51 protein-coding genes and 2 tRNA genes (2 of these 53 running past the window's edge) are annotated in these 56,837 nt (G+C 61.0%); 33 read left to right on the plus strand and 20 right to left on the minus strand.

Annotation, left to right across the window (positions count from 1 at the left end; genetic code table 11):
• Positions 1-822, minus strand: partial view of a DNA repair protein RecN gene (gene recN / locus O5O48_RS07895; protein ID WP_269688574.1) — the 5' end (the start) only. 852 nt of this gene lie to the left of the window's left edge; only the first 822 of its 1,674 coding nucleotides appear in the window; it begins with the start codon at positions 820-822; its stop codon lies off the left edge, out of view.
• Positions 823-1,048: 226 nt separating this feature from the next.
• On the opposite strand from recN, the gene grpE reads away from it, so the two are divergent.
• From grpE to dapB, 4 genes are all read left to right on the plus strand, one after another.
• On the plus strand, positions 1,049-1,624 hold the full coding sequence (gene grpE, locus O5O48_RS07900) for a nucleotide exchange factor GrpE (RefSeq protein ID WP_228246838.1): 576 nt from the start codon (positions 1,049-1,051) through the stop codon (positions 1,622-1,624).
• A gap of 89 nt (positions 1,625-1,713) precedes the next feature.
• The gene (dnaK, locus tag O5O48_RS07905; RefSeq protein WP_228246839.1) at positions 1,714-3,636 is read left to right on the plus strand and encodes a molecular chaperone DnaK; all 1,923 of its coding nucleotides are present in this window, start codon (positions 1,714-1,716) and stop codon (positions 3,634-3,636) included.
• Between the two features lie 134 nt (positions 3,637-3,770).
• Positions 3,771-4,910, plus strand: coding sequence for a molecular chaperone DnaJ (gene dnaJ / locus O5O48_RS07910; protein ID WP_088276369.1), 1,140 nt, complete (start codon positions 3,771-3,773; stop codon positions 4,908-4,910).
• A gap of 14 nt (positions 4,911-4,924) precedes the next feature.
• Positions 4,925-5,731 carry a 4-hydroxy-tetrahydrodipicolinate reductase gene (gene dapB, locus O5O48_RS07915; protein ID WP_233048382.1) on the plus strand — a complete coding sequence of 269 codons (807 nt, stop codon included), beginning with the start codon at positions 4,925-4,927 and terminating at the stop codon, positions 5,729-5,731.
• Positions 5,732-5,793: 62 nt separating this feature from the next.
• On the opposite strand, the gene O5O48_RS07920 is transcribed toward dapB, so the two are convergent.
• A complete protein-coding gene (locus O5O48_RS07920; protein ID WP_233048381.1) occupies positions 5,794-6,570 on the minus strand; it encodes a hypothetical protein in 777 nt (258 codons plus the stop codon).
• Positions 6,571-6,930: 360 nt separating this feature from the next.
• Between O5O48_RS07920 and carA the strand changes: the two genes are divergently transcribed.
• From carA to O5O48_RS07940, 4 genes are read left to right on the plus strand one after another with little or no spacing between them, the layout of a single operon-like run.
• On the plus strand, positions 6,931-8,067 hold the full coding sequence (gene carA, locus O5O48_RS07925) for a glutamine-hydrolyzing carbamoyl-phosphate synthase small subunit (protein ID WP_233048380.1): 1,137 nt from the start codon (positions 6,931-6,933) through the stop codon (positions 8,065-8,067).
• Between the two features lie 31 nt (positions 8,068-8,098).
• Complete coding sequence (gene carB / locus O5O48_RS07930; RefSeq protein WP_269688575.1) at positions 8,099-11,314, plus strand: carbamoyl-phosphate synthase large subunit; 3,216 nt, start codon at positions 8,099-8,101, stop codon at positions 11,312-11,314.
• 3 nt (positions 11,315-11,317) lie between these two features.
• Positions 11,318-11,791: a transcription elongation factor GreA gene (gene greA / locus O5O48_RS07935; RefSeq protein ID WP_088276375.1), complete on the plus strand. Its 474-nt coding sequence runs from the start codon at positions 11,318-11,320 to the stop codon at positions 11,789-11,791.
• A 41-nt stretch (positions 11,792-11,832) separates the two neighbouring features.
• Positions 11,833-12,216, plus strand: coding sequence for a hypothetical protein (locus O5O48_RS07940; protein ID WP_269688576.1), 384 nt, complete (start codon positions 11,833-11,835; stop codon positions 12,214-12,216).
• A gap of 32 nt (positions 12,217-12,248) precedes the next feature.
• On the opposite strand, the gene yhbY is transcribed toward O5O48_RS07940, so the two are convergent.
• Entirely contained in the window at positions 12,249-12,563 is a 315-nt protein-coding gene (gene yhbY / locus O5O48_RS07945) for a ribosome assembly RNA-binding protein YhbY (RefSeq protein ID WP_228246846.1), read from the minus strand.
• Positions 12,564-12,641: 78 nt separating this feature from the next.
• Between yhbY and rlmE the strand changes: the two genes are divergently transcribed.
• The 16 genes from rlmE to O5O48_RS08025 all read left to right on the plus strand — a co-directional run bounded on the left by rlmE (position 12,642) and on the right by O5O48_RS08025 (position 29,777).
• Positions 12,642-13,271 (plus strand): 23S rRNA (uridine(2552)-2'-O)-methyltransferase RlmE, encoded by a 630-nt coding sequence (rlmE, locus tag O5O48_RS07950; protein WP_269688577.1) that lies wholly within the window; start codon positions 12,642-12,644, stop codon positions 13,269-13,271.
• Positions 13,272-13,457: 186 nt separating this feature from the next.
• Positions 13,458-15,395 carry an ATP-dependent zinc metalloprotease FtsH gene (gene ftsH, locus O5O48_RS07955; RefSeq protein WP_373315000.1) on the plus strand — a complete coding sequence of 646 codons (1,938 nt, stop codon included), beginning with the start codon at positions 13,458-13,460 and terminating at the stop codon, positions 15,393-15,395.
• 7 nt (positions 15,396-15,402) lie between these two features.
• Positions 15,403-16,260 carry a dihydropteroate synthase gene (folP, locus tag O5O48_RS07960; protein WP_228246848.1) on the plus strand — a complete coding sequence of 286 codons (858 nt, stop codon included), beginning with the start codon at positions 15,403-15,405 and terminating at the stop codon, positions 16,258-16,260.
• Between the two features lie 25 nt (positions 16,261-16,285).
• The gene (gene glmM / locus O5O48_RS07965) at positions 16,286-17,629 is read left to right on the plus strand and encodes a phosphoglucosamine mutase (protein ID WP_228246849.1); all 1,344 of its coding nucleotides are present in this window, start codon (positions 16,286-16,288) and stop codon (positions 17,627-17,629) included.
• 67 nt (positions 17,630-17,696) lie between these two features.
• On the plus strand, positions 17,697-18,455 hold the full coding sequence (gene tpiA, locus O5O48_RS07970; RefSeq protein ID WP_233048377.1) for a triose-phosphate isomerase: 759 nt from the start codon (positions 17,697-17,699) through the stop codon (positions 18,453-18,455).
• Entirely contained in the window at positions 18,455-18,850 is a 396-nt protein-coding gene (secG, locus tag O5O48_RS07975; RefSeq protein WP_269688578.1) for a preprotein translocase subunit SecG, read from the plus strand. The genes tpiA and secG overlap by 1 nt, the downstream gene beginning before the upstream one ends.
• A gap of 26 nt (positions 18,851-18,876) precedes the next feature.
• Positions 18,877-18,961 (plus strand) — tRNA-Leu (locus tag O5O48_RS07980).
• Positions 18,962-19,068: 107 nt separating this feature from the next.
• Positions 19,069-19,145: transfer RNA gene (locus tag O5O48_RS07985), tRNA-Met, on the plus strand.
• Positions 19,146-19,312: 167 nt separating this feature from the next.
• Positions 19,313-19,768, plus strand: coding sequence for a ribosome maturation factor RimP (gene rimP, locus O5O48_RS07990; RefSeq protein WP_088276385.1), 456 nt, complete (start codon positions 19,313-19,315; stop codon positions 19,766-19,768).
• Between the two features lie 51 nt (positions 19,769-19,819).
• Positions 19,820-21,301 (plus strand): transcription termination factor NusA, encoded by a 1,482-nt coding sequence (gene nusA, locus O5O48_RS07995; RefSeq protein ID WP_228246852.1) that lies wholly within the window; start codon positions 19,820-19,822, stop codon positions 21,299-21,301.
• A gap of 62 nt (positions 21,302-21,363) precedes the next feature.
• Positions 21,364-23,874: a translation initiation factor IF-2 gene (gene infB, locus O5O48_RS08000; protein WP_228246853.1), complete on the plus strand. Its 2,511-nt coding sequence runs from the start codon at positions 21,364-21,366 to the stop codon at positions 23,872-23,874.
• A gap of 94 nt (positions 23,875-23,968) precedes the next feature.
• A complete protein-coding gene (rbfA, locus tag O5O48_RS08005) occupies positions 23,969-24,355 on the plus strand; it encodes a 30S ribosome-binding factor RbfA (RefSeq protein WP_088276389.1) in 387 nt (128 codons plus the stop codon).
• A 3-nt stretch (positions 24,356-24,358) separates the two neighbouring features.
• Positions 24,359-25,279, plus strand: a complete 921-nt coding sequence (truB, locus tag O5O48_RS08010) for a tRNA pseudouridine(55) synthase TruB (protein WP_269688579.1) — start codon at positions 24,359-24,361, stop codon at positions 25,277-25,279.
• Positions 25,280-25,469: 190 nt separating this feature from the next.
• Positions 25,470-25,739, plus strand: coding sequence for a 30S ribosomal protein S15 (gene rpsO, locus O5O48_RS08015; protein ID WP_088276391.1), 270 nt, complete (start codon positions 25,470-25,472; stop codon positions 25,737-25,739).
• 87 nt (positions 25,740-25,826) lie between these two features.
• A complete protein-coding gene (gene pnp / locus O5O48_RS08020; protein WP_228246855.1) occupies positions 25,827-27,935 on the plus strand; it encodes a polyribonucleotide nucleotidyltransferase in 2,109 nt (702 codons plus the stop codon).
• 150 nt (positions 27,936-28,085) lie between these two features.
• On the plus strand, positions 28,086-29,777 hold the full coding sequence (locus O5O48_RS08025; RefSeq protein ID WP_269688580.1) for a hypothetical protein: 1,692 nt from the start codon (positions 28,086-28,088) through the stop codon (positions 29,775-29,777).
• A 53-nt stretch (positions 29,778-29,830) separates the two neighbouring features.
• Here O5O48_RS08025 and O5O48_RS08030 read toward each other — a convergent pair whose 3' ends face one another.
• Positions 29,831-30,025 (minus strand): hypothetical protein, encoded by a 195-nt coding sequence (locus tag O5O48_RS08030; RefSeq protein WP_233048375.1) that lies wholly within the window; start codon positions 30,023-30,025, stop codon positions 29,831-29,833.
• A gap of 281 nt (positions 30,026-30,306) precedes the next feature.
• Here O5O48_RS08030 and O5O48_RS08035 point away from each other — a divergent pair, with 281 nt between their 5' ends.
• Positions 30,307-31,215: a LysR family transcriptional regulator gene (locus tag O5O48_RS08035; RefSeq protein ID WP_228246858.1), complete on the plus strand. Its 909-nt coding sequence runs from the start codon at positions 30,307-30,309 to the stop codon at positions 31,213-31,215.
• A gap of 63 nt (positions 31,216-31,278) precedes the next feature.
• Here the strand turns inward: O5O48_RS08035 and O5O48_RS08040 are convergent, their stop codons facing one another.
• Together O5O48_RS08040 and O5O48_RS08045 are read right to left on the minus strand one after the other, a co-directional pair.
• Positions 31,279-32,034, minus strand: a complete 756-nt coding sequence (locus tag O5O48_RS08040; protein WP_269688581.1) for a siderophore-interacting protein — start codon at positions 32,032-32,034, stop codon at positions 31,279-31,281.
• A gap of 14 nt (positions 32,035-32,048) precedes the next feature.
• On the minus strand, positions 32,049-32,432 hold the full coding sequence (locus O5O48_RS08045) for a MarR family winged helix-turn-helix transcriptional regulator (RefSeq protein ID WP_228246860.1): 384 nt from the start codon (positions 32,430-32,432) through the stop codon (positions 32,049-32,051).
• A 183-nt stretch (positions 32,433-32,615) separates the two neighbouring features.
• Between O5O48_RS08045 and thpR the strand changes: the two genes are divergently transcribed.
• Positions 32,616-33,149 (plus strand): RNA 2',3'-cyclic phosphodiesterase, encoded by a 534-nt coding sequence (thpR, locus tag O5O48_RS08050; RefSeq protein ID WP_228246861.1) that lies wholly within the window; start codon positions 32,616-32,618, stop codon positions 33,147-33,149.
• Positions 33,149-33,526, plus strand: a complete 378-nt coding sequence (locus O5O48_RS08055; RefSeq protein ID WP_228246862.1) for a cupin domain-containing protein — start codon at positions 33,149-33,151, stop codon at positions 33,524-33,526. Before thpR ends, O5O48_RS08055 begins: the two co-directional genes overlap by 1 nt.
• Here the strand turns inward: O5O48_RS08055 and O5O48_RS08060 are convergent.
• On the minus strand, positions 33,496-34,215 hold the full coding sequence (locus O5O48_RS08060; RefSeq protein WP_269688582.1) for a pseudouridine synthase: 720 nt from the start codon (positions 34,213-34,215) through the stop codon (positions 33,496-33,498). The two genes, O5O48_RS08055 and O5O48_RS08060, sit on opposite strands and share 31 nt — an antisense overlap.
• A gap of 25 nt (positions 34,216-34,240) precedes the next feature.
• Positions 34,241-35,173, minus strand: coding sequence for a sterol desaturase family protein (locus tag O5O48_RS08065; protein ID WP_269688583.1), 933 nt, complete (start codon positions 35,171-35,173; stop codon positions 34,241-34,243).
• 103 nt (positions 35,174-35,276) lie between these two features.
• Here O5O48_RS08065 and O5O48_RS08070 point away from each other — a divergent pair, with 103 nt between their 5' ends.
• The 6 genes from O5O48_RS08070 (at position 35,277) to O5O48_RS08095 (ending at position 40,264) form a co-directional block, all read left to right on the plus strand.
• Complete coding sequence (locus O5O48_RS08070; RefSeq protein WP_269688584.1) at positions 35,277-36,272, plus strand: AraC family transcriptional regulator; 996 nt, start codon at positions 35,277-35,279, stop codon at positions 36,270-36,272.
• 139 nt (positions 36,273-36,411) lie between these two features.
• Positions 36,412-37,995, plus strand: coding sequence for a sensor histidine kinase (locus O5O48_RS08075; protein WP_269688585.1), 1,584 nt, complete (start codon positions 36,412-36,414; stop codon positions 37,993-37,995).
• Between the two features lie 16 nt (positions 37,996-38,011).
• A complete protein-coding gene (locus tag O5O48_RS08080) occupies positions 38,012-38,401 on the plus strand; it encodes an MmcQ/YjbR family DNA-binding protein (RefSeq protein WP_228246867.1) in 390 nt (129 codons plus the stop codon).
• 53 nt (positions 38,402-38,454) lie between these two features.
• On the plus strand, positions 38,455-39,018 hold the full coding sequence (locus tag O5O48_RS08085; protein WP_269688586.1) for a CPCC family cysteine-rich protein: 564 nt from the start codon (positions 38,455-38,457) through the stop codon (positions 39,016-39,018).
• Positions 39,019-39,105: 87 nt separating this feature from the next.
• Positions 39,106-39,528, plus strand: a complete 423-nt coding sequence (locus O5O48_RS08090; RefSeq protein ID WP_228246869.1) for a hypothetical protein — start codon at positions 39,106-39,108, stop codon at positions 39,526-39,528.
• Positions 39,529-39,586: 58 nt separating this feature from the next.
• Positions 39,587-40,264, plus strand: coding sequence for an MOSC domain-containing protein (locus O5O48_RS08095; RefSeq protein WP_269688587.1), 678 nt, complete (start codon positions 39,587-39,589; stop codon positions 40,262-40,264).
• On the opposite strand, the gene O5O48_RS08100 is transcribed toward O5O48_RS08095, so the two are convergent.
• From O5O48_RS08100 to gluQRS, 12 genes are all read right to left on the minus strand, one after another.
• The gene (locus tag O5O48_RS08100) at positions 40,250-42,355 is read right to left on the minus strand and encodes an enoyl-CoA hydratase-related protein (protein WP_269688588.1); all 2,106 of its coding nucleotides are present in this window, start codon (positions 42,353-42,355) and stop codon (positions 40,250-40,252) included. The two genes, O5O48_RS08095 and O5O48_RS08100, sit on opposite strands and share 15 nt — an antisense overlap.
• Positions 42,352-43,413, minus strand: a complete 1,062-nt coding sequence (locus O5O48_RS08105; RefSeq protein WP_233048363.1) for a hypothetical protein — start codon at positions 43,411-43,413, stop codon at positions 42,352-42,354. Before O5O48_RS08105 ends, O5O48_RS08100 begins: the two co-directional genes overlap by 4 nt.
• Before the next feature lie 172 nt (positions 43,414-43,585).
• A complete protein-coding gene (locus O5O48_RS08110; protein WP_228246873.1) occupies positions 43,586-44,767 on the minus strand; it encodes an acetyl-CoA C-acetyltransferase in 1,182 nt (393 codons plus the stop codon).
• 122 nt (positions 44,768-44,889) lie between these two features.
• Entirely contained in the window at positions 44,890-46,830 is a 1,941-nt protein-coding gene (acs, locus tag O5O48_RS08115) for an acetate--CoA ligase (protein ID WP_228246874.1), read from the minus strand.
• A gap of 233 nt (positions 46,831-47,063) precedes the next feature.
• Complete coding sequence (gene panC, locus O5O48_RS08120) at positions 47,064-47,915, minus strand: pantoate--beta-alanine ligase (protein WP_228246875.1); 852 nt, start codon at positions 47,913-47,915, stop codon at positions 47,064-47,066.
• 4 nt (positions 47,916-47,919) lie between these two features.
• Complete coding sequence (gene panB, locus O5O48_RS08125; RefSeq protein WP_088276417.1) at positions 47,920-48,714, minus strand: 3-methyl-2-oxobutanoate hydroxymethyltransferase; 795 nt, start codon at positions 48,712-48,714, stop codon at positions 47,920-47,922.
• Between the two features lie 144 nt (positions 48,715-48,858).
• Positions 48,859-49,389 carry a 2-amino-4-hydroxy-6-hydroxymethyldihydropteridine diphosphokinase gene (gene folK / locus O5O48_RS08130; protein WP_233048362.1) on the minus strand — a complete coding sequence of 177 codons (531 nt, stop codon included), beginning with the start codon at positions 49,387-49,389 and terminating at the stop codon, positions 48,859-48,861.
• A complete protein-coding gene (locus O5O48_RS08135; RefSeq protein ID WP_233048361.1) occupies positions 49,389-50,759 on the minus strand; it encodes a polynucleotide adenylyltransferase PcnB in 1,371 nt (456 codons plus the stop codon). Before O5O48_RS08135 ends, folK begins: the two co-directional genes overlap by 1 nt.
• 836 nt (positions 50,760-51,595) lie before the next feature.
• A complete protein-coding gene (locus O5O48_RS08140) occupies positions 51,596-53,023 on the minus strand; it encodes a sigma-54-dependent transcriptional regulator (protein WP_269688589.1) in 1,428 nt (475 codons plus the stop codon).
• Between the two features lie 34 nt (positions 53,024-53,057).
• Positions 53,058-56,009, minus strand: coding sequence for a sensor histidine kinase (locus tag O5O48_RS08145; protein WP_233048360.1), 2,952 nt, complete (start codon positions 56,007-56,009; stop codon positions 53,058-53,060).
• Complete coding sequence (locus O5O48_RS08150; RefSeq protein ID WP_088276423.1) at positions 55,993-56,169, minus strand: hypothetical protein; 177 nt, start codon at positions 56,167-56,169, stop codon at positions 55,993-55,995. Before O5O48_RS08150 ends, O5O48_RS08145 begins: the two co-directional genes overlap by 17 nt.
• 90 nt (positions 56,170-56,259) lie before the next feature.
• Positions 56,260-56,837: the 3' portion of a tRNA glutamyl-Q(34) synthetase GluQRS gene (gene gluQRS / locus O5O48_RS08155; protein WP_269688590.1), read on the minus strand. Its footprint extends 313 nt past the window's final position; the window shows 578 of its 891 coding nt (coding positions 314-891); its start codon lies off the right edge, out of view; the stop codon is at positions 56,260-56,262.

The raw sequence follows: 56,837 nt of genomic DNA on the forward strand, positions 1-56,837 counted from the left end.
TGCGCTGGCGAGCATGTCGCTGGCTTCACCCAGTTGCGGGCTGTGGCTTTTAAAGGCGTCCAGCCGACTCAGGCTGGCGGTCAGGGCTTCTAGTACGCTGCCTGCGTCATTTTCGCTGCAGATGTTGATGACTTGCTGGCAGGAATGCAGGATCTGGTCTGCGCTGGCGAGCTGACGCTGCTCGTTCTCCAGTTCGTCCAGTTCGCCGTCCTGCAGGCTCAGATTGTCCAGTTCGTCCAGTTGGTAGGTCAGCAGCTGCTGGCGAGCGGCCTGTTCTTCGCTTTGCTGGCTGGCCTGGCGTAGCGCCTTTTCGGTCTGGCGGCAGCGCTGAGCCGCCAGTTGAACCTGTCTCGCGAGTTCGCCGGCGCCGGCGTACTCGTCCAGCAGGCGTCGATGGGTATCGGTTTTCAGCAGCGACTGGTGCTCATGCTGGCTGTGAATGTCGATCAGCATTTCGCCGAGGGCACGCAGGTCCTGCTGGGGGCAGGGTGCGCCATTGATGTAGCCTCGTGAGCGGCCTTCGGCGGTGATCACGCGCCGGAGGATAACCTGGTCGTCGTCCTGCGTCAGGTCACGCTCATCGAGCCACTGGCGGGCTTCGGGAATGTCGCGAATGTCGAAGGTGGCGAGGATGTCGGCCTTGTCGGCGCCGGGGCGAACCGCGCCGCTGTCGGCGCGATCGCCAAGGGTGAGGGCCAGTGCATCGAGCATGATGGATTTGCCTGCACCGGTTTCGCCGGTAATCACGCTCATGCCGCCGCCCAGCTCGAGTTCCAGGGTGTCGACGATGGCGTAGTTGTTGACCGCGAGGTGGATCAGCATGGCGCGCTCCCGAGAAAATTGTTCTGGTTGTTTATACAGTAGTTTGCTTTGTGGCGACAAGTCCCCGCAATAGTACGAGCACACTGATTGATATTGACCCTTGAAGCTGTGTGGACTGTCCCCATATAGGTTGCCAGACGCGATCGGCGAGGCCGGTCGTTCATCATTGACTGCGTGTGCGGCGATTGCGCGCAAAGACACGCCCACCCTATGACAGGAGAAAGACATGGCAGAGGAACAGAGACCGGATCTGCAGGATCAGGACGACGTGGTCGATCAGACCGTTGCGACGCCCGAAGGCGATCTTGCCGCGCGCGTAGCGAGTCTGGAAGAACAGCTGGCTACCGCTCAGGATCAGGCTCTGCGGGCGGCGGCTGATGTGCAGAATGCGCGTCGCCGTGCCGAGCAGGATGTCGAGAAGGCGCACAAGTTCGCGCTGGAGCGTTTTGCCAATGATCTGCTGCCGATCATCGATAGTCTTGAGCGCGGCCTGGAGTTGTCCAATGCTGATGATCCGGCGATCAAGCCGATGCGCGAGGGTATTGAGCTGACCCTGAAGATGTTTGCCGACACCCTGGCGCGGTTCCAGGTAGTCCCGGTTCAGCCTGAGGGCGAGCCCTTCAATCCTGAACTGCATCAGGCCATGGCGATGGAAGAAAGCACCGCGGTTGAGCCGAACACCGTACTCAAGGTGTTCCAGAAGGGTTACACCCTCAGTGGTCGCCTGCTGCGCCCGGCCATGGTCGTCGTCAGCAAGGCTCCGGCTGCGGGAGCCCCGCCCTCGATTGACGAGCAGGCTTGAAATTGATTTGGCAGCCCCCATCAAGGGCTCAAGCATAGTTGAACAGCGCCGCTGACCAAAACGCGGCAGTCAGATTCGGAGAGAAACTTATGGGCAAGATTATCGGTATCGACCTGGGGACCACCAACTCCTGTGTCTCTATTATGGAAAACGGTTCCGCCAAGGTGATCGAGAACGCTGAGGGTGGTCGTACCACTCCGTCGATCGTCGCCTACACCAACGACGGTGAAACCCTGGTTGGCCAGTCGGCCAAGCGTCAGGCGGTTACCAACCCGCAGAATACCCTGTACGCGGTCAAGCGTCTGATCGGTCGTCGCTTTGAAGAAGACGTCGTTCAGAAAGACATCAAGCTGGTGCCGTACAAGATCGTCAAGGCCGACAATGGCGACGCCTGGGTTCAGGTAAATGACGAGAAAATGGCTCCGCCGCAGGTGTCTGCTGAAGTACTGAAGAAAATGAAGAAGACCGCCGAGGATTACCTTGGTGAGCCGGTTACCGAAGCGGTTATCACCGTTCCGGCCTACTTCAACGACAGCCAGCGTCAGGCTACCAAGGACGCTGGTCGTATCGCCGGTCTGGAAGTCAAGCGCATCATCAACGAGCCGACCGCAGCCGCACTGGCGTATGGCATGGACAAGGCGCGTGGCGACTCCACCATCGTTGTATACGATCTGGGTGGTGGTACCTTCGACGTCTCCGTGATCGAAATTGCCGAAGTGGACGGTGAGCATCAGTTCGAAGTGCTGGCCACCAATGGTGACACCTTCCTGGGTGGTGAAGATTTCGACATGCGTCTGATCGACTACCTGGCAGACGAGTTCAAGAAAGAGAACGGCGTTGATCTGCACAATGATCCGCTGGCGCTGCAGCGTCTGAAAGAAGCGGCTGAAAAGGCCAAGATCGAGCTGTCTTCCAGCCAGCAGACCGACGTCAACCTGCCGTACATCACTGCAGATGCGTCCGGTCCGAAGCACCTGAACGTCAAGGTGACGCGTGCCAAGCTGGAGTCGCTGGTTGAAGATCTGATCAAGCGCAGCATCGAGCCCTGCCGCATCGCGATGCAGGATGCCGGTCTGGATGTGTCTGACATCAACGACGTTATTCTGGTTGGTGGTCAGACTCGCATGCCGCTGGTGCAGAAGACCGTTGCCGAGTTCTTCAATAAGGAGCCGCGCAAGGACGTTAACCCGGACGAAGCGGTTGCCATCGGTGCCTCGATTCAGGGTGCGGTACTGGCCGGCGACGTGAAAGACGTGCTGCTGCTGGATGTTACTCCGCTGTCGCTGGGTATCGAAACCATGGGTGGCGTGATGACTACGCTGATCGAGAAGAACACCACCATCCCGACCAAAAAGTCGCAGGTGTTCTCGACTGCGGACGACAACCAGACTGCGGTGACCATTCACGTGCTGCAGGGTGAGCGCAAGCAGGCGAGCCAGAACAAGTCGCTGGGCCGTTTCGATCTGGCCGACATCCCGCCGGCGCAGCGTGGCGTGCCGCAGATTGAGGTCAGCTTCGACATCGATGCCAACGGTATCCTCAACGTGTCTGCCAAAGACAAGGCAACCGGCAAAGAGCAGTCCATCGTGATCAAGGCGTCCTCTGGTCTGTCGGATGACGAAATCGAGAAGATGGTGCGTGATGCCGAGGCCAACGCTGAGGAAGACCGCAAGTTCGAAGAGCTGGTAACCGTGCGCAACCAGGCCGATCAGCTGGTTCACGCGACTCGCAAGACCCTGACCGAGGCGGGCGACAAGGCGACTGATGAAGAGAAGGCTGCCATCGAAACGGCGCTGAGCGATCTGGAAGCGGCGATCAAGACCGGCGACAAGGAAGAGATCGAGGCCAAGATCAACGCCCTGTCCGAGGCATCTGGCCCGCTGGTCCAGAAGATGTATGCCGAACAGGCTCAGGCTGGCAAGGGTGAAGGCCCGGCAGCGGGCGCGGAGTCCGGTAACGATGCGGACGACGTGGTCGACGCCGAGTTCGAAGAGGTCAAGGACAACAAGTAGGTCCTTGATGAACCGGGTAGGGTGGTGCACCGACGGCATGTCCGGTGTGTTGCCCTCCAACTCTGCCTGGCAACGCGGGAGCTTCTCCCGCGTTGCCGTTTGTGCCGGGTGTCTCTGTAAGGGAAGTCGAACACATGTCCAAGCGTGATTATTACGAAGTGCTGGGGGTCGAAAAGGGCGCCAGCGAGGCCGAGCTGAAAAAGGCCTATCGCCGTCTGGCGATGAAATACCATCCGGACCGTAACCCGGATGACGAGAATGCCGAAGAGAAGTTCAAGGAAGCGACCGAAGCCTACGAAGTGCTGACCGACGCCAACAAGCGCGCCGCCTACGATCAGTATGGTCACGCCGGCGTGGATCCGAGCATGGGTGGCGGTGCCGGTGGTTTTGGCGGCGGCGGCGCCAACTTCTCCGATATCTTCGGCGATGTATTTGGTGACATTTTCGGTGGCGGCGGCGGTCGTGGACGTTCCAGCGTGCAGCGCGGCAGTGACCTGCGTTACACCCTGGAGCTGGATCTGGAAGAGGCGGTGCGCGGTACCACGGTCACCATTCGTGTGCCGACCCTGGTTGCCTGCGAAACCTGTGATGGCAGCGGTGCGAAGAAGGGCACCACGCCGACAACCTGTACCACCTGCGGTGGTCATGGTCAGGTACGCATGCAGCAGGGCTTCTTCTCGGTGCAGCAGACCTGCCCGCGCTGTCATGGTACCGGCAAGATGATTACCGATCCGTGCAAGGACTGCCACGGCAATGGTCGTGTAGAGAAGCAGAAGAACTTGTCGGTCAAGGTTCCGGCCGGTGTTGATACCGGTGACCGTATCCGCCTGGCAGGTGAAGGTGAGGCCGGTGTTAATGGCGGCCCTGCCGGTGATCTGTATGTGGTTGTTTCGGTGCGCGAGCACAAGATCTTCCAGCGTGACGGCAAGAATCTGTACTGTGAGGTGCCGATCAGCTTCGTCGATGCGGCGCTGGGCGGAGAGCTTGAGGTGCCGACCCTGGACGGTCGGGTCAAGCTGAAGATTCCCGAGGGCGCGCAAACCGGTAAGCTGTTCCGCCTGCGCGGCAAGGGTGTGACGCCAGTGCGTGGTGGTTCGGCCGGTGATCTGCTCTGCCGGGTGGTTGTCGAAACGCCGGTCAACCTGACCAAGCGTCAGCGCGAATTGCTCGAAGAGCTGCGTCAAACACTTGAGGCCGAAGGCTCGAGTCAGTCGCCTCGTGCCAAGAGCTGGTTTGATGGTGTGAAGAACTTCTTCGAAGACATGAAATTCTGAGGCAGGTGCGCAAGATGAGACGGATTGCGGTAATTGGCGCTGCCGGGCGCATGGGGAAGACGCTGATCGAGGCAATCGGTCAGACGGAAGGTGCTGCGCTGACGGCGGCGATTGAGCGCCCTGACAGTTCGCTGGTGGGCGCTGATGCGGGTGAGTTGGCCGGTTTCGGTCGCCTGGGCGTTGCGATCAGTGGTGACCTCAAGCAAGTGGTCGACGACTTTGACGTGCTGATCGACTTCACTCATCCGACCACGACGCTGGTGAATCTGCAGATTTGCCGTGATGCAGGCAAGGCGATGGTGATCGGTACTACGGGTTTCTCCGAGGCTGAAAAGGCGTTGCTCGCCGAGGCCGGCAAGCAGATCCCTATCGTCTTTGCGCCCAACTTCAGTGTTGGCGTGAACCTCTGTCTCAAGCTGCTGGACATGGCTGCGCGGGTCATGGGGGATGAGGCTGATGTCGAGGTTATCGAGGCGCACCACCGTCACAAGGTCGACGCTCCATCTGGAACGGCCCTGCGCATGGGGGAGGTTGTTGCCGATGCGCTCGGTCGCAATCTGGCTGACGTGGCGGTTTATGGGCGTGAAGGGCAGACCGGGGCGCGTGACCCCAAGACCATTGGTTTTGCGACGGTTCGCGCCGGTGACGTGGTCGGAGATCACACCGTGCTGTTTGCGACCGAGGGTGAGCGGGTAGAAATTACCCACAAGGCCTCCAGTCGGATGACCTTTGCCAAGGGTGCGGTACGTTCGGCGATGTGGCTTGAGGGCCGTGGCGCGGGCCTGTTTGATATGCAGGACGTGCTCGGCTTCAAGGGCTAGACGGCGGAATGATGCACAAAAAAGGGTGGCCATGATGGCCACCCTTTTTTGTTCCTGCCGCCTTAGTTGGTGCTCACGCTGGCCTCGGCCAGGTTGGCCTGTTCACGAGCCAGTTCATCGAGTGTCTGGGTGTTCTTGGTCAGGTAGAACGCGGCGATGGTGGGTACCCAGTCGGCGTGATGGTTGATCAGGCGCGGCTGGATGAAGCTGTACTGCTTATCCAGGCGGTCAAAGGTGTCCTTGTGTTCGGGCATCAGTTGCTTGAGCTGATTTGAGCCGTCGTTGATGCGGTTGTCCAGCTCGACAAACAGGCCCTCGCGGCTGGGCAGGAAGTACACGCCAACCGAACTGAACATGTTGTTTTCATACAGCAGCAGAATGCGGCTGGTCTCGATGCTCTGGCGTTGCAGGGCAACCAGATTATCCGGACTGCCTGCGACTTCCGCTTCATAAAGCTCTGCGGCGGCATTTTCGAGGTTGCCGTGTGCCATCATGATGCGGTTGACGGTGGCCAGGCTGTAGTGCGCCTGGTCCTCGGGCAACGCTTCCAGTTCCCGGATCAGGGTCACCAGCTCGCTGTAGAGCGGGCGAAGGTTGCCGGGGTTGTTCATCTGGCGCAGCAGTGAGTCCATTTGCTGCAGTGCGGAGTTGTAGATTTCGCGGTTGCCTGGCTCACGAACGCGCTCGTAGAGGTTGTTGTCGATCAGCAGGTAGGTTCCGGCCTTGAAGGCTTCGCTGCGGAACTCATGCAGCTGTTGCAGGCGTTGCGGGTCGGCGTAGGCGAGTGAGGCAATAAGCAGCAGTGGCAGCACCAGCAGGCGTTTCAAGAGCGTTGGCATGGTGAGGGTCCCCGAGTCCTTTGGTTTTTCTTGTGTTATCCGGCGCCAGGGAGGCGTCCGGTTTTGACGGTCTGCGCCGTCTGGCGTGGGCTCCTGCCCATTTTCATACACCGGCTGTTGTAACACAGAGTTGTGCGAGATTGAAGCGATTGCTGGGCCGTGATCGCGACTGCCTGCGGGAAGAGCTGGGCGATGCGGTGTGGATATTTTGGCCTCATGTGTTTAAACTATTGCGCTAATCTGTCTATTCAGCGCGTATCTGACAATGCCTTTGCAAGCGGGATGTTGTGTTCAGCACCACATTCCCGCTTTTGTGCAGCCCGCGTTTGGTGAAATGTGTCAGTTCTTTCGGAGGTTTTCTTGTCCAAGCCAGCCATTCTCGCACTCGCCGACGGCAGTATTTTCCGCGGTGAGTCCATCGGCGCCGACGGTTCCAGTGTTGGTGAGGTCGTGTTCAATACGGCCATGACCGGTTATCAGGAGATCCTTACCGATCCCTCCTATGCGCGTCAAATCGTGACCCTGACCTACCCGCACATCGGCAACACCGGCGTGACCCCTGAGGATGTCGAGTCCGACGCTGTTCAGGCTGCCGGTCTGGTGATTCGTGACCTGCCGCTGCTGGCCAGCAACTGGCGCTGCAAGCAGTCTCTGGACGAGTATCTGCGTGAAAACAACATTGTTGCCATCGCCGGTATCGACACCCGTCGTCTGACCCGGATTCTGCGCGAGAAGGGCTCGCAGAATGGCTGCCTGCTGGCCGGAGACGATATCTCCGAGGAAAAGGCGCTTGAACTGGCGCGCAGCTTCCCTGGCCTCAAGGGCATGGATCTGGCCAAGGAAGTGTCGGTCAAGGAAAGCTATCAGTGGCGCTCCAGTGTCTGGAATCTGGAGACCGATAGTCATCCCGAGCTGTCCGATGCCGAGTTGCCCTACCACGTTGTTGCCTTCGATTACGGCGTGAAATTCAACATTCTGCGCATGCTGGTTGCGCGCGGTTGCCGTCTGACTGTGGTGCCCGCGCAAACGCCGGCCGCCGACGTGCTGGCCCTGAACCCGGATGGCGTGTTCCTGTCCAACGGCCCGGGCGACCCGGAGCCATGTGACTACGCCATTGCTGCGATCAAGGAAATTCTGGAAACGGACATCCCGGTATTTGGTATCTGTCTCGGTCACCAACTGCTGGCACTGGCCTCCGGTGCCAAAACCGTCAAGATGGGTCATGGTCACCATGGCGCCAACCATCCTGTTCAGGATCTGGATACCGGTGTGGTGATGATCACCAGTCAGAACCACGGCTTTGCGGTTGACGAGACCAGCCTGCCGGCCAACCTGCGGCCGACCCACAAGTCGCTGTTTGACGGCACCCTGCAAGGTATCGAGCGCACCGACAAGGCGGCCTTCAGCTTCCAGGGCCACCCCGAGGCGAGCCCGGGTCCGCACGATGTGGCACCGCTGTTCGACCGTTTCATCGACGCCATGAAAAAACGCGCCTGAACCCCGGTACACCTAGGATTTGTAAACGACTATGCCAAAACGTACAGACATTAAAAGCATTCTGATCCTCGGCGCCGGCCCTATCGTCATCGGTCAGGCCTGCGAGTTCGACTACTCCGGTGCTCAGGCCTGCAAGGCCCTGAAGGAAGAAGGTTTTCGCGTCATTCTGGTCAACTCCAACCCGGCGACCATCATGACCGACCCGGCCATGGCCGACGCCACCTACATCGAGCCGATCAAGTGGCAGACGGTTGCCAAGATCATCGAGAAAGAGCGCCCGGACGCGCTGCTGCCGACCATGGGCGGCCAGACCGCGCTGAACTGCGCACTGGATCTGGAGAAGCACGGCGTGCTGGAGCAGTACGGCGTGGAGATGATTGGTGCCAACGCCGACACCATCGACAAGGCCGAGGACCGTTCGCGCTTTGACAAGGCGATGAAGGCCATTGGTCTGGAGTGCCCGCGCTCCGGTATCGCACATACCATGGCTGAGGCCTACGGTGTTTTGGAGCAGGTCGGCTTTCCGTGCATCATCCGTCCATCGTTCACCATGGGTGGTACCGGTGGTGGTATCGCCTACAACCGTGAAGAGTTCGAGGAGATCTGCAACCGTGGTCTGGACCTGTCGCCGACCAACGAGCTGCTGATCGACGAGTCGCTGATCGGCTGGAAAGAGTACGAGATGGAAGTGGTCCGCGATAAGAAGGATAACTGCATCATCGTCTGCTCGATCGAAAACTTCGACCCGATGGGTGTTCACACCGGTGACTCCATTACTGTCGCGCCGGCCCAGACGCTGACCGACAAGGAATATCAGATCATGCGTAACGCCTCGCTGGCGGTACTGCGTGAGATTGGTGTCGAGACAGGTGGCTCCAACGTGCAGTTCGGTATCTGCCCGAACACCGGCCGCATGGTCGTCATCGAAATGAATCCGCGGGTGTCGCGCTCCTCGGCGCTGGCCTCCAAGGCCACCGGTTTCCCGATTGCCAAGATTGCCGCCAAGCTGGCTGTCGGCTACACCCTGGACGAGCTGCAGAACGACATCACTGGCGGTCGCACGCCGGCCTCCTTTGAGCCGTCCATCGACTACGTGGTTACCAAGATTCCGCGTTTCGCGTTCGAGAAATTCCCCAACGCCGATGCGCGCCTGACTACCCAGATGAAGTCGGTGGGTGAAGTGATGGCTATTGGTCGCACCTTCCAGGAGTCCGTGCAGAAAGCACTGCGCGGCCTGGAAGTGGGCGTCTGCGGTTTCGACCCCAAGGTCGATCCGGCTGCCGACGACGTAATGACCGAGCTGACCCGCGAGCTGACCGTCCCGGGTGCGGATCGCATCTGGTACGTGGCTGACGCGTTCCGCGCCGGCATGACCCTGCAACAGGTGTTTGATCTGACCAAGATTGATACCTGGTTCCTGGTTCAGATCGAGGACCTGGTCAAGGAAGAAGAGCGGGTCAAGACGCTGGGGCTGGCCGACATCGACTACAACCTGATGTTCCGCCTCAAGCGCAAGGGCTTCTCTGACCTGCGTCTGTCGCAGTTGCTGGCCGTGAGCGAGAAGAGCCTGCGTCGTCATCGTCACAAGCTGAACGTGCTGCCGGTTTACAAGCGCGTTGACACCTGTGCGGCCGAGTTCGCCACCGATACCGCCTACATGTATTCGACTTATGAGCAAGAGTGCGAGTCCAATCCGTCCAGCCGTGACAAGATCATGGTGCTGGGTGGTGGGCCGAACCGTATTGGTCAGGGCATCGAGTTTGACTACTGCTGTGTTCACGCTGCACTGGCGATGCGTGAAGATGGTTACGAAACCATCATGGTCAACTGCAACCCGGAAACCGTTTCCACCGACTATGACACCTCGGATCGTCTGTATTTCGAGCCGGTGACCCTGGAAGACGTGCTGGAAATCGTTCGCGTCGAACAGCCCAAGGGTGTGATCGTGCAGTACGGTGGTCAGACGCCGCTCAAACTGGCGCGCGCGCTGGAAGAGGCCGGCGTGCCGATTATCGGTACCAGCCCCGAGGCGATTGACCGCGCCGAAGACCGTGAGCGCTTCCAGCAGATGGTTGAGCGCCTGGCACTGCGTCAGCCGCCGAATGCGACTGCGCGCAGCGAAGACGAGGCTCTCGCACTGTCCAAGCGCATCGGTTATCCGCTGGTGGTGCGTCCGTCCTACGTGCTGGGCGGGCGGGCGATGGAAATCGTCTATCAGGAAGAAGAACTCAAGCGCTACATGCGCGAGGCGGTCAAGGTGTCCAACGACAGCCCGGTGCTGCTGGATCACTTCCTGAACTGCGCCATCGAAGTGGATATTGACGCGGTCTCTGACGGCAAGGATGTGGTGATCGGGGCGATCATGCAGCACATCGAACAGGCTGGCGTGCACTCTGGCGACTCGGCGTGCTCGCTGCCGCCGTATTCGCTGCCGGCGAGCATCCAGGACGATATTCGCGAGCAGGTGCGCAAGATGGCACTGGAGCTGGGCGTGGTCGGCCTGATGAACGTGCAGATGGCGGTGCAGGGCGAGGACATCTACGTGATCGAGGTCAACCCGCGTGCCTCCCGTACCGTGCCGTTCGTATCCAAGTGCATCGGTCAGTCGCTGGCCAAGATTGCCGCCCGTGTCATGGCAGGCAAGACGCTGCAGGAACTGGGCTTCACTGAAGAGGTGGTGCCGCCGTACTTCAGCGTTAAGGAAGCGGTGTTCCCGTTCGCCAAGTTCCCCGGCGTAGACCCGATCCTCGGCCCTGAAATGAAGTCCACCGGTGAGGTAATGGGTGTGGGTGACAGCTTCGGTGAGGCGTTTGCCAAGTCCCAGCTGGGTTCTGGTGAAGTGCTGCCGACCAGCGGCACCGTGTTCATCAGTGTGCGTGAAGACGACAAGCCGCTGGTGGTCGATGTTGCCCGCGATCTGATCGACCTGGGTTTTGAAGTGGTTGCGACCGCCGGCACTGCCAAGGTGCTGGAAGCGGCCAACCTGCCGGTACGTCGCGTGAACAAGGTGACCGAAGGGCGTCCGCATATTGTCGACATGATCAAGAACGACGAGATTGATCTGGTGATCAACACCACCGAAGGTCGCCAGTCGATTGCCGATTCCTATTCGATTCGTCGCAACGCACTGCAGCACAAGGTCTACTCGACTACCACCCTGGCAGGTGGCGAGGCGGTCTGCACTGCACTGAAATTTGGCCCGGAGCGCGCAGTGCGTCGTCTCCAGGATTTGCACAAAGGTATCTGAGTTATGAAGTACCCGATGACCAAGCAGGGCGCAGAAGCTCTCGAAGTCGAACTCAAGCACCTCAAGAGTGAGCTGCGGCCGCAGATCACTCAGGCGATTGCGGAAGCTCGCGAGCTCGGCGATCTCAAGGAAAATGCCGAATACCATGCCGCGCGCGAGCAGCAAGGTATGGTCGAGGCGCGTATCCGTGACATCGAAGGTCGCCTGTCGAATGCGCAGGTGATCGACGTGACCACTATCCCGCATACCGGAAAGGTGATCTTTGGCACCACGGTGACCATTGCCAATGTCGAAACTGACGAAGAGGTGGTTTACCAGATCGTTGGTGATGACGAGGCTGACATCAAGCAGCGCAAGCTGTCGGTCAATTCACCCATCGCCCGCGCCCTGATCGGCAAGGAAGAGGGTGAGATTGTCGCGGTGAAAACACCGAGCGGTGTGGTCGAGTACGAGATTGTCGAGGTCCAGCACCTGTGACGCCGGCGGCTGTCGGTAGTGGCCGCCGGGAGGGTGGCCGCGTGGTCTGGCAGCTGCTGCTGACCCTCTGGGTCGGTTCGGTATGGAGTCTGCACTTTGTCTTTTTGCCGGCGCTGGAACAGTCCGGCCTGGCGCCGTTGCTTGTTGACGATGCCGCCCTGACCCTGCGCCCGGCGGTACTGGGCATCAGTGCGGTGGCAATGCTGCTGCAACTTTTTGTGCTGGTAGTGCGTGTGCGCGGAGCCATTTGGCGTGATGTGCGGGCCCAGGTTCTCGTTCTGGCGCTGGCGGCGGTGGGGGCATTTTTCCTGCTCCGCGGCGCAGGCAATCAGCTGTTGATGCTGATGAGTTATCTGGTGGTGGCGTTCGCCGGTCTGGTGCTGGCGGTGCAGCCACGACCGGACGAGTCGGCGGGTGACAGATAAGGCAAACGGGGCCGAAGGGCCCCGTTGCTTTTTCAGAAGCCCTGAAAACGTTTCAGGTTGGACAGGTTGGCGTTGGGCTTCTTGGCCCGGCGCAGCAGGATTGCCATCTTGCCGATCACCTGAACCAGTTCGGCACCGGTCTGGCTGCAAGCCTCGGCAATCAGCGCCTGTTTGGCCTCGCGATCACTGACGGTAACCCTGATCTTGATCAGTTCGTGGTCGTTCAGAGCGCGGTCCAGTTCGGCCAGGACGCCTTCGCTGACACCCTGTTCGCTGATGATGACGATCGGCTTCAGGTGATGGCCGATGCGTTTGAGGTCTTTTTTCTGTGCGGAGCTGAGCGCCATAATGTTCCGTATGAAGATTCAAATGAGTGTTGATGCACTAGTTTAACCGGCGGCGTGATCCGCTGCACGAGGTATTCCGTGGCACAGTCCAAGACAAGCAAGCGTTGGCTCAAAGAGCATTTCGATGACCCGTTCGTAAAACAGGCCCAGAAAGATGGCTACCGCTCGCGCGCAAGTTACAAGTTGCTGGAGATTCAGGAGCGCGACCGCATTCTGAAGCCGGGCATGACCGTGCTGGATCTGGGGGCGGCCCCGGGCGGCTGGTCGCAGGTCGCGTCGCGTCTGATTGGTGAAAAGGGGCGCATCATTGCATCCGACATTCTGGCCATGGATAGCATTCCCGACGTCACCTTCATCAAGGGCGATTTTACCGAGGATGCGGTATTTGAGCAGATTCTCGCTGCCATTGGTGATGCCCCGGTCGACCTTGTTATTTCCGATATGGCCCCCAATATGAGTGGGACGCCAGCAGTTGATCAACCGCGCGCCATGTATCTGTGTGAGTTGGCACTCGACATGGCCTCGCGCGTGCTCCGGCCCGGCGGCGATTTTTTGATCAAGGTGTTTCACGGAGAGGGTTTCGATGAGTATTTCCGTGAGATGCGGGGTCAATTCGACAAGCTGCTGACGCGTAAACCCGATGCCTCGCGTGGCCGTTCGCGCGAGACCTACCTGCTGGCCCGTGGTTTCCAGGGTGGTGAACGCTGATCCGTGTGCAGCGAATCGGAACCGGAGCTTGCCCCGGGTGGTCTGTGAGGTGGCTGTTACATAGCGGGTTACACTGAAGCCAATGCCGAGGTGACCTAAACTGGTGTAATGTTGGCAGGTGGTTAAAAGACTCAGCAAGGCGCCCGCGGTCGTGCAGCGGGGCAAGAGGGTAGCAAATTGAACGATATGGCGAAGAACCTCATCCTGTGGTTGATCATTGCCGCGGTACTGGTCACGGTGATGAACAACTTCAGCAAGACCAGCGAACCGGATACGCTGAATTATTCACAGTTTCTGGAACTGGTGGAGAATCGCCAGATCGAGCGAGTGACTGTGGATGGATACATCATCACCGGTCGTGAGCGCAGCGGGGATACCTTCAAGACCGTGCGTCCGGCCATCCAGGACAACGGCCTGATCGGTGATCTGCTGGATAACGATGTCATCATCGAGGGCAAGCAGCCGGAGCAGCAAAGCATCTGGACGCAGCTGCTGATCGCCAGCTTCCCCATTCTCATCATTATCGCCATTTTCATGTTCTTCATGCGGCAGATGCAGGGCGGTGCCGGTGGTCGCGGTGGCCCGATGAGCTTTGGCAAAAGCAAGGCGCGCATGCTGTCCGAAGATCAGGTGAAGACGACGTTCGCTGACGTCGCGGGCTGCGACGAGGCGAAGGAAGACGTGCAGGAACTGGTTGAGTTCCTGCGTGACCCGGGCAAGTTTCAGCGCCTGGGCGGTCATATTCCGCGCGGTGTGCTGATGGTTGGTCAGCCTGGTACCGGTAAGACCCTGCTGGCGAAGGCGGTTGCCGGTGAAGCCAAGGTGCCTTTCTTTACCATTTCCGGTTCCGACTTCGTCGAGATGTTCGTCGGTGTGGGTGCGTCCCGGGTGCGCGACATGTTCGAGCAGGCCAAGAAGCACGCGCCCTGCATCATCTTTATCGATGAGATCGATGCGGTCGGCCGTCACCGTGGTTCCGGAATGGGCGGCGGTCATGACGAGCGCGAGCAGACTCTGAACCAGTTGCTGGTCGAGATGGATGGCTTTGAGCCGAACGACGGCATTATCGTGATTGCCGCGACCAACCGCCCTGATGTGCTTGACCCTGCGTTGTTGCGCCCCGGCCGTTTCGATCGTCAGGTGGTGGTGGGTCTGCCGGATATCCGCGGCCGCGAGCAGATTCTCAAGGTGCACATGCGCAAGGTGCCGCTGGGCGAGGATGTGAATCCGTCGCTGATCGCGCGCGGTACGCCGGGCTTCTCCGGTGCTGATCTGGCCAACCTGGTCAACGAGGCTTCGCTGTTCGCTGCGCGCTCCAACAAGCGTCTGGTGGAGATGAGCGAGTTCGAGATGGCCAAAGACAAGATCATGATGGGCGCCGAGCGCAAATCGATGGTCATGTCCGACAAGGAAAAGCTGAATACGGCCTACCACGAGTCCGGTCATGCCATTGTCGGGCGTCTGGTGCCCGAGCATGACCCGGTCTACAAGGTCACCATCATTCCGCGCGGTCGTGCGCTGGGTGTGACCATGTTCCTGCCGGAAGAGGATCGTTACAGTCTGTCCAAGCGGGCGTTGACCAGTCAGATCTGCTCGCTGTTCGGTGGCCGTATCGCCGAGGAGATGACGCTGGGCTTTGATGGTGTGACCACCGGTGCATCAAACGACATCATGCGGGCAACCCAGTTGGCCAAGAACATGGTGACCAAGTGGGGCTTGTCTGAAAAGCTGGGTCCTCTGCTCTATGCCGAGGACGAGGATCAGGGCTTCCTTGGGCGCTCCAGCGCTGGCGGTCTGGCTGGTGTCTCCGGTGAAACCGCCAAGCAGATCGACGAAGAGGTGCGTCGCATCATCGACGAGAGCTACGCCACTGCCCGCCGTCTGCTGGAAGAAAACCGTGACAAGCTGGACATGATGGCTGAAGCCTTGATGAAGTACGAAACCATCGATACACAGCAGATTGACGACATCATGGCAGGGCGCGTGCCCCGTGAGCCGAAGGACTGGCAAGGCGATGACAAATCCGGGCCCGGCGCTGTAGTAACGCCCGACGATGCCAAGTCGGATGTCGTTGATACTCCCAAGGGCTCCGGTCCGATCGGCGGACCTGCCGGGGAGCATTGAGGGCCTGATGCGTTCTGACAGCAATAGCTCCCGTTTGCCTTGCGGCATTCGGGAGCTTGATCTTTCTCGTGCCCATGTCATGGGCATTCTCAATGTTACGCCTGACTCCTTTTCCGACGGTGGCCGTTACAATCGTCTGGATGCTGCGTTGCTGCATGTCGAGCAGATGATTGGCGCAGGAGCGTCCCTGATCGATGTTGGGGGGGAGTCCACTCGCCCCGGCGCTGCTGTAGTCTCCGTTGAGGAGGAGCTGCAGCGCGTGGTGCCGGTAGTTGAGGCTATCGCTGCTCGCTTTGACGTGGTGATTTCGGTTGATACCAGTACGCCCGAGGTGATGGTGGCGTCGGCCGCAGCCGGTGCGGGGCTGATCAATGACGTCCGTGCGCTCGAGCGTCCCGGTGCGCTCGAGGCCGCGCGCGATACCGGGTTGCCAATTTGCCTCATGCACCGCCAGGGCGAGCCGGATACCATGCAGCTCGCGCCGCGCTACGCCAGTGTGCTGGATGAGGTGAATGCGTATCTGCAGGCTCGGGTCGAGGCCTGCGAGGCAGCCGGCATTATCCGTCAGAGATTGATCCTTGATCCCGGGTTTGGTTTTGGCAAGACCCTGGAGCACAATCTGGGATTATTTGCGCGTTTGCGCGATCTGCGTCCGGCCGGGCTACCGCTGCTGGTGGGCGTGTCCAGAAAAAGCATGATTGGCCAGGCGCTGGATCGGCCGGTTGATCAGCGTCTGTATGGTGGTCTTGCCCTGGCGGCCCTGGCGGTGGATGCCGGTGCGGCGATTTTGCGCGTGCACGATGTCGCTGAAACGGTCGATGTGGTGCGCATGGTTGAGGCGGTTAAAAGCGCCCGTCAGTCCTAACAATTTCAAGCGGCAGAGTCAGTTAATGGAAAAACGTTATTTTGGCACCGATGGCATTCGCGGCCGGGTAGGCAGTGCGCCGATTACCCCCGAATTCATGTTGAAGCTGGGCTGGGCTGTTGGCACGGCCTTTCGGCATCACGGTGCCTGTCGCGTGATTATCGGCAAGGATACGCGTATCTCGGGTTATATGTTCGAGTCGGCGCTGGAGGCGGGGCTGTCTGCGGCCGGTGCCCATGTTCAGCTGCTGGGGCCAATGCCTACACCCGCGATTGCCTACCTGACGCGTACCTTCATGGCTGACGTCGGTATTGTGATCAGTGCCTCTCACAATCCGTTTTACGATAATGGCATCAAGTTTTTCTCGTCGGTTGGCAGCAAGTTGCCGGACAGTCTGGAGCTCGAGATAGAGCGGCTGGTAGATGAGCCCATGACCGTGGTTGACTCTGCCCTGCTCGGCAAGGTGTCCCGCGTGGAAGATGCCTCCGGCCGCTATATCGAGTTCTGCAAGAGCAGTGTGCCTACCAGCACCAGTTTCAAGGGGCTGAAGGTGGTGCTCGACTGCGCTCACGGTGCAACTTACAAGGTGGCGCCGAGCGTGTTTCGCGAGTTGGGTGCCGACGTCAGGGTGATCGGCGCGAGCCCTGACGGCCTGAATATCAATGCCGATGTCGGGTCAACCCACCTGGCCGCGCTGAGGTCCGCCGTGGTCGCCGAGGGGGCGGATTTGGGTATCGCCTTTGACGGCGATGGTGATCGGGTGTTGATGGTTGATCAGTCTGGCAATGAGGTGGACGGTGATCAGCTGCTGTATATCATCGCGCTCGACCTGCACGAGCGCGGCTTGCTGCGGGGCGGAGTGGTTGGCACCCTGATGACCAATCTCGGGCTTGAGCTGGCGATGAAGGCGCGTGGTGTCGAATTTGTGCGGGCCAATGTCGGGGATCGGTATGTTATGGCCGAGCTGCGTCAGCGCGAGTGGATACTTGGCGGCGAATCTTCCGGCCACATCGTCTGCCTGCATCACACCTCGACCGGCGACGGCATTATTGCTGCGCTTCAGGTGTTGAAGGCGCTGCAGCGGTCGGGGCTCTCCCTGGAGCAAGCCTGCGCAGGCATGCAGAAGTGTCCGCAGAAGCTGATCAATGTGCGCTATGCGCCGGGTGCCGGGTCGCCGCTGGAGCAGCAGGCGGTCAAGGATGCGGTGTCGCAGGCCGAGGCCCGTCTCGGCGACGCCGGTCGAGTGCTGTTGCGTCTGTCCGGTACCGAGCCGCTGGTGCGGGTTATGGTCGAAGGTCAGGACGCCGCGCAGGTTGAGCACGAAGCTGCGGCGCTGGCCGATGTTGTTACGCGGATATTAAACGGATGAAAAAGGCAGTTGTGTCACCGATACAACTTGGTTAAGATTGGCGCCCGCTTGGGTAGAGAGGTTTGGCATGCGACGTCCGCTAGTTGCCGGCAACTGGAAAATGCACGGTTCTCGGCAGTCTGTAGATGCCTTGCTGAATGGCCTGGTCGAGCAGGAGTGGCCTGAAGGGGTCGAGCTGATGATTGCTCCCCCTGCTCTGTATATCGATCGGTGTGTAGATCGTCTGCAGGGCTCGCCGCTGTCGGTGGGAGGCCAGACCTGTGCCACGCAGGCTGAGCCAGGCGCGCTGACTGGTGAGATATCGCCGGCGCAACTTCGGGATGCAGGATGTGGTTATGTCCTCGTTGGTCATTCCGAGCGCAGGACCCTGTTCGGCGAGTCCGATGCAGTGGTCTGTAAAAAGTTTGCTGCTGCGCTTGCGTGTGGATTGCGGCCCGTATTGTGTGTTGGCGAGAGCCAGGCTGAGCGGGATACCGGTCAGACAGCTGATGTGGTTGCGCGGCAGTTGCAGGTTATCCTCGATGCCTTTGGTGTTGGTGGTCTGGCAGAGGGCGTAGTTGCGTATGAGCCTGTGTGGGCTATCGGAACTGGCTTGACTGCGAGCCCTGAGCAGGCTCAGGATGTGCACGCCATGATTCGAGCCAGGCTGGCGATGCTGGATGATGCGCAGGCACAAGATGTGCGGATTGTTTATGGCGGTAGTGTGAAGGCGGACAATGCAGAGGCGTTGTTCTCCATGCCGGATATCGACGGGGGGCTCATTGGTGGAGCTTCTCTGAACGCGGAAGAATTCGGTGCGATCGCTCGCGCCGCTGGACGAGTGTAATGATTGAGACCGTGATTGTAGTGCTGCACCTGCTGGTTGCCATTGCCGTAGTCGGCCTGGTTCTGATGCAGCAGGGCAAGGGTGCGGAAGCGGGGGCCTCCTTTGGTTCCGGCGCCTCGGCGACCGTATTCGGCAGTCAGGGTTCGGGCACCTTTCTGAGTCGCGTGACTGCGATTCTGGCTGCGGTGTTCTTTGTGACTTCTCTGGGGCTGGCTTACTATGCCAGCCACAAGGCGGACGCGGCCATTGAGGCCGGTCTGCCGGCTCCGGCCCTGCAGGTTGAGCAGCAGGCTCCGGCGCTGATTGACGAGGATGTGCCGGTGCTGGAACAGGACGTCGCTCCAACGGATGTGCCGGAGTCGATTGGGGAAGAGGTTCCGCCGGCGGCTGAATAAGCCTCGGCGCTGGTAGTACAGGTTTTGCGGAAGTGGTGGAATTGGTAGACACGCTATCTTGAGGGGGTAGTGCCTTAGGGTGTATGGGTTCGAGTCCCATCTTCCGCACCATCTACAGGGGTCTGATACATCAGGCCCCTGTTTCTTTTTCAGGGGTGAACAGGTGTGCCGGTTGTCATGTTGCGCCGGTAGACGTATAATTCACGCCCTAGATTCGACGCGGGGTGGAGCAGTCTGGTAGCTCGTCGGGCTCATAACCCGAAGGTCGTAGGTTCAAATCCTGCCCCCGCAACCAGTATCAAAGGGCCCCTTTTAAGGGGCTTTTTGTTAGGTTTTTGCCGCGGTTCATTTCCTTTTGGCTGCGGAGCTAACGGTCTCTGGGCTTCGTCTGTGCGAAGCGGCCAGACTCACGATGGGCTTAAGGCCCATTTTTTATTCATGCGACAAATATAGGCGGTGAGCGTGTCCGGCAAAGTGACTGAGTTGGAGACCCTGCTGGTCCCGGTCGTCGAGGCATTGGGATACACCTGCTGGGGTATCGAGTACCTGTCCCAGGGGAAACACACCCTGCTGCGCGTATATATTGATCATCCGGATGGCGTCAGTGTCGAAGCCTGTGCCGCCGTCAGTCGTCAGGCCAGCGCTGTGCTGGATGTCGAGGATCCGATTTCCGGCGACTATACCCTGGAGGTTTCCTCTCCGGGCATGGACCGTCCCCTGTTCACGCTGCAGCAGTATCTGGACTGCACTGGCGAGCAGGCGAAGATCAGGCTGCGTACCCCTTATGAGGGGCGCCGTAATTTTCAGGGTGTGATTCGCGGAGTGGAGGGTGACGAGGTCATTCTGCAGGTAGGCGAGCACGAGTACCTGCTGCCCATCGATTCGATCGATAAGGGCAATATCATTCCGCGTTTTTGAACAAATTTCGGGCTGAACGAGCCCAATGGACGGCGTTAGGCGAGGCATACGATGAGCAAAGAAGTGTTGCTGGTTGTGGAATCCGTTTCCAACGAAAAGGGTGTACCACCCGGTGTAATCTTTGAAGCGCTTGAGCTGGCATTGGCAACGGCGACCAAAAAGCGTTACGAAGATGAAGTGGATGTGCGCGTGTCGATCAATCGGCACACCGGTGACTATGAAACATTCCGTCGTTGGGCGGTGGTGGCGGATGAGGATTTTGACGATCCGGCCATCCAGCTGACTCTGGATCAGGCTCAGGAGCGCGATTCTGCGCTCAACATTGGTGACCAGTACGAAGAAAAGATCGAGTCGGTCGAGTTCGGTCGTATCGCTGCGCAGATTGCCAAGCAGGTTATCGTGCAGAAGGTTCGCGAAGCCGAGCGCGCTCAGGTGGTTGACGCCTATCGTGATCGACTGGGCGAAATCATCAGCGGTACTGTAAAGAAGGTGACACGTGACAGCGTCATCGTCGACCTGGGCAACAATGCCGAAGCCGTTCTGCCGCGCGAAGAAATGATCCCGCGCGAGACGTTCCGCACCGGCACCCGTATCCGTGCCCTGCTCAAGGATATCCGTACCGAGAATCGCGGCCCGCAGCTGGTGCTGTCACGTGCCTGCCCGGAGATGATCATCGAGCTGTTCCGCATTGAAGTGCCGGAAATCGCCGAGGAGCTGATTGAGGTGATGGGCGCTGCCCGTGACCCGGGGTCGCGGGCCAAGATCGCTGTGCGTTCCAAGGACAAGCGCATCGATCCGCAAGGGGCCTGTATCGGTATGCGCGGTTCGCGCGTTCAGGCCGTATCCGGCGAACTGGGCGGCGAGCGCGTCGATATCGTTCTCTGGGACGATAACCTGGCTCAGTTTGTCATCAATGCCATGGCCCCGGCGGAAGTCGCGTCCATCATTCTGGACGAGGATACCCAGACCATTGATCTGGCGGTTGCCGAAGACAACCTGGCGCAAGCCATTGGCCGTAATGGCCAGAACGTTCGTCTGGCCAGTCAGCTGACCGGCTGGACCCTGAACGTCATGACTGAAGACGATATCCGTGCCAAGCAGGAAGCCGAGACCGGCGACGTGCTGCGCAACTTCGTCGACGAGCTGGATGTCGATGAGGAAGTGGCTCAGATGTTGGTTGAAGAAGGTTTCACCACGCTGGAAGAAGTTGCCTACGTGCCGATGGAGGAACTGCTCGAGATCGATGGCTTTGATGAAGACATCGTCAACGAGCTGCGCGCCCGCGCCAAGGACCGTCTGCTGACCAAGGCGATTGCCAACGAGGAGAAGCTCGAAGAAGCACAGCCGGCTGACGACCTGCTGAATATGGATGGTATGGAACGGGCGCTGGCTTTCAAGCTGGCGGCCAACGGCATCCTGACAATGGAAGATCTGGCCGAGCAGTCCGTGGACGACCTGCTCGACATCGACGGTATCGATGAAGAGCGTGCTGCGGCTTTGATCATGGCAGCCCGCGCCCCCTGGTTTGAATAACCGGTCGGAATCGACGAGATCCCCCTGCGGAGACGCACGGACCCGACTGAGGAGAGAAGTGAATGGCGGAAGTGACGGTCAAACAATTGGCTGACGAAGTAGGTACTCCGGTAGAGCGCCTGCTGCAACAGATGCAGGAAGCGGGTTTGCCGCAAACAGGTCCTGCCCAAGCGGTCAGTGATGACGAAAAGCAGGCCCTGCTGGCGTTTCTGAAAAGCGCCCATGGCGACTCCGGCTCGGAGCCGCGCAAGATTACCCTCAAGCGCAAGACGGTCAGCACCCTGAAGGTTGCCGGCAGCAAGACGGTCAACGTCGAAGTGCGCAAGAAACGCACTTACGTCAAGCGCGAACCGGCCGATCTGGAGGCCGAACGCCAGCGCGAGCTGGAGCAGCTGCGTGCCGCTGAAGAAGCGCGTCAGCAGGCTGCCGAGGCCGAGGCCAAGCGTCAGGCTGAGGAAGCTGCCCGTATTGAAGCAGAGGCCGAGGCCAAGCGTCAGGCTGAAGCGGCGGCTGTCGCTGCCGCTGCACAACCGGCAGCTGCGGCTGTAGAAGCTGCGCCGGCCCCTCAGCCGACCGAGGCGGCGCAGGCTGCCGCCGAGCACCACAAGAAGAAAGAAGAAAGCCGTCGCAAGGCCCGCGAAGAGGAAGAAGAGCGTGGTCGCAAGCGTGCTGGCGGTCATGGTGGCAAGGACAAGGCGCGTCATGCTCCGCGTATTTCGGTTGATGACGAAGCCGAAACCCGTCGCCGTGGCGGCGGTGGCAAGCTGAAGGCGGGCAAGAAACGCAATCAGCACGGCTTCGAGAAGCCTACCGGTCCGGTGGTGCGTGAAGTCGTGATCGGCGAGACCATTACTGTGGCCGAGCTGGCGCAGAAGATGTCGGTCAAGGCGGCTGAAGTCATCAAGTACATGTTCAAGAACGGCACCATGGTCACCATCAACCAGGTGCTGGATCAGGACACTGCATCCATCGTTGCCGAAGACATGGGCCACAAGGTCAAGCAGGTTCGCGAGAGCGACCTGGAAGACAAACTGGTCGAGTCGCTGGCCCACGAAGGTGAAGAAGTCAGCCGTGCGCCGGTCGTCACCGTAATGGGTCACGTTGACCACGGTAAGACTTCGCTGCTGGATTACATCCGCCGTGCCAAGGTGGCTTCCGGTGAAGCCGGTGGTATCACCCAGCACATCGGTGCATATCACGTTGAAACCGATCGTGGCATGGTTACCTTCCTGGATACCCCCGGCCACGCTGCGTTTACCGCGATGCGTGCCCGCGGTGCCAAGGCAACCGATATCGTGATTCTGGTGGTTGCCGCCGACGACGGCGTGATGCCGCAGACCGAGGAAGCGATTCAGCACGCCAAGGCGGCTGGTGTTCCGGTGGTTGTTGCCATCAACAAGATGGACAAGGAAGATGCCGATCCGGATCGTATCAAGAACGATCTGGCTGCCCGTGACGTTATTCCGGAAGAATGGGGTGGCGACACCATGTTTGTTCCGGTTTCCGCCAAGGCCGGTACCGGCATCGAAGAGCTTCTCGAAGCGGTTCTGCTGCAGGCCGAAGTCCTTGAGCTCAAGGCTCAGCCTTCTGCACCCGGTCGCGGTGTCGTCGTTGAATCCCGTCTCGACAAGGGCCGTGGCCCGGTTGCTACCGTGCTGGTTCAGAATGGCACCCTGCGTCAGGGTGACGTTGTACTCGCCGGTGTAAACTACGGCCGCGTTCGGGCAATGCTCGACGAGAACGGTCAGCCGATCAAGGAAGCCGGTCCGTCCATTCCGGTCGAGATTCTCGGTCTTGATGGCACGCCGGACGCCGGTGACGAACTCAACGTCGTTGTCGACGAGAAGAAGGCCCGCGAAGTCGCTCTGTTCCGTCAGGGCAAGTTCCGCGAGATCAAGCTGGCTCGTCAGCACTCGGCCAAGCTGGAAAACATGTTCGAAAGCATGGGCCAGGACGAGAAGAAGACCCTCAACATCGTGCTCAAGGCCGACGTGCGCGGTTCGCTGGAAGCGCTGCAGGGCTCGCTGGTCGACCTGGGCAACGACGAAGTACAGGTCAAGATTGTCTCCGGCGGTGTAGGTGGTATCACCGAGACCGACGCCAACCTGGCGCTGGCGTCCAACGCGGTGATCTTCGGTTTCAACGTTCGTGCCGATGCAACTGCACGCAAGATCGTTGAGAGCGAAGGTCTGGATCTGCGCTACTACAGCGTGATCTACGAGATCATCGATGACGTCAAGAAAGCACTGTCCGGTATGCTCGGCAGCGATGTCCGCGAGCAGATCCTGGGGGTTGCCGAAGTACGTGACGTATTCCGTTCGCCGAAGTTCGGCGCGGTAGCCGGTTGTATGGTCATCGAGGGAACTGTGTACCGTAACCGTCCGATCCGCGTTCTGCGCGAAGACGTCGTTATCTACGAAGGCGAGCTGGAATCCCTGCGTCGCTTCAAGGACGACGTGGGCGAAGTGCGTAACGGCATGGAGTGCGGTATCGGCGTCAAGAACTACAACGACGTTCGTCCCGGTGACCGTATCGAGGTCTTCGAGCGTGTTCAGGTTCAGCGCAGTCTGTAACACTACAGCGGCGGTCCTGCGGGGCGCCGCCTGACATTCGCAACAAACTCCGGGCTGCCAGGCAGCCCGGAGTTTGTTGCTTGAGACGGTTAATATGGCAAGAGAATACAGTCGTACCCAGCGTGTGGCGGATCAGATGCAGCGTGAGCTGGCCCAACTGATTCAGCGCGAGGTACGTGACCCGCGTCTGGGTATGGTGACCGTGACCGCGGTTGAAGTCAGTCGCGATATGTCCCACGCCAAGGTGTTTATCACTCTGATGAACCGGGACAGCGCCGAAGACATCGCGCTCAACCTTGAGATCCTCAAGGATGCCTCCGGCTATCTGCGGATGCTGCTTGGGCGTTCGATGAAGCTGCGAACCATTCCGCAACTGCATTTCCAGTACGACGAGAGCATTCGTCGTGGCGTGCATCTGTCTTCGCTGATCGAGCGGGCAGTGGCCGAGGATCGCCAGCACGGCGATGGCGACGAGGAGTAAACCGTGGCAGGAGCGAAGAGCAAGCGCCGTTCCATTGACGGCATCCTGATTTTCGACAAGCCGCTGGGCATGAGCTCCAACGCGGCCCTGCAGAAGGTGCGCTGGCTGTTCAACGCCAACAAGGGTGGTCACACCGGCAGCCTTGATCCGCTGGCGACCGGCGTGCTGCCGCTGTGCCTGGGTGAGGCAACCAAGTTTTCCCAGTACCTGCTGGACGCCGACAAGGCGTATGTCACCGAGGCGCGTCTGGGTATGACCACCGCCACCGGTGACGCCGAGGGCGATGTGCTGGAGATCAAGCCGTTCAACGTGATGCTGGCTGACGTCGAGGCACTGCTGCCGCGCTTTACCGGTGAGATCGATCAGGTGCCGCCGATGTACTCGGCGCTCAAGCATGAGGGGCAGCCGCTTTACAAGCTGGCCCGTGCCGGCGAAACCATCGAGCGCAAGGCGCGTACCATCACCATCAGTCAACTGAAGGTGCTGGGCCTGGAAGGCGATCGTCTGCAGCTGGAAGTGCACTGCAGCAAGGGGACGTACATCCGCAGCCTGGTTGAGGACATCGGCGCTGCGCTGGGCTGTGGCGCGCATGTGTCAGCGCTGCGCCGGATCAAGGCCGGGCCGTTTGATTTGTCCCAATCGGTTACCCTGGAGGCGCTTGAGGCGCTGCACGCCGAGGGTGGCGCCGAGGCGCTTGATCATCTGCTGCTGCCGATGGATAGCGGGCTGGAAGACTGGCCGGTCCTGGAGTTGACCGAGCAGACCGCCTACTACCTGAATCACGGACAGGCGGTACGCGTACCGGGTAGTCCGGCGTTTGGCAAGGTGCGCCTGCGCGATGCCAGTGGCCGCTTTCTCGGTATCGGCGAAATGACCGACGATGCTCGGGTTGCGCCCAAGCGGTTGTTGCGCTTCGAGGCGTGATGTTCCGCGGCTTGTGCCGCCGGGACGTCATACAGAATTGGCTGAATCCCCGATCATTCGGGAGTATGATTCGGCATGGAGTTGACCCGATAGCGGGTCGCCACGAGGGTGGCTGTCAACAGGCATGGTCATTCCTCGATTTAAAACACGGGACACTGGTCCCGGCCTGTTACCTCAGAGGAAATACGAGATGTCACTGAGTGTTGAAGAAAAAGCTGCAATCGTTGCCGAGTACAAGCGTGCTGAAGGTGATACCGGTTCTCCGGAAGTCCAGGTAGCTCTGTTGACTGCAAACATCAACAAGCTGCAGGGCCACTTCAAAGAGAACAAGAAGGATCACCACTCCCGCCGTGGTCTGATTCGCATGGTTAACCAGCGTCGCAAGCTGCTGGACTACCTGAAGTCGAAGGACCTGTCTCGTTACAGCGCTCTGATCAGCAGTCTGGGTCTGCGTCGCTAAGACCAGCTCCGTTTGGACATGGCCGGGTCCGATCCCCGGCCATGCCCAGAGTTTCCCCCAAAGGCAAAAGAAGAGAGAGAAGACACCGTGAAACCGGTAATCAAGCAATTCAAGTTAGGCAATAGCACAGTCACTATGGAAACAGGCCGCATTGCTCGCCAGGCTTCCGGTGCCGTTCTGGTCAGTATCGACAATGCTGTCAGCGTTCTGGTCACCGTTGTGGCCGCCAAGCAGCCCGAAGCTGGCCGCGATTTCTTCCCTCTGTCTGTTCATTACATCGAAAAGACGTACGCCGCCGGCCGTATCCCCGGTGGTTTCTTCAAGCGTGAAGGTCGTCCTTCCGAAAAGGAAACCCTGACTTCCCGCCTGATCGACCGTCCGATCCGTCCGCTGTTCGCCGAAGGTTTCATGAACGAAGTGCAGGTTGTCTGCACCGTCGTTTCCACCGACAAGACCACCGATCCGGATATCGCCGCGATGATCGGTACCTCCGCTGCCCTGGCCATTTCCGGTGTACCGTTCAGCGGCCCGATCGGCGCTGCCCGCGTTGCGTTCGACGATCAGCGCGGTTACGTGCTGAACCCGACCTACGAAGAACTGGCCACTTCGCGTCTGGACATGGTGGTTGCCGGTACCGAAGAAGCCGTGCTGATGGTTGAATCCGAAGCGCAAGAGCTGACCGAAGACCAGATGCTGGGCGCGGTCCTGTTCGCGCACATGGAATTCCAGGGCGCGATTGCGGCCATCAAGGAATTCGCTGCCGAAGCTGGCAAGCCGGCATGGGACTGGCAGGCGCCGGCGGAGAACACCGCGCTGATCAATGCCATCAAGAGCCAGTTCGGTGCCGGCATTGCTGACGCCTACACCATCGTCAACAAGCAGGAGCGCTACACCCGTCTGGGCGAGCTGCGTGACCAGGCCGTTGCCGCGCTGTCCGGCGAAGACGAAGGCAAGTTCCCGGCTGGTGAAGTCAAGGACGTGTTCGGCGAGATCGAATACCGCACAGTTCGCGAGAGCATCGTTAACGGCAACCCGCGTATCGACGGTCGTGACACCAAGACTGTCCGTCCGCTGAATATTGAGGTTGGCGTTCTGGACCGCACTCACGGTTCTGCACTGTTCACCCGTGGCGAAACGCAGGCGCTGGTTGTGACCACCCTGGGTACCGCACGTGACTCCCAGCTGCTCGACATGCTCGAAGGCGAGCGCAAAGAGCCCTTCATGTTCCACTACAACTTCCCTCCCTACTCGGTAGGTGAGTGTGGTCGTATGGGCGGTACTGGCCGCCGCGAAATCGGCCACGGCCGTCTGGCGCGTCGCGGCGTTCAGGCTGTCATGCCCGACATGGATCAGTTCCCGTACTCCATCCGTGTGGTTTCCGAGATCACCGAGTCCAACGGTTCCAGTTCCATGGCGTCCGTTTGCGGTGCCTCTCTGGCGCTGATGGACGCGGGCGTGCCGCTGAAGGCGCCGGTTGCCGGTATTGCCATGGGTCTGGTCAAGGAAGGCGAGAAGTTCGCTGTTCTGACCGACATCCTGGGTGACGAAGATCACCTGGGCGACATGGACTTCAAGGTGGCCGGTACCGAGAAGGGTGTTACTGCGCTGCAGATGGACATCAAGATCAACGGTATCACCGAAGAGATCATGGAAATCGCGCTGCAGCAGGCGCACGAAGCGCGTCTGCACATCCTCAAGCAGATGAACGAAGTGCTGCCCGAGTCGCGCAAGGAAATCTCTTCCAATGCGCCGACCATGCTGAGCATGAAGATCGACCCGGAGAAGATCCGCGACGTTATCGGCAAGGGTGGTGCGACCATCCGTGGTATCTGTGACGAGACTGGCGCCTCTATCGACATTACCGACGACGGCATGGTCAAGATCTTCGCCGCCAGCAAGGACGCCGCCAACGCTGCCAAGGCACGTGTTGACGCCATCACTGCCGAGGCCGAAATCGGCAAGGTCTACACCGGTAAGGTCGAGCGCATTGTCGACTTCGGTGCCTTCGTCAACATCCTGCCGGGTAAGGACGGCCTGGTTCACATTTCCCAGATCGCCAATGAGCGCATCGAGAAAGTGACCGACGTACTGCAGGAAGGTCAGGAAGTGAAGGTTCTGGTATTGGACGTGGACAACCGCGGCCGTATCAAACTGTCCATGAAGGACGTTGAAGCTGCCGAGACCAGCGGCGTCTGACGACCCGCTGCCTCAGGCACCTGGAAACCCGGCTTCGGCCGGGTTTTTTTGTGGGCATTCATCCTGCATGATCGGGTTGGCACACCCTGTTTGCGTTCGCTGGTCGTCTGGGTGATGCTTCTGGCTGTATTGCAATGATGGAGCGGCGAAATGAAAGGGACGTCCCGGCTGGCGGCTGCGGGTGTGGTGCTGTTTACGACCCTTGGATTGCTGGGGTACCTCTGGGCCAACCAGTTGCGACTGGATGTTCCGGGTTATGGCTTTATTCGGCCCCAGGCAGCCGGGCTGTCTGTGCGCCTCGGCTCTCACCTGGTCTGGCTTGATCACGAGGGCCGGGAGCAACAGCATCTGGATCTTGGTCAGGCCGGTATCGCTCTGGTGGGTGACCATGCCTTTTTCAGTAATGGTGATCTGCTGGTCTATCATCGCCCCGAAGAAGCCGGGTTCGGCTACTGGCTGGCGCGCTACCTGCGGCTGCAGAAGACCGCCGGCAGGGCTCCCGTTGGTCCTGAGGGGTTTTATCGTTGCGCCCTGCCTCAACTGGCCTGTGAACCCTACGGTCGACTGCTGCCGGCAATGGACAGTGCCTTTCGTCTTGCGCTGGCGGCAGACGATGTTCTCTTTGTTGCGGATACGCCCGGCTTCCATGTGTACCGCCTGTCTGCCGATCAGCTTGAGCTGAAGCGCACACCTGAAGGACTGCTGCGTTTCCCCAATCAGCTTCGACTGACCGCTGATGGTCTTTGGGTCGCCGATACCAATAACCATCGGTTGGTGATGCTGGATGACGGCGTCGATGACTTTGGCTCGCGAAGGCGCGATGTTGCGCTGCCGGCCCAGGGCGCGCTGCGCTGGCCACATCAGTTTGCCGAACGCGCGGATGGCTGGCTGGTCAACCTGGCCAATAACGCCATGCGCGATGGCCGCCTGGTTCAGTTTGATGGCGATCTCAAGGTCATTGCCACGCCTGCTGCCGAGCTGATCGGTGATCCGTTGGCATTCGAGTTTTGGCGTGAACGTCTGTGGGTGGTCGACGGTGCCGCGCAACGGCTTTTCCTGCTGGATAGTCAGGGCGAACACCCGACCGCGATAGCGAGTCCGACGCTGACCTCGCTGGAGCAGCAGGCGACGCAGCAGCGTGAGCACTACCGCTGGCTGGGGTGGCTGGGACTTGGGGTGATGGGGCTTAGCCTGGTCGCTGGCTTTGCCGCGGCGTGGTTGCTGGAGCGCAAGGAAACCCTGGCGCAGTTCCGTGGTTTGGCCGGTCGCGGGTTCATTGCGGCGGTCGCGGCAGAACCTGCGCCGATTCCCGGAGGCGACGTCTACTGGCTACCCAATCGGCTGCAACGGCGCCTGCGCTGGATCATGCCGATGCTGGTGCTGGTCGTTGCAGCACTCGGGTATGTGTTGTTTCAGATAGTGATGCTGGGCAGCTCCGCCTGGCCGCTGGTGTTGCTGGCGTGCTACGGCGCGCTCTGCCTGGGGCTCATGATCCATGATCTGCGGGCCTCGGCGCAGCAGCGGCTTGGGGTGTCCGATCGGGCGTTGATCCTGGAGGGGCAAGGCAGGCAGCGCACCGTCCCGCTGGCCGAGGTACGCTATAGCGCGACCCATCTGATGGCGGATGACCTTGTGCTGTTTCTGGGCAACCCAATGCAGCCGGTGTTTGACCGTCAGGCGCTGGAGACGCTGGTCTTCCCGCGGCTCAAAGCCTCGCGCTTGAGTCCGCCGTGGGCTGTCTGGATGGCACTGTGGCGCTGTCGCCACCCGCAGGCGGTGATGGGGGCCATTCTGATTCCGGTGACTCTGGCGCTGCTGCTTTTCTTGCCACAGCTGTCGTGAGTAAGCCGGAGCCCCCGGGTTGCACCGAAGCGCTCGCTATTGCTAATGGGGTATCAGGCCTTGCCTTGGTCGTCTGTGTCGGTATCGGCCCGTGCCTGCGCCTCGATGAGCTCCTGAAGATAGTCAGCGGTACTTTGACTGGCTGTGCGGTCACTGTTCTGCTGTAGGCGCTGGCGGTTGTCATCGGCCTGGATAGCAGGGCTGGAGGCGAGGAAGGATGCAACAATCAATGCTGACAGATTTTTCATGCAGGGTTCTCCTGTTGATGAGTACCGCCCCGGTTCCAGCGTATACTTCTGAAATATTCTGAAACTGTTTCTGTTTTTGCAGGATTTCTGGTTGTCGACTTTCTGTCGAGAACCTGTCGCAAGGGCGGTGTGGTCACTATATGGCAGCGACAAAGTGTCGCAGTAGCGCACTATTTGGCGATTCAGAATTTCCTTTTTGGAAACAATAGGCCCGTTTACGCCCGTCTCACTGTGCATTCGGGTCCCTCTGAACAACCCTGGTGGCGCTTCCGATGCAGGATATGAACGATCTGTTGTGCTTTGCTCGCGTAGTGCGTTTTGGCGGGTTTGCGGCCGCCGAACGAGCAACGGGTGAGCGCAAGTCGAAACTCAGCAAGCGGGTTGCGCGGCTGGAGACACACTTCGGCGCCCGGCTCATCGAGCGCTCCACTCGCCACTTCCGGGTGACGGATCTGGGGCGCGAGCTTTACCGTGAATGCGAAGTGATCCTGCAGCGTCTGGAGTCGGCCGAGGCGCTGGCGATGACAGCGCGTGATGAGGTGTCCGGTACGGTTCGAGTCAGCATGTCTTCCGGCATGCTGGAGTACTTGGGGCGCGATACCCTGGTCGACTTCATGACCCGCTATCCGCAAGTACGCGTGCAGATCCGGCTGTCCAGTCAGCGGATTGATCTGATTAATGAGCGCATTGATGTTGCCTTCCGAGTCGCAACCCGTTTCGATACCGATCAGTCATTGGCTATGCGTTCGCTTGGGGTAGGCGCACGTATTCTGGCTGCCAGCCCAACGCTATTGCAGCGAATGGGTGGCGCGCCAGCGCAGCTGGAGGATCTCAGCCGCTTCCCAACCTTATCGGTTGGCGAGATGCTGGAACGGGATCGCTGGGAGTTTGCCAATGACGCAGGGGAGACCTGCGATCTTCATCATGCTCCGCATTTCAGTTGTGGTGATCTGCAGCTGATATGCGAGGCGGCAGTCGCCGGTCAGGGCGTGGTGTTGTTGCCTGAACATATTTGCGAGCCGGAGGTTCGTTCAGGCCGGCTGGTTCACATCCTGCCCCAATGGCATGCACTGGAAGGCCAGATTCACATGGTCTTCACCACGCCCCGCGGCATGCTGCCGCCGGTGCGTGCTTTTATCGATCACTGTGTGGAAACCCTGGCGCAGCGTGGCGACCGGGCAGCGCGTTGATGGGCTACGCCTGCAACCGGTCACGCCGGAAATCGAGCTGGCGCTGCTGCACCGGCTGCAGCCTCATTCGGAGTATCGGGTGTCCTGTTCGGCATCGACCCGCTTTTCCTGCTTGTGCTGGTCTTCGCTGGCGCCATGCTTCCAGTAGCTGGAGATGTACAGGTCGCTGCGGACGATTTGGCGTTCCTCTCGCAGGAATTGGCGCAATGCACGCATGCTGGCGAATTCGCACGCGGCCCATACATTCACGCGACCTGCCGGCCAGTCTATCTGGCGCAGACGCTCCACCAGTGCCGCAGGGTTGCTGCCGGGCTCGGGGTTGACCAGCCAGTTCAGCGCGATACCGGTTGGCGCGTTCAATGGCTGAATATCCGCCGGATCGATCACTTCCAGTACCGCGACTCCGCAGGCGCTGACCGGCAGGGACTCCAGATTGACACTGATAGCCGGCAGGGCAGTCATGTCACCGACTACAACAAATCCGTCGGCGTCCTGCAGCAGTGGCTTGCGCGGCCCAGGCCCGCCAATCAGGATGGTATCGCCAGGGCTGCATTGCTCGGCCCAGCTTGAGGCCGGACCGCCGTCGGCATGGCGGACAAAGTCGACATCAATCTCGCCTGGACGCTGGGCGCGCACGGTATAGGTACGCATCCGTTGGGGCTGGGTGGCGGTCGCCGGGAAAATCAGTTTGATATAAGCGCCGGCCTGGGCATCCGGGAAGGCTTGCATGCCTTCTCCACCGAGGGTGACTCGCAGCATGTTGCGAGTCACTGGCTGCTTGCGGAGGACCTGCAGGGTCCGTGGTGCGGGTTTGGCCATGGATAATTCTCCAATCAGCTGTCTGGTGGCAGGTCGCCTTCCAGGTTTTGGGTCATATGCCAGGCGATACGGATAAAGTGCTCGACCTCTGCTTGGGTCAGGTCACGGGTCATGCGTGTAAGCGTTTGCTGCTCAAGTTCCTGAATGCGCTGCATCATTGCCTCGCCTGCCGGGGTTGGGTGCAGCAACTGGCTGCGTTTGTCTGCCGGGTTGCAGGCCTTGCTGATCAGTCCTGCTTCAAGCAGATCATTGAGTACGCGGGTGATCTGTGCCTTGTCACGGCGCATGCGCTGGGCGATGCGCCGGGCGGTACAAGCCTCCACATAGCACACTGCCTTGAGAATGCGGACATGGGTGCCGGGCAACGGCAGATTGGCGTCACGGATGGTTTGCACCATGTGGCTTCGATAGGCGTGAGCGACTTGCTGCAGAGCGTGGCTGAGTGATGGGCGTTGCATCGATTTGGCTGTAATTAAGTTGATTTTGTCAACTATGTTTGTTTTGGCTGACTGTGTCAATCAATTGCCGGCTGTGCCGACGAGTGGCTACATTGAGAGGGAAAGAGCTAGTGGAGGAAATTGATGCCGCGCCTGTTTCTTGGTCTGGAGTTGCCTGAACATCAGTGTCAGCAGTTACTGGCTCTGCGGGAGCCGATTGTTTCCTTGCGCTGGCAGACGGCTGCGCAGCTGCATTTGACTGTGCGTTTCATCGGTGATGTGCAAGATCTGCAGGTGGCCGAGTTGACATCGGCGCTGGCTGCGCTTGATGCGCCGGCGTTTTTACTTCAGCTCGGCGGAGTCGGCTATTTCGGCTCGCCGCAACGGCCAAGTATTCTCTGGGCTGGCGTGCTTGCGCCAGCGCCGCTGCAGGCGCTGCGTGAGCAGGTCGACGAGCTGATCGCCCCTTGGTGCGCCGCCGATCCGCAGCGCTTTGTGCCGCATGTCACGCTGGCGCGCTGCGGCTCGGGCAGCGGGCCTCTGCAAGGTTTCCTCCAGCGTCGGCGGGGATTGCTGTCGTCGCCCTGGCAGGTGAAAGAGCTTTGCCTGTTCAACAGCGATCCTGGCTCCGGTGGCTCGCGCTACTCGGTACTGGCGCGTTATCCATTGGAGGGCTGATGCAGCCATTGATTCGTCGTTACGACCCCGCAGCCGAGTATTACTTTGACGAAGGCTGTTATATCCATGAACTGTCCAATGCGGCGGATGATCCGCTGTTGTCGGTGGCTCGCGCGCGCCTGCCGCTGGGCGGGCAGACTCGCTGGCATCGGTTGCACGGGGTGACCGAACGTTATCTGATCGAGGCAGGTGAGGGGCTGGTCGAACTGGCAGATCAGCCGGCCCGGCTGGTGGGCGCCGGTGATGTGGTGGTCATCCCGGCGGGCTGCCCGCAGCGTATCCGCTGCGTCGGCGAGCAGGTGCTGGTGTTTTTGGCACTATGCACGCCGCGCTTTGTGCCGGGCTGCTACGAGGATCTGGAGCCGGTGGCCGGTTGATCGACCGAGGCGACTTCCGCAGCGGTGAGGGCCCTGTACTGCCCTGGGCGCAGCGCAGGGTCGAGGTGAATCGCGCCCATGCTTTCGCGGTGCAGGGTAGCCACCTGATTGCCAACGGCATGAAACATTCGCTTGATCTGGTGATAGCGGCCTTCGTAGATGGTTAGCCGGCATTCTCGTGCACCGAGCTGCTCCAGTTGCGCCGGTGAGGTGGTCAGCTGCTCGGTGGTCATGTAGATCCCGGCAGCAAAACGCTCGGCGGTGTCGCTGGTGATGGGCCGCAGTGTCGTGACGTGATAGGTCTTGGGCAGCTTTATCCTGGGCTCTGTCAGCCGCCTCGACCAGCTGCCGTCGTTGGTCAGAATCAGCAGTCCGCTGGAGCCGCGATCCAGGCGGCCACCGATATGCAGCTCCGCGCGCAGCTCGGCAGGAAACAGCTCCAGCACGGTTGGGTGCTGCGGGTCGCGGGTGGCGCTCAGGTAGCCGACCGGTTTATGCAACATGAGGAACAATGCAGGACGGTATTGCAGCAGCTGTTCTTCCAGACAGATAGCCACGAACTGGTCGACCTCAAAACGCGGGTCAAAGACCTGCTTACCGGCAACGGTTACCCGGCCGCTGGCAATCAGCAGGCGCGCGGTCTGCCGACTATGGGGCGTGTTATTGCTGATAAATCGGTCGAGTTTCATGGTCGCGGAGTATACGCGTCTGCCATCACTCCTCGCGATGGGTGCGCTCCCACTCCGGCGGGCGCCAGAGATGTTGCAGGCGCTGCCAAAGCGTGCCCGGTTTGCGCATGTCGCGGGCGATGTCGCGGTATTCGTGCAGCCAGTTGACCAACAGACTGTTGCTGCAGACAGGTCGGGTAATGCCGTACTCGATCGGCTGATCGTCGCGCTCGCTGGCAAATGACCCAAACAGCCGGTCAAAGAGAATGAAGACACCACCGTAGTTTGTATCGATGTAACCGGGGTTGCGGGCGTGATGAACCCGATGGTGGTTCGGCGTGTTGAACACATACTCGATAGCCGGGTGCAGCTTGCCGATCAGGGTGGTATGGATGAAAAACTGATACACCAGTGACAGGGCATAGCAGACGCCGATCCATACGGGGTTGAAGCCCAGCAGCGATAGCGGCACATAGAACAGCCAGCCGCCGTTGAAGATATTGGTCGCGTTCTGGCGCATGGCGGTGGAGAAGTTCATCCGCTCGCTGGAATGGTGGGTCACGTGTGCGGCCCAGAACCAGCGTATTCGGTGGGAGCTGCGATGCATCCAGTAGAAGCACAGGTCGGTCAGCACCCAGAGCAGAACTGCCGTAGTGAAGGTCAGCGGAATATCGAACAGGCGATGCTGGTAGGCCAGTGCGTGAACCGGGAAGGCAATCAGGCCGGCGAACAGTAACTCTGTCGTCTGGTATCCGGCTCCGAGCATGAAGTTGCGCACGGACTCCCGGGTGTCGACCAGCCTGTGGTCGTGGCGGATTTTAAGGTACTCCCAGACGAATACGCCGATGAACACCGGCGTCGCCAGGACGAATATCAGCTGGCGCTCATCGAATGCCAGCCAGGCGGGCAGAGCGTTCAGCAGGGTCGTCAGGCCGCTGTCTGCGAGCACCTGGGCAAAGCTGTCATAAAGGCGTTCCATCATCCCCTCCAGGTGCTATCGAATGTGATGATGCGCCATAGCGCCGCTTGAATATTGACCAGATATGCTGCATTTTTGACCCAATACGCCAACAGGAATCACCATGGCCATGCCCATGCGGGTCACCGGCGGCTGGATACAGCTGCTGACTGACTGGCTTGATCTTTACCAGTTCCCCGCCCCGGATTTGCGCCTGCTGCTGGATAGTCGGCGTCAGGACGAGGCGGTGCCTCTGGCACTCTGGCAGCAACTGCTGGAGCGCGTCAGTATGCTGCCTGCAACGGCGGTTGTGCCGGCGCTGGAGATAGGCGCGCAAGTTCGGCCGCGGCATGTCGGCGTACTTGGCTACCTTAGCCTTGCAAGCCATACGCTGGGCGAGGCATTGCAGGTCTACCAGCGCTATGAGCAGCTGTTCTACGGTCAGCAACTGGTTCGTGTACGCGTGCAGGGTGAGCTGGTTGTGCTCTGCTGGGATGCTGATGCCAGTACCGGGGCCTCGGCCGATACCGTTGCCATTGCAGCGCTGGTCAGTTTTCTGCGACGGCTGCTGCCGGAGGTATCGGCTGTGGCTCGGGTCGGATTTGTCTTTCCCGCGCCTGATGCTCGTTCGCGCGCGGCCTATGACGCCTTTTTTGGCTGTGAGGTCGTATTTGACGCTGCCGCTACCGAGGTCGCATTGCCAGTCAGTTGGCTGGCCTGCCGACTGCCGCACAGTGATCCGGACGTGCGCGAGCAGCTGGATCAACAGGCCAGGGCTCTGCTGCTGGCGCTGCCTGGAGCGGATGCCTTTGATTGCGCACTGCAGCGGGCGCTGGTGCGTCGGCTACCGGAGGGTGAGGTTGGGTTAGAGCTCGTTGCCGAGGAGCTGTGTCTGTCTGCACGAACCCTGCAACGTCGTCTGCAGCAGCGCGGCCTGACTTGGCGGAGTTTGCTCGATCGCACCCGGCAGCGGCTTGCTGAAGCCTATCTGGCAGACTCGACGCTGCAACTCGGTGAGGTTGCGCTCTTGCTTGGGTTTTCCGAGCAGAGTGCCCTGAACAGGGCTTTTCGTCGCTGGACCGGGACAACACCTGCCCGCTGGCGTCGTACCCTGCGATAGGGCCAAGCGCAGCGGTACGTTTCAGCTTACAGTACGGACTACCCATTTTGACGGAAATCTGCCGCATGCCGTTTATTCAATTCCGCAGGTCTGATCTTGGGAGTCTTGGCCTCTGTCCAGGGCTGTTGGTGGGTAAACCATGACCTGGTGGCGGCTGGAAAGGCGCTTTCGCCGTTTGCTTGTCAGCCTCTCGCTCCTGGCTGTGCTGGGTGTGCTCGCCATTGAACTGTTGGTCTGGCAATGGCGCACGCTTGAGCGCGAACAGGTCCAGCATGATCTGATCATCCGCGCTTCTGATGTGCGCAGCACGCTCGAGACCCGGTTACTCGATGGCATCTATCTGACGCGTGGCCTGGTGTTTTTTTTGCACAGTCAGAAGGGCATGTCGGACCGGCAGTCCATCGAGGGCTGGCTTGCCAGCATGCTGGCCGGTGCTACCGATATCCGTAACATTGGTATTGCGCCGGATAATCGTATTGCGCTGATCTATCCCCTTGCCGGCAATGAGGCCGCCCTTGGGCTCGATTATCGCAAAACCCCGGCCCAGTGGCCCGCCGTTGAGCGGATGATGCAGACTGGCACACCCGTGCTGGCTGGGCCGCTGCAGCTGGTGCAGGGCGGGCAGGCGCTGCTCTATCGGGTCCCGGTATTCATGGATGACCGCTACTGGGGGCTGGTCAGCACCGTGATCAATGCTGATCTGGTACTGGGCATGCTGGAAACCGAGCCACGCTGGCAGGATCTGCACATTCAGTTGCAGCGCGTCGAGCCCGATGGGCAGGTGGTACCGATCTGGGGTGACGCGCTGGTCGCAGATGAGGTGCAGCAGAGCATGCCCATTCACTTGCCCGGCGTGACCTGGCGACTGGTCCTCCAGAACCGCCAACCGGCGGCGGGTGTGCAACTGCGGCACTGGACTCTGTACGCGGGTCTGGCGCTGATTCTGCTGCTGCTGGGCTATGCGTGGGGCAATGCCATTGCCCAGCAGCGCGAGCGTGAGGCCATGCGGGCCGAGAACGAGCGCCTCAAGAACGACTTTGTCTCAACGGTCAATCATGAATTGCGCACACCGTTGACCAGTATTATCGGTACCCTCAGCCTGCTGGCTGGCGGGGTCGTGGGGGAGCTCTCCGACAAGGCTCAGGACCTGGTTGCGGTGGCGCGCCGCAATGCCGAGCACCTGCTGAGGCTGATCAGTGATTTGCTTGATATCGACAAGCTGGCGGCCGGACAACTGCCTCTGGATATGCAGCCGCTGCGACTGAGTGCACTGTTGGAGGCGGCGATTGAGGAAAACGCCGGCTACGCGGCGCAGCATGAAATCCGCTGGATCTACGACAATCCCTGCCCGCAAGCCTGGGTCCGGGTGGATGCCACCCGATTCCGTCAGGTGCTGGATAATCTATTGTCCAATGCGGTGAAGTTCTCCCCGGCTGGCTCAGCGGTCAGTATTGCTGTGCATTCCGATGAGCATGAGCGTACCTGGCGCGTCAGTGTTACCGACCAGGGCGATGGCATTCCGCCGGCGTTTCAGCCCCGGGTTTTCGATCGATTCACTCAGGCTGACGGTTCCAGCAGTCGCAAGACAGGGGGAACAGGTTTGGGGCTGGCCATTGCCCGCGGGCTGATCGAGGGCATGGGCGGACGGATTGACTTTGTGTCCTCTCCGCAGGGCACCTGCTTCACCCTGCACATTCCCAAATTAACGACTGACCCACACTAGCCAACAAGGGGCGCAGATGGATTTGCAAGGCTACCTGAGCAGCAAACCCGAGGCCGAGGAGGCCTATCCGTTCGGTCCGCAGGCCCAGGTTTTCAGGGTTCAAGGCAAGCTGTTTGCGCTGGTGTTCCAGCGGGCCGGTTGCGAGTGCATCAATCTCAAGTGCGATCCGCAAGAGGCGGTCGGCCTGCGTGACCTGTTTGCTGCGGTCAGTCCCGGATATCACATGAACAAGCGCCACTGGAATACGGTCCGTAACGACGGCAGCCTGCCTGAGGGCGAGCTGCAGCGCCTGATTGATCAGTCTTACGCTCTGGTGGTCAAAGGTCTGGCGCGAGCCGTGCGGCAGGGGCTGGAGGCGCGCCATGGGCATGATGCGTTGTATCGAGGCGCAGCCGGCGGAATCTGATGGTGTGCGCCTGCTACGCTTTGAAGTGGGAAAGCGTGCCATGGAGAAAACCGATGCAGCGAGAGCAGGCAAAAGCACAACTGGCCAGGTTGATGATGGCGCAAATGGCCCCATCAGAGCGTGCCGAGGTTGTTGCCTTCTGGTTCTTCTGCGGCTTCTGTGAGGGTGATCCGCAGGTGGCTGCCCTGCCTGACACGCTAAGAGCGCTGGTATGTCGCGGCGTTGAGCCTGCCAACCCGAACGACAGCCAGCTGGACCCGTTGGTACAGGCCAGTCTGGTTGAGGATTTGTATGGCGTGACCAACAGCTATCTGCGTGAGGCGTTGAGCGAACGCGGCATGATCGTCCAGCAGGTCGACGGTGAGGCTGAGCCGATGTTTCCCTGCCCGTGCTGTGATTATTTCAGCCTGAGCAGTGAAAGCGGCTATGAAATCTGCCCTGTCTGCTTTTGGGAAGATGACGGCGTGCGTGCCCCGGCAGAATTCAGCGCGCCCAACCATCTGACCCTGGCGGCAGGACGGCAGAACGTACTGACGCTGGGCGCCTGCGATCCGGCATCGGTTGCGCGGGTCGACAGGCAAGCGCGGCGGCGTTACCGTGCATTGCATTATCACTGACGAGTTGCAGGCCCAGCCTATGTCCGGAACATGTCTTGTGCTTTCTGCGCTGATACAGACAGCTGCAGGATCGGGAGTATCTGGCGCATGAGAGAGAGTGCCGTTCGACGCTTGCTGCGTTCCAGTGGCAGAGGGTACCTGCTTGAGGCCGTAGTGTGTTTTGGCAGCCTGGTGGTGCTGATTGGTCTAGGTGTGCTGATGCTGCCGATGGCCTTTGCCAACGAGGCGGACAAACCCTTCGCCTGGCTGCTTACGTTGTTACTGCTTGGTGGGCTGTGCGGCCTCTGGGCTCTGATCCAGCTGGTGTCCAAGGTGGTTGTGCCGACGCGTGAAGTGGCTTCGCCCCGGGCCATCGTGATCATGCTGTTGCTGGGTGTGGCCAGCCTGCTGACCTTCTATAGTCACTGGACGTTATCGCCGGCTGCCAATCTGATGCTAGTGGTCCTGCCGTTGATCGGCAGCGCGCATTTTCTGTTTCTGGCGCGGGGCTATCTGGCGCGCCGTGGTTGACAGCACTGGGGCATATCCGCTCGACTGGGGGCTTTCCCACGCCGGATGAGCGCCCATCATGACTGAAACCGCCGTTACCCTGCTGTCGATCAATGCCGCCGAGCCGCAGGCACTGCGCATTGGTACGCGTTTAACCCGTACCGGGCATTTCAAACAGGCCCGCAGCGGCGAAGTGCTGATCGGTGCCGGCGGCATTGCCGGGGATTTTATTGCCGACCTCAAGCACCATGGCGGCCCCGATCAGGCGGTCTACCTCTACAGTCAGGACGACATCGACTGGTGGAGCGAACAACTGCAGCGGCCGCTTGAGCCCGGCTTTTTTGGCGAGAACCTGACTCTCTCGCACTGGTGGCCGGAGCTGCGCATCGGCGACCGTGTGCGCATCGGCGAGTTGTTGCTGGAAATCACTGCGCCGCGGATTCCCTGTTCAACGCTGGCGGCGCGGGTGGGCGACAGCCGTTTTGCCAAGGCGTTCGTGCAAGCCGAACGCTGTGGGGCCTACGCGCGGGTGCTCAACGAAGGTGTCGTCTGCGTCGGACAGACGCTAGCCGTAACCCCGGGTGATACGGCCTTCCCCAGCATCAATGAGGTGTTCCGCTACTGCCACAGCAAGGGCCTGAATCCGACCTTTCTGCGCCGCTTGCTGGACGCACCGCTGGCCGAGAAGATGCGCGCCGAGATGCAGCAGAAGCTCCGCCGGGCCGAGCAGCAGACCCAGCCGCTACCCGGCCTGTAAAGGCTCCCCAGGGGCCGCGTCTTCGACCACCGGTTGCCAGCCCGGGTCCGGCGCAAAGCGGGGGCCGAGATCGTTACTCAGCTCACGCAGGCGCTGCACGATCGCCGCATGTCCGGTTTCGCGTGCGTGACAAAGCGGCCCGCCGCGAAACGGCGGGAAATAGCCTGCCAGCACCAGAGCTGCATCCAGCATGTCCGCGTCGCTGACAATACCCTGACGGCAGGCGCGTACCGCACTATTGAGCAGGCTGAGCAGCAACCGGTCGCCCTGGTCGGCGCTGAGTTTGGCTGACCGGGTTTTGCCGGTTTTCCAACGGCGCCGTTTGGGGGCAAGCAACGATGTGCGCCCCTGCTCGACGCTGTTGCGCAGGATGGCAGGGGGCTCCGACAAGGGGGTGTCGCGTTCGCCGTGCAGGCGCTCGAACAGGGCCAGGCAGTGGCTCAGGCCCCATCCCTCAGCAATTGCCAGCGGGCCTTGGGGGCAGCCGAACGCCAGGGCCGCCTGTTCGATGGCGTCGGCGCTGGCTCCTTCCTCCAGCAGCAACATGGCTTCCAGCAGCCAGGGTGCCAGCACCCGGCGCAACAACAGACCCGGCTGGCTGCTGACCGGCAGCGGCAGACAGCCTAGCTGGCCGACCAGCTGACGGGCGTGCTGCTGACTGATAGTGCGGCTGGTGCTATGCGCGGCAATCTCGACCAGGGCGCCGCGCTCTGGCGAAGCGAAGCGCAGGCCCAGCAGGCGGCCGGCATCGCCGAGTGCGGCGCGCAGCGGCTCTACCGGATCGGCGAAGCTGAGCACCAGGGCCTGCGGGCGCAGGCTGGTTTCCAGTGTTTGCAGTTGCGCGCGGCGCTGCTCCATATCCGCCTGCTGGCCGTCGATCACAGCATCGGCCAGCGTCACCCCGTGGTGCTGCGGATCAAAAACCAGCGCGTCCAGCGCCTGCTGGCGCTGTGCGTCGCCGCGGGCCTGCTGACGGATCTGCCCGATGCAGGCGCTCATGCTGGCTGCCGAGCCGCCAACGCTGACGCGCAGGCCGGCCAGCGCCGCCAGTGCCGCAAGCTGAATACCGTCTTCGCTGTCGCCGATCAGATGCAGCTGGGACAGGCGACGGCTTTCCTTGCCGGCGGCCAGCTCCTTGAGGCGCTGGCGCTGGAAGAACAACTGAATCAGGTGGCGGCTGGTCGGGCTATTGAGCAAGCGCGCGAAGGAATAGATCTCCCGGTGCAGCAGCAGGTCGGGCTGGCCGCCGTGGCGCTGCCAGAGCTCGATCAGGGCCTCAGCCGCCGGGTAGTGGCGCGGGTCGGCCTTGGCGCCGGCCTGACGGCGCATGGCCAGTGCGGCCAGTCGGCGCACCCAGTTCAGCCGGAACGGGCGCGCTTTCAGGTTACGGCGCCGCAGCTCCAGCCGGCCGTTGAGGGCATCGTAGATCAGCGGCCTGAGCTTGTGCTCGGCAGCGACCTGGTCAAGCAGCCCTGCCTTGTGGGCTTGTTCGGCGCTAAGCGCCTTGCCGGTCAGCATCATGCGCATCGCCAGCATCGGGTCGATCAGGTCGGGCAAGCGTGCGGTAGCGCCCAGCCCGGGATGCAGTCCAACTCGAATTTCCGGCAGGCCGGTGCGGGTGTCCGGCGTTGCCAGCCGCATGTCGCAGCACAGCGCCAGCTCCAGCCCGCCGCCCAGGGTCTCGCCATGCAGCACAGCCAGGGTCGGGCAGGGCAGGTCGATCAGTTGCTGGGCCAGCAGGTGGGCGTCGACCAGTTGCCGCACCGCATCGGCTTCGTTGTCGAGCTGGCGGAAGTCTTTCAGATCAGCGCCCATGCAGAACCCGGACGGCTTGGCCGAACGTATGACCAGCGCAGCCGGCATGTCGCGGCGCAGGCTGGCCAGCACGTCGCCCAGCTCGGTCATCGCCGCCACGCAGAGCAGGTTGGCGTTGCTGTCGGCGTGGTCGAACAGCAACCAGGCTACGTTGCGTTCGTCCCGGCGCAGGCGCCAGTGGCGCCAGGTGGACTGGGCAGGGTGCTGCAGTTCCAGATAGTTGAACGGCCCCAGCTCGCGTTCGCGCAGCGTGAGCGGGTTGCTCGCCTCGGTCATGCGCTGGTCTCCTGTGGGTAGCTGATCAGCAGTGCCCGCGCGTGGCCGTCGGCGTGCTGATCGCAAACGATGCCGCGGCAAAGCGCATGACGTTGCAGGCTGTCCGCCAGCTGCAGCACCTGGCGGCAGCCGTCACCCGCGCTCAGTGTGCCGAGGGCGAGACTGCCGCCGTGAACGTTGAGGCTGCACGGGTCCAGACGGCCGACGGGCTGTTCCAGCTCAAGCTGACGGCGGCAGAAATCGGCATCCTGCCAGGCGGCCAGATGGCTCAGCAGTGCCAGTGCAGGCGACTCCGGCAGCTCCCATTGATCGATATCGTCGAGCGACAACCGCTGCTGGCGCAGCAGGCGTGTGGACGCCAGCAAGGGTGCCAGCGTCGGGTAGTCAGACGGTGCCTGGGCATGCGTGCCGGCTCCGAGCTGGGCGAGCGGCGCGCGTTTCAGCTGTTGCAGTCCCGCCGTTGAGGCCAGCAGCAGGGCGCAGGCACCCGCCACTGCGTTCGCCTGGTCTTCGTTGTGCGTGCGCCCCTGGCTATCGAACAGGGTTACACGGTGACGGGCAGTGAGTCCGCCCTGTTCGGCATCGTCAGCGCGCAGGCGACTGGCTTCAGCGAAGGCACTGGCGTCTTCATCCTGTATATCGAACATGCGCGCTGTGCGCTTGGCGGACGTCAGCAGTGGCTCCTGGGGTGCGGCTTGCCGATCGGCGCTGATGACCAGCACCAGGTCGGCGTCGCCGCTGCGAATCTGCTGGCTGGCCAGCGCAACTGCCGAGAGGCCATGGCTGCATTGATACAGCTCGGTCGTGCTGTCCAGCCGCAGGCGTTTGCGCAGGGGGTGTACCTGAGATGCGCCGTCCGCCGCGAGAATCAGGCTGTCCAGCCGGTGCGCAGGAACCGCACAGCGCAGCAGCAGCGGTGCGCCGCACTGCAGCGCCAGGTCGAGCAGACCAAAGCCGCTGGTCTGCAGCGTTGCGGCGTTGACCCAGGGCGTGCGCAGGCCATCAATGAGAAAAACAGCGGCTGGCGCGGAGGCAGAGTGATTGGTCTGGCTGTCCATGCAGGGCTCGTGTGGTTGAACGTCAAATCAGGCGGATGCGCGGCGCAGGCCCGTGCGACTTTCCGTGACGGTAAGGCCGCGCAGGCTATGACCGGACCGACCCGGATCAGTTCAGTGTAGATAAGTGATGAGCAAAAGTGCGGCGCCCTGAAAGGCGCCGCCGGAAGGGGGATCAGTCGCGGGCGAGCGCCAGAGCAACGCCCTGGCCGCCGCCGATGCATAGCGTCGCCAGGCCTTTCTTGGCGTCGCGGCGCAGCATTTCGTGCAGCAGAGTCACCAGTACACGGCAGCCGGAGGCGCCGATCGGGTGACCCAGTGCGATGGCACCGCCGTTGACGTTGACCTTGCTGGCGTCCCACTGCAGTTCCTTGCCGACAGCCAGGGCTTGAGCCGCGAATGCCTCGTTGGCTTCGATCAGATCCAGATCGGCAACCTGCCAGCCGGCCTTGGCCAGGCAGCGCTGAGTGGCTGAAACCGGGCCAATGCCCATGATCGCCGGATCAACGCCGGCGTTGGCGTAGGAGGCGATGCGGGCCAGCACCGGCAGGCCCAGCTCGGCGGCCTTGCTGGCGCTCATCATCAGCACTGCAGCGGCGCCATCGTTCAGGCTGGAGGCGTTGCCGGCGGTAACGCTGCCGTCTTTCTTGAATGCAGGCTTGAGCGCAGCGAGGCTTTCGGCAGTGGTACCGGCGCGGGGTTGCTCATCCTGGGTGATCAGCAGGGCGTCGCCCTTGCGCTGGGGAATGCTCACCGGAGTGATTTCCTGATCGAATACGCCAGTATCGCGTGCGGTAACCGCTTTCTGCTGGGAGGCGGCGGCGAAGGCGTCCTGCTCCTCGCGGCTGATGCCGTACTTTTCGACCAGGTTTTCGGCGGTAATGCCCATGTGATAGTTGTTGAACGCATCCCACAGGCCGTCCTGAATCATGGTGTCGATCATTTGGCCATGACCCATACGCTGACCGGTGCGGGAGGTCGGGATGATGTGCGGCGACAGGCTCATGGACTCCTGGCCACCGGCGATCATGATTTCGGCATCGCCGCAGCGGATGGCCTGAGCGGCCAGATGCAATGCCTTGAGGCCGGAGCCACAGACCTTGTTCAGGGTCAGAGCGGGAACGCTGTGCGGCAGGCCGGCGTGGATAGCAGCCTGGCGAGCGGGATTCTGGCCGCAGCCTGCGGTCAGAACCTGGCCGAAGATGACCTCGTCAACCGAAGCCGGATCGATTTCGGTTTCGTCGAGCAAGCGGCGGATAACGGTAGCACCCAGCTCATGGGCGGGTACCTTGGCAAACTGGCCCCCGAAACTGCCGATGGCGGTACGGGTGGCGGCAACAATCACGACCTCTTGCATGAACGGGCTCCTCTATGCAGGCACTGTTTTTCGAGTGCACAAGCATAGAGGGGCGCCCTACTCCAGACAAGTTGTCTCGGCCCTGGTACAGCATTAGTGCAGTACCAGGGCGACGAACCGCGTCAGGCGTGCTCGATGCGGTTGGCGATGAGATCCTGTACAACCGCCGGATCGGCCAGGGTCGAGGTGTCGCCAAGGCTGTCGAGTTCGTTGCAGGCGATCTTGCGCAGAATGCGGCGCATGATCTTGCCCGAACGGGTCTTCGGCAGGCCTGGAGCCCACTGCATGAACTCGGGGCGGGCAAAGGCACCAACCTGATCGGCCACGAAGGCCTTCAGTTCCTTGACCAGCTCCTCGCTTGGGGTAACGCCGTTCATCGGGGTGACATAGACGTAGATGCACTGGCCCTTGATGTCGTGCGGGCAGCCTACTACGGCCGCTTCGGCGACCGCGTCGTGCAGCACCAGTGCGCTTTCCACTTCGGCGGTGCCGATACGGTGACCGGAGACGTTGAGCACGTCATCGACCCGGCCGGTGATCCAGTAGTAGCCGTCTTCATCGCGGCGGGCGCCGTCACCGGTGAAGTAGACGTTCTTGTAGGTGTTGAAGTAGGTGTCGATCAGGCGCTGGTGGTCACCGTAAACGGTACGGATCTGGCTCGGCCAGGAACGCTTGATTACCAGGTTGCCGCTGGTTGGTCCCTCCAGTTCGTTGCCTTCGGGGTCGTACAGGGCCGGCTCGACGCCGAAGAACGGGCGGGTGGCCGAACCCGGCTTGAGCAGGGTACAGCCCGGCAGCGGAGTGATCATGGCAGCGCCGGTTTCGGTTTGCCACCAGGTATCGACAATCGGGCAACGCTGCTCGCCGACCACGTGGTAATACCATTCCCAGGCTTCCGGGTTGATCGGCTCGCCGACGCTGCCGAGCAGGCGCAGGCTGGCGCGCGAGGACGACTTGACCGGCTCATCGCCCTTGGCCATCAGTGCGCGCAGAGCGGTTGGCGCGGTGTAGAAGATGTTGATCTGGTGCTTGTCGATCACCTGCCAGCAGCGGGATGCATCCGGGTAGGTCGGTACGCCTTCAAACAGCACGGTGGTCGCGCGGTTGCAAAGCGGGCCGTAGACGATATAGGAATGGCCGGTGATCCAGCCCACGTCAGCCGTACACCAGTAGACCTCGCCCGGCACATAGTCGAACACGTAGTAGTGGGTCATTGCCGCCATCAGCAGATAGCCGCCGGTGGTGTGCAGCACGCCCTTGGGTTTGCCGGTGGAGCCGGAGGTGTAAAGGATAAACAGCGGGTCTTCGCTGTCCATCGGTTCTGGCGCACACTGGTTGCTCGCAGCGCTGGTCGCTTCGGTGTAGCAGACGTCACGCTTTTCATCCCAGGCAACGTCAGCACCGGTGCGCTTGACGGTTATCACAGTGTGGACGTCGGGGCAGTCTTTCAGCGCTTTTTCGACGTTGACCTTCAGCGGGACGGTCTTGCCTCCGCGCACGCCCTCGTCGGCGGTAATGACTGCACGGCAGTCGGCATCGAGAATACGGTCACGCAGTGCGTCCGGCGAGAAGCCACCAAAGACCACCGAGTGAACCGCACCGATACGCGCGCAGGCCAGCATGGCGTAGGCCGCTTCGGGGATCATCGGCATGTACAGGCAGACACGGTCACCCTTGCTGACACCGCGCGCCTTCAGCACGTTGGCCAGGCGGCAGACCTTGTCGTGCAGTTCGCGGTAGCTGATGCGGGCATCCTGGCTCGGGTCGTCACCTTCCCAGATAATGGCGATCTCGTCGCCATGCTCGGCCAGGTGGCGGTCAATGCAGTTGACGCTGACGTTGAGCTTGCCGTCGATAAACCAGGCAGCCTGACCTTTGCTCAGATCGCTTTCGTGTACCTTGCTCCAGCGCTTGTCCCAGGTCAGAAAGCGTTCGGCCTGCTCGGCCCAGAACTGGTCGGGCTGCTCAAGCGACTGCCTGTACATACGCTGATAGGTCGCGTCATCCAGGTGGGTATGCGCGCGAGCGGACTCGGACACCTTGTGGTTTTCGATTGCGTACATGGGTATTCCCCTCTTGTTATTGAATTCAGGCAGTCTCTTGTCAGCCGGCCCTGAAGAGGGTCATTCCGGTGCTGCAGCAGAGATTCCGGACCGACAAAGCCGTTGGGGCTGTGCGATCAGTCTAGGCCATTTAGCGTCGGCCATCAGAGGGGGGCAAGACAACCCTTCTTTGGTATGAGAGGCGGGCGTCAAATCGGCGGGCCATGGGCCCGCAAAAGAGAGGGGACAGCCGCTCAGGAGCGGCTGAATTCGAGGTTGTCGATCAGGCGTGTGGTGCCGAGGTAGGCGGCGGCCAGCACCACCAGATCGCGGGTCTGATCGGTTACCGGTGACAGGTTGCTTGCATCTCGCAGGTCCAGATAGTCCGGGCGCATGCCGGCGGCACTCAGCTGCTGACTGGCCTCGTTGATGATCTGCGCATAGTCGGTACGCCCCGAGGTCACCTGCGCTGCAATCTGCTGCAGGGTCCGCTGCAGCAGCGGCGCAACGGCGCGCTGCTCTGCGGTCAGGTAGCCATTGCGCGAGGACAGCGCCAGGCCGTCCTCGGCACGTATGGTCGGATGCCCCATGATCTTCACCGGCAGACAGAGGTCCTGCGCCATCTTGCGAATGACCGCGAGCTGCTGGTAGTCCTTCTGACCAAACACGGCGACATCGGGGCCGACGATGTTCAGCAGCTTGCTGACAACGGTCGCCACACCCTCGAAGTGGCCTGGGCGGCTGGCTCCGCATAATCCTTCCGAAACCACCGGCACGCTCACCCGGGTGTGGCCGTCCATGCCCTCGGGGTACATCTCGCTCGCGCTGGGGGCGAATACCAGATGGGCTCCGACCTCCAGCAGTTTTTTCTGATCTTCGGCCAGGGTCCGTGGATAGCTGTCCAGGTCTTCACCGGGCCCGAACTGCATTGGGTTGACGAAAATGCTGACGACCACGTAGTCGGTGCGCTGCAGCGCCTTCTCGACCAGCGCAATGTGGCCAGCGTGCAGGTTACCCATGGTGGGAACCATTCCGATTCGCTTGCCTTCCTGGCGGGCACGACTAACCGCAGCGCGCACTTGCGCAATGGTATGCAGGGTGTTCATGGGCTCAGAACTCGTGTTCGGCTGCTGGGAATTCGACCTTCTTGACTGCTTCGACGTAGGCGCGGATGGCCGACGGGATGTCGGGCTGACCAGCCATGAAGTTTTTCACGAAGCGCGGCATGCGTCCGCTGAGCGACAGTCCGAGCATGTCGTGGACCACCAGTACCTGGCCATCGGTGCCACTGCCGGCACCGATGCCAATAACCGGAACACTGACCGCAGCAGTAATCGCGTTGGCCAGCGCCGGCGGCACGCACTCGAGCAGCAGCATGGCTGCACCGGCCGCTTCCAGCGCCTTGGCGTCTTCGACCATGGCGCGGGCCTGCGCTTCGTCGCGACCCTGAACCTTGAAGCCGCCCAGTACGTTGACTGTCTGTGGCGTCAGGCCCATGTGTGCGCAGACCGGAATACCGTTGCGGCTCAGTACTGTGATGCTGTCTGCCAGCCAGCGACCGCCCTCCAGCTTGACCATGTGTGCGCCTGCGCGCATGAGCGCTGCGCTGTTGGCCAGGGCCTGGTCGAGGGTGGCGTACGCCATGAAGGGCAGGTCGGCCATGATCAGCGCACCCTTGTTGCCGCGCTTGACGGCTGCGGTGTGGTACGCCATGTCGGCGACGCTGACCGGCAGGGTACTGTCGTGTCCCTGCAGGACCATGCCCAGCGAGTCGCCGATCAGGATGACTTCGACGCCGGCTTCACTTTCGACATGGGCGAAGGTCGCGTCGTAGGCTGTCAGACAAACGATCTTTTCGCCGCTTTGCTTGAGTTTGTTCAGCGTGGTCAGAGTAACGTCAGGCATGACTGATTCCAGTGTGTGGCTGTTACTTGGCGCTTCGGCACCGTTGGGGTTGGCTCTCGCGCCGGGTGTCCTGGCGAGAGTATAGCCTTGGCCGGGCAGGATTTCGGTAACACTTGGCTGGTCACCGGAATCGCATCCTACGTGTCAGCCCGGGGGTGTCAAGTCCGTTTGCGCACCAGGCTGTTGTATAAAAAACGGCAATGCCTGCAGATCACCGCGGGGGCAGTTCTGCAGCAGCGTTTCCAGCGCTGTGCCGTCAGGCATTTTCAGCGCGGGCGCTATCTCGGCCAGGGGGTAGAGGACGAAGGCGCGGGCATGCATGTGATAGTGCGGAATCTGCAGACGCTCGGTGCGGATGAGTTGGTCACCGTACAGCAGGATATCCAGGTCCAGGGTGCGGGGGCCCCAGCGCTCGGCCTTGCGTACCCGGCCGTGCTCCAGCTCGATGCGTTGCAGGTTGTCGAGTAGTGCCGCTGGCTCAAGCTCGGTATCCAGCGCCAGCACCGCGTTGATGTAGCTTGGCTGGTCCTGCGGCCCCATGGGCGCGCTGCGGTATAGCGATGAGCAGGCTACAAGCTGGCTGCGGGGCAGCTCGCGCAGCGCGCCGCAGGCGGTCTGGACCTGCTGAACCGGGTCGCCCTGGTTGCTGCCCAGGGCAATATAGCTGCGCGGCATCAGTTGCTCTGCGGCTTGCGCGGCTTGTTTCTGCGCGGACGCGAGCGAGCGCGTTTGGCGCTGCTTTTGCTGCCGTCACCCAGCTCGCGAATCATCTGCCGGCGCTGATCGGGGTTGGCGTCCTGGTATTGTGTCCACCATTGACCAAGGCCATCGGTTTCCTCGCCGGCAGCTTCGCGCAGCAGCAGGAAGTCGTAGGCCGCCCGGAAGCGCGGATGCTCCAGCATCTGGTCTGCCCTGCGTCCGCTGCGGCGCTCCAGGCGTGGCTGCATGTCCCAGATTTCCCGCATGGGAATGCTGAAGCGCTTCGGAATCGCGGTATGGCGGCATTGCTCGGCGAGCAGCTCGTGGGCGGCCTGCTGATAGGCGGGTATCGCCGGGATACCCTGCTCCTCCAGATACTTCACCCGCCCGGGCAGCGCGGGCCAGAGCAGGGCTGCAAACAGGAACGCAGGGGTAACCGGTTTGTCCTGGGCGATGCGCTCGTCGGTGTTGCGCAGCGCCTGGCGAACCAGCTGCAAGGTGTAGTCAGGGCGTTCAAGGATAGCGTCGTCGGTATCCGGAAACAGCGGCGCTACCAGATCGTATTGATACAGCAGGTCAAAGGTTGCCAGGCCCTGGCCGCTCATCAGCAGCTTTAGACTTTCATCGAACAGGCGTGCTGCAGGAATGTCGTGCAGCAGTGGTGCCATCGATTCGATGGGCGCTGCGGTATGTTGCTCGATATCGAAGTTCAGCTTGGCCGCAAAGCGTACGGCGCGCAGCATGCGCACCGGGTCTTCCTGGTAGCGCTGTTCCGGTTGACCGATAAGACGGATCAGGCGGTTGCGAATATCATGCACGCCGTTGGCAAAGTCGTGGATCTGGCCGCTGGTCACGTCGAAGTAGAGCGCGTTGATCGTGAAGTCGCGGCGTTGGGCGTCCTGTTCGAAGGTACCGTACACGTTGTCGCGCAACAGTCGGCCCGATTCGCTCTGGCGGGACTGCTCCTCCGATGCTTCGGCTTCGTGATTGGCGCGGAAGGTCGCGACTTCAATGATTTCCCGCCCGAAATGCACGTGGACCAGCTTGAAGCGACGGCCAATCAGGCGCGCGTTGCGGAACGTTGCGCGGACCTGCTCGGGAGTGGCGCTGGTGGCGACGTCAAAGTCCTTCGGGGTGATATCGAGCAGCAGGTCACGCACACAGCCACCCACCAGAAAGGCCTGATAGCCTGCCTGCTGCAGCCGTTCAACCACGCTGACCGCGTGCCTGCTCAGGCGCTCACGGCGTAGCGAATGCTGGCTGGCGGGGATAATGCTCGGCGTAGTTCGGCGGCGCTGAGGGTGGCCGAAGGGAGAGGGTATTTTCTGCAACAGCTTTCGAATCATAGGGGCTGGTTGTTCCGGCTGCCGATCAGCGTGAGCGGTCGCTCTGCCTGTTGACCTGCACGGTAGCGCTGGTGAATGGGTCGCGCAACAGGCGGTTGGGCCGGACGCGCATGCAGCCTGTTGGCCGCGATTGACGTGCATTCTAGCCTGAATTGTCGGGAAAGGTAAGAAATCAGGGGGATGGGCAACGGAGAATCAGGAGGGGGGAAAGCTCAAGGGGAGTGGTTAACTCCCCCTAATGGTTTTTTATTATTGTTTTTATCAGAGCTGTTCTTCTTGTTTGTTTGAAGCGGTAGTCACCGCTTTGCGACTGACCCATCTCGGGTTGTCCAAAACAAACGGATTGCTTTGGAAGCTTAGGTTCGAAGTGGCCTGCTGCTGGCTTTGGACGGTGGGTTGCTTGAGCAACTTTTATTCTTCTCTGTCCAACCGAACATCCTGTTCGCAAATCGACTGCTATTCTCCAAAAAAATCAGTTTGCTGCGTCTCTCACGTCTTGTTTTTATTGTGTGTGGAGTCGAATGTTATTTTTGTTATGTGTTTTGGTTTTTATTGTTGTTGTGCCAGATATAAAGCATTCCGCGTGCCAACTTTTTAAATTCGTTTAAAATCAGCGACTTGTGATTTTCCTGTCTTTTCCTACCCTGTGTTACCCCCAAGGTGTTACCTCCAATTGGACTAAAGTGTTACCTCTGTGTGGGGGTGCGGTAACAGTTTTGCGGGAACTTTCCCGGTAACAGGTAACACATTGGCGGGCTAAGGACGGCCCTGAGCAGGGTTGGATAGAGCCAGAGGGGAAGGCTGCACGTTGCCGGCAGCCTTGCAGGGAGGGCAAATCAGGTGCTGGCAGTTTTCTTGCGCGGAATACCCAGGCGCTGCCGACGCTCCCACAGACACTTGCGGCTGATGCCGAGCTTGTGTGCCAGCTGGGTTTCGGTCATGTGGTCCTGATGCTCCAGTACAAAGTGCTGGAAGTAGTCTTCCAGTGACAGGTCTTCGGCCGGTTCCTGCCCGGGGGTTACTTCGTTCTGCATGGTTTGCAGGGCGTTGGCGGCCTCGGAAGCACGCTCGATCTCGGCATCCAGCTCAATGCCCAGCAGGTCGGCAGTAATTTCCTCGTGATCACAGAGAATGGCCGAACGTTCGATTGCGTTCTCCAGCTCGCGCACGTTGCCCGGCCAGCTGTAGGCGAGGATTGCGCGCTCTGCGTCCCTGCTGAAGTGCAGGCCTTCCATATTCATGTTGCGTGCCGCGCGCTGCAGTAGCGCCTCGGCGATCAGCATCACGTCCCGGCCGCGCTCGCGCAGTGGCGGCAGGCGCAACTCGATCACGTTCAGGCGGTAATACAGGTCCTCACGGAACAGACCTTGTCGCGCCATGGTCTTGAGGTCGCGGTGGGTGGCGGCCACCAGACGCACATCGACCTTGTGCGACTGCACCGAGCCGACCCTGCGAATCTCTCCTTCCTGCAGCACCCGCAGTAATCGCGCCTGAGCCTCCAGCGGCAACTCGCCAATCTCGTCAAGGAACAGGGTGCCGCCGTCGGCCGCCTCGACCAGGCCGGTACGGTTGCTGGTAGCGCCGGTAAAGGAACCCTTCTCATGGCCGAACAGTTCAGACTCGATCAGGGTTTCCGGAATGGCAGCGCAGTTGACTGAAATCAGCGGTGCCTTGGCGCGCTGGGATTGTTCATGCATGGCCCGGGCAACCAGCTCCTTGCCGGTACCGGACTCGCCCTGAATCAGTACGGTCGAGTCGGTTGGCGCGACCTTGCGAATGCGCTTGAAAAGAGTCTGCATGGCGTCACAGGCGCCGATGATACCCATATCCTGGCCACCACCATCGGTGCTGGCCGTGGTGGCCCTGGGCGCCGGCTCTGGCGTAGGAGTCGCGCCGCTCTGCTGCTTGCGCTGGTCGCCGGCGGCAATAATGCGCTGCACGGTTTCAACCATTTCGTCATGGTCGAACGGCTTGGCGATGTAGTCGACAGCGCCGAGCTTCATCGAGTCGACCGCCGAGCGCAGGCTGGCGTAGCTGGTCATGATCAGCACGGGCGTGTTCGGCGCACGACGGATGAGTTCGGTGCCGGGCTCGCCCGGCAGGCGCAGGTCGCTGATAATCAGCTTGAAGCGCTCGAGATCGTGTCGCTCGACGGCCTCGCTGACCGAGCCGGCCTCCTCTACCTGGTAGTGGTGGCGCTCCAGCAACCGTTTCAATGCCGTACGGATGATGGCTTCGTCTTCAACAACCAGAATGTCTGACATAGTTACCTCACAGGTGACGGCGCCTGTTACAGCATCAGGCAGGGGCGCCGTTACCGCTCATGCTATAGCGCGGCAGGGTAATGGTGAAGCGAGTGCCGCGCCGGGTTGTCTGGTCGACCGGGCTGTCGATGGTTATCTGGCCATAATGCTCTTCGACAATGGAGTAGACCAGTGCCAATCCGAGCCCGGTACCTGTCCCTGGGTCCTTGGTGGTGAAGAACGGCTCGAACAGCCGATCCATGATGTCCTTGTCGATGCCGCTGCCCTGATCCTCTACTTGCAGCAGTACCTGGTGTTCGTTTTCCTGGGTGGCGATGGTGATGCTGTCGCCATCAGTGCTGGCGTCCCGTGCGTTACCCAGCAGGTTGATAAGGACCTGAACCAGGCGCTGGGCGTCACCGGCTACCATGTGTTCGGGTCGGCACAGGTTAACATACTTGACCTCCGGCCCCCTGCGGTTGAGCGACAGCAGGTGAATCGCCTCGTTGGTGCAGGCCGCCAGATCGACCGGCTCGTTGGGGTTCTGGTGGCGGCTGCCAACGTGGGCGAAGTTGACCAGTGACTGCACGATCCGGGAGACCCGGCGAGTCTGGTCGAGGATCTGCTCGGCGGCTTCGCGTGATTCCGGTTGTTCCGATTCGTCGCGCAGGTTTTGCGCCAGACAGGCGATGCCGGTGATCGGATTGCCGATTTCGTGGGCAACGCCGGCAGCCAGACGACCGATTGAGGCCAGGCGCTCGGAATGCATCAGCTCTTCTTCCAGCATCTGGGTTTCGGTCTGGTCCTCGACCAGCAGTACCAGGCCGCTACCGCCAACATAGCCGGGCTCGTCGATCGCAGCCTTGTGCAGGCTGAGCCACTGGGTATGGCCATTGACCGCCAGTTTCTGCTTGTACAGGTGCGAGGCCTGGTCTTCGACGAATCGCTCGAACAGGTCTCGCCAGGGGCCGGGCAGGCTGCTCAGCCGCGAGCCGATGACGCTGTCGGCGTCGATGCCGGTCAGCGCCTGCATGGCGTGGTTCCACATCAGGATTTCATTGTCCTGGGCCAGCGAGCAGACACCCATCGGCAGGTGCTGCAGTGTCTGGCGGTGATAGCGTCGCAGGGCGTCGAGTTCGGCGGCCAGGCCGGTCAGGCGGCTGTGGTAGTCCTCCAGCCGGTTTTCGATGAAATGGATGTCCTCGGTCATATAGCCGTCGCGGCCCATCTTGAACGGCAGGAAGGTTTCGATGATGTCCTGGGCCACCGACGGCCCCATCAGGCCCGACAGGTTGGCTTCCAGCCGGTCGCGCAGGCGGCGCAGGGCATAGGGGCGGCGCTCGTCGAACGGCAGCTTGAGGTCCCGCAGCGCCTGTTCGACCTCGTGCTGGGCGGTCTTGTTGCCGAGCGGCTTGGCCAGTTGCTGGGCAAACTCCTGCGGCGAGGACGCCATCAGCTGCATCCGCTGGGGGCGACTGACGTTGTCGACCGAGCAGGCCTCGGCAGCACTCTGCTCCTCAACCGAGCGTTGGGTAAATAGCGAGACGAGCGCCAGCACCACGACGTTGACAGCCAGCGAGGAGATCGCGGCCAGGTGCCAGGTGTCGGCATTGAACGCCATCGTCATCCCGAACAGGGTGATGCCGGGCAGTTCGGTGACCAGTGGCAGCAGCAGGGTGACGGCCCACACCAGCATGCCGGCAACGACGCCGCCGATGAACCCGCGGCGGTTGGCTTGTGGCCAGTACAGCACTGACAGGGTGCCCGGCAGAAACTGTACGGTGGCGACAAACGAGGCAATGCCGAGGTTGGCCAGGTCCTGTTCGGCGCCGAGCAGGCGGTAGAAGCCGTAGCCGGCCATGATGATGGCGGCAATCAGCGTGCGGCGGGTCCACAGCAGCCAGCGGTAGATGTTGTTGTCGGCGCTGGGCTGGTAGAGCGGCAGCACCAGATGATTGAGCACCATGCCCGACAGTGCCAGGGTGATGACGATGATCAGGCCGCTGGCCGCCGACAGGCCGCCGACGAAGGCCAGCAGCGAGAGCCACTCGGAACCACCGGCCACGCCCAGGCCCAGCGAGAAGTATTCCGGATTGGTGCGTACACCCAGATGCAGGCCTGCCCAGAGGATCGGCGGGACTGCCAGGCTCATCAGCAGCAGGAATAGGGGTAGACCCCAGCTGGCGGTGCTGAGGGCGCGCGGATTGAGGTTCTCGGTAAAGGCCATGTGATACATGTGCGGCATGACGAATGCCGCCGAGAAGAACACCAGCAGCAGGGTACGCCAGGGACCTTCCTGCAATGGTGTATGCAGCGTGCTGAGGGCCTCCTGATTGGTATCCAGCCAGAGCTGCAGTCCCTGCGGACCGTCGAATACAACATAGAGCGCATACAAACCGATGGCGCCGATAGCGACCAGTTTGACCAGTGACTCGAAGGCAATCGCCATGACCAGCCCTTCGTGTTTCTCGCGTGCCGAGATATGGCGGGCTCCGAACAGAATGGCGAACAGGATGATCAGCACGCAGAACCCGAGTGCAACCGACCCCTGGCCAGATTCCTGAGTCAGGATCTGCACCGAGTCGGCCACCGCCTGTATTTGCAGTGCCAGCAACGGCAGTACGCCAACCAGCATGAATATGGTGGTCAGGGTCCCTGCCCAGGTGCTGCGAAAGCGGAAGGCAAACAGGTCGGCCAGTGAAGACAACTGGTAGGTGCGGGTAATCCTCAGGATCGGGTTGAGCAGCACCGGTGCCAGCAGAAAGGCGCCGCAGACACCGAGGTAGTAGGTTAGAAAACCGTAACCATACTGATAGGCCAGTCCTACTGTTCCGTAGAACGCCCAGGCGCTGGCGTAGACCCCCAGTGACAGGGTGTAGACCGCGGGATGACGCAGCACGGCGCGCGGCACGCGACCGTTTTCGGTGGCCCAGGCCACGCCAAACAGGACGATCAGGTAGCCAATGCTGATCAACAGCAACTGGCTGAGATCAAAGCTCATCGGCATCTCGGGGACTCTGTAGCAGCATGCCGGCGACGATCAGGATCAGCCACAGCACATAGGGTCGGTACCAGGCACCCTGCGGTTCTATCCACCAGTCCATGATGGCCGGCGAGAACAGGTAGATGCCGATGACCAGCAGCAGTACCAGTCGGTAGATATACATGGGTATCCGTCGGTTGGGGCAACCGCCCGAAGGAGGGGCGTCGCGGTTCAGTCGGTGATGGTAATCAGCGCGCCACGGCTTGCCAAGCAATCAACTCGGCAGGCTGGCCTCAAGGATGTGTTTTGTGGCGGGCAAGCGGCCGGGTTGCCAGTGGGCGATGCCCCACTGCAGCAGCTCGGCGACGGGGGCGCCGCGCAGTGTCTCGGGTACCGGCTGGGCCAGGGCGCGCAGGGCCCGCCAGAGCGTTGCTGGCGCTTGCGTGCGCTGCAGCGGGGCCGAGCCCAGTCGCTTGCTCAGCTTCTCGCCGTCGGAGCGCATGATCAGTGGTACGTGCAGATAGCGTGGTGGCGTCTGACCGAGCAGTTGATACAGCCAGATCTGCCGCGGTGTTGAATCCAGCAGGTCGGCGCCACGCACGACATCTATTACACCCTGATCAATATCGTCCAGCACGACGGCCAGTTGGTAGGCGTACACCCCGTCGCGCCGGCGGATAATGAAATCGCCGAGTTCGCTGGCCAGACTCTGTGTCAGCGGTGGCTGAAGGCGATCGACACAGGTTATCGGGGTATCGTTGACCCGTACCCGTACTGCGTGATCGGCGGCTGCCTGCAGCCGGCGCCCGGCGCAGATGCCGGGATAGACCGGGCCGTGCTGCAGTAATGTTT

The sequence above is a fragment of the Halopseudomonas sp. MFKK-1 genome (assembly GCF_027474385.1).
Classification (GTDB): Bacteria; Pseudomonadota; Gammaproteobacteria; order Pseudomonadales; family Pseudomonadaceae; genus Halopseudomonas; species Halopseudomonas aestusnigri.

Excerpts from the sequence above, each read along its gene's own strand:
- O5O48_RS08095 (WP_269688587.1), top strand. The coding sequence starts at position 39,587 with ATGACTGAAACCGCCGTTACCCTGCTGTCGATCAATGCCGCCGAGCCG.
- O5O48_RS08085 (WP_269688586.1), top strand. The coding sequence starts at position 38,455 with ATGCAGCGAGAGCAGGCAAAAGCACAACTGGCCAGGTTGATGATGGCG.
- O5O48_RS07920 (WP_233048381.1), bottom strand. The coding sequence starts at position 6,570 with ATGCCAACGCTCTTGAAACGCCTGCTGGTGCTGCCACTGCTGCTTATT.
- rpsO (WP_088276391.1), top strand. The coding sequence starts at position 25,470 with ATGTCACTGAGTGTTGAAGAAAAAGCTGCAATCGTTGCCGAGTACAAG.
- O5O48_RS08040 (WP_269688581.1), bottom strand. The coding sequence starts at position 32,034 with ATGGCCAAACCCGCACCACGGACCCTGCAGGTCCTCCGCAAGCAGCCA.
- O5O48_RS08045 (WP_228246860.1), bottom strand. The coding sequence starts at position 32,432 with ATGGTGCAAACCATCCGTGACGCCAATCTGCCGTTGCCCGGCACCCAT.
- O5O48_RS08070 (WP_269688584.1), top strand. The coding sequence starts at position 35,277 with ATGGCCATGCCCATGCGGGTCACCGGCGGCTGGATACAGCTGCTGACT.
- panB (WP_088276417.1), bottom strand. The coding sequence starts at position 48,714 with ATGCCTGACGTTACTCTGACCACGCTGAACAAACTCAAGCAAAGCGGC.
- O5O48_RS08145 (WP_233048360.1), bottom strand. The coding sequence starts at position 56,009 with ATGCCGATGAGCTTTGATCTCAGCCAGTTGCTGTTGATCAGCATTGGC.
- dnaJ (WP_088276369.1), top strand. The coding sequence starts at position 3,771 with ATGTCCAAGCGTGATTATTACGAAGTGCTGGGGGTCGAAAAGGGCGCC.
- O5O48_RS08030 (WP_233048375.1), bottom strand. The coding sequence starts at position 30,025 with ATGAAAAATCTGTCAGCATTGATTGTTGCATCCTTCCTCGCCTCCAGC.
- panC (WP_228246875.1), bottom strand. The coding sequence starts at position 47,915 with ATGAACACCCTGCATACCATTGCGCAAGTGCGCGCTGCGGTTAGTCGT.
- O5O48_RS08055 (WP_228246862.1), top strand. The coding sequence starts at position 33,149 with ATGCAGCCATTGATTCGTCGTTACGACCCCGCAGCCGAGTATTACTTT.
- O5O48_RS08135 (WP_233048361.1), bottom strand. The coding sequence starts at position 50,759 with ATGATTCGAAAGCTGTTGCAGAAAATACCCTCTCCCTTCGGCCACCCT.
- O5O48_RS08100 (WP_269688588.1), bottom strand. The coding sequence starts at position 42,355 with ATGACCGAGGCGAGCAACCCGCTCACGCTGCGCGAACGCGAGCTGGGG.
- O5O48_RS08150 (WP_088276423.1), bottom strand. The coding sequence starts at position 56,169 with ATGTATATCTACCGACTGGTACTGCTGCTGGTCATCGGCATCTACCTG.
- O5O48_RS08035 (WP_228246858.1), top strand. The coding sequence starts at position 30,307 with ATGAACGATCTGTTGTGCTTTGCTCGCGTAGTGCGTTTTGGCGGGTTT.
- dapB (WP_233048382.1), top strand. The coding sequence starts at position 4,925 with ATGAGACGGATTGCGGTAATTGGCGCTGCCGGGCGCATGGGGAAGACG.
- O5O48_RS08090 (WP_228246869.1), top strand. The coding sequence starts at position 39,106 with ATGAGAGAGAGTGCCGTTCGACGCTTGCTGCGTTCCAGTGGCAGAGGG.
- folP (WP_228246848.1), top strand. The coding sequence starts at position 15,403 with ATGCGTTCTGACAGCAATAGCTCCCGTTTGCCTTGCGGCATTCGGGAG.
- ftsH (WP_373315000.1), top strand. The coding sequence starts at position 13,458 with ATGGCGAAGAACCTCATCCTGTGGTTGATCATTGCCGCGGTACTGGTC.
- O5O48_RS08140 (WP_269688589.1), bottom strand. The coding sequence starts at position 53,023 with ATGTCAGACATTCTGGTTGTTGAAGACGAAGCCATCATCCGTACGGCA.
- secG (WP_269688578.1), top strand. The coding sequence starts at position 18,455 with ATGATTGAGACCGTGATTGTAGTGCTGCACCTGCTGGTTGCCATTGCC.
- carB (WP_269688575.1), top strand. The coding sequence starts at position 8,099 with ATGCCAAAACGTACAGACATTAAAAGCATTCTGATCCTCGGCGCCGGC.
- rbfA (WP_088276389.1), top strand. The coding sequence starts at position 23,969 with ATGGCAAGAGAATACAGTCGTACCCAGCGTGTGGCGGATCAGATGCAG.
- grpE (WP_228246838.1), top strand. The coding sequence starts at position 1,049 with ATGGCAGAGGAACAGAGACCGGATCTGCAGGATCAGGACGACGTGGTC.
- O5O48_RS08080 (WP_228246867.1), top strand. The coding sequence starts at position 38,012 with ATGGATTTGCAAGGCTACCTGAGCAGCAAACCCGAGGCCGAGGAGGCC.
- yhbY (WP_228246846.1), bottom strand. The coding sequence starts at position 12,563 with ATGGCGCTCAGCTCCGCACAGAAAAAAGACCTCAAACGCATCGGCCAT.
- O5O48_RS08065 (WP_269688583.1), bottom strand. The coding sequence starts at position 35,173 with ATGGAACGCCTTTATGACAGCTTTGCCCAGGTGCTCGCAGACAGCGGC.
- dnaK (WP_228246839.1), top strand. The coding sequence starts at position 1,714 with ATGGGCAAGATTATCGGTATCGACCTGGGGACCACCAACTCCTGTGTC.
- thpR (WP_228246861.1), top strand. The coding sequence starts at position 32,616 with ATGCCGCGCCTGTTTCTTGGTCTGGAGTTGCCTGAACATCAGTGTCAG.
- O5O48_RS08075 (WP_269688585.1), top strand. The coding sequence starts at position 36,412 with ATGACCTGGTGGCGGCTGGAAAGGCGCTTTCGCCGTTTGCTTGTCAGC.
- glmM (WP_228246849.1), top strand. The coding sequence starts at position 16,286 with ATGGAAAAACGTTATTTTGGCACCGATGGCATTCGCGGCCGGGTAGGC.
- infB (WP_228246853.1), top strand. The coding sequence starts at position 21,364 with ATGGCGGAAGTGACGGTCAAACAATTGGCTGACGAAGTAGGTACTCCG.
- acs (WP_228246874.1), bottom strand. The coding sequence starts at position 46,830 with ATGTACGCAATCGAAAACCACAAGGTGTCCGAGTCCGCTCGCGCGCAT.
- O5O48_RS08110 (WP_228246873.1), bottom strand. The coding sequence starts at position 44,767 with ATGCAAGAGGTCGTGATTGTTGCCGCCACCCGTACCGCCATCGGCAGT.
- O5O48_RS08105 (WP_233048363.1), bottom strand. The coding sequence starts at position 43,413 with ATGGACAGCCAGACCAATCACTCTGCCTCCGCGCCAGCCGCTGTTTTT.
- nusA (WP_228246852.1), top strand. The coding sequence starts at position 19,820 with ATGAGCAAAGAAGTGTTGCTGGTTGTGGAATCCGTTTCCAACGAAAAG.
- folK (WP_233048362.1), bottom strand. The coding sequence starts at position 49,389 with ATGCCGCGCAGCTATATTGCCCTGGGCAGCAACCAGGGCGACCCGGTT.
- greA (WP_088276375.1), top strand. The coding sequence starts at position 11,318 with ATGAAGTACCCGATGACCAAGCAGGGCGCAGAAGCTCTCGAAGTCGAA.
- O5O48_RS08060 (WP_269688582.1), bottom strand. The coding sequence starts at position 34,215 with ATGAAACTCGACCGATTTATCAGCAATAACACGCCCCATAGTCGGCAG.
- tpiA (WP_233048377.1), top strand. The coding sequence starts at position 17,697 with ATGCGACGTCCGCTAGTTGCCGGCAACTGGAAAATGCACGGTTCTCGG.
- O5O48_RS08025 (WP_269688580.1), top strand. The coding sequence starts at position 28,086 with ATGAAAGGGACGTCCCGGCTGGCGGCTGCGGGTGTGGTGCTGTTTACG.